At 57.6% G+C, this 57671-nt stretch carries 50 protein-coding genes and 3 pseudogenes (2 of these 53 cut by a window edge); 19 read left to right on the forward strand and 34 right to left on the reverse strand.

Annotated elements, in window-relative coordinates:
- From EQV93_RS17755 to EQV93_RS17785, 7 genes are all read right to left on the reverse strand, one after another.
- On the reverse strand, window positions 1-453 hold the start of the coding sequence (locus EQV93_RS17755) for an exonuclease SbcCD subunit D C-terminal domain-containing protein (protein WP_122784298.1). Its footprint begins 792 nt before the window's first position; the window shows 453 of its 1245 coding nt (coding positions 1-453); the start codon lies at window positions 451-453; its stop codon lies beyond the left edge, outside the window.
- A gap of 81 nt (window positions 454-534) precedes the next feature.
- On the reverse strand, window positions 535-2169 hold the full coding sequence (locus EQV93_RS17760; RefSeq protein WP_240892079.1) for a BatD family protein: 1635 nt from the start codon (window positions 2167-2169) through the stop codon (window positions 535-537).
- Complete coding sequence (locus EQV93_RS17765) at window positions 2169-3908, reverse strand: VWA domain-containing protein (protein WP_240892080.1); 1740 nt, start codon at window positions 3906-3908, stop codon at window positions 2169-2171. Before EQV93_RS17765 ends, EQV93_RS17760 begins: the two co-directional genes overlap by 1 nt.
- Window positions 3905-4981 carry a vWA domain-containing protein gene (locus EQV93_RS17770; RefSeq protein ID WP_240892081.1) on the reverse strand — a complete coding sequence of 359 codons (1077 nt, stop codon included), beginning with the start codon at window positions 4979-4981 and terminating at the stop codon, window positions 3905-3907. Before EQV93_RS17770 ends, EQV93_RS17765 begins: the two co-directional genes overlap by 4 nt.
- Window positions 4974-5468 carry a DUF4381 domain-containing protein gene (locus tag EQV93_RS17775; RefSeq protein ID WP_240892082.1) on the reverse strand — a complete coding sequence of 165 codons (495 nt, stop codon included), beginning with the start codon at window positions 5466-5468 and terminating at the stop codon, window positions 4974-4976. Before EQV93_RS17775 ends, EQV93_RS17770 begins: the two co-directional genes overlap by 8 nt.
- A complete protein-coding gene (locus tag EQV93_RS17780; protein ID WP_122784303.1) occupies window positions 5465-6409 on the reverse strand; it encodes a DUF58 domain-containing protein in 945 nt (314 codons plus the stop codon). Before EQV93_RS17780 ends, EQV93_RS17775 begins: the two co-directional genes overlap by 4 nt.
- Before the next feature lie 3 nt (window positions 6410-6412).
- Window positions 6413-7372, reverse strand: a complete 960-nt coding sequence (locus EQV93_RS17785; RefSeq protein WP_122784304.1) for an AAA family ATPase — start codon at window positions 7370-7372, stop codon at window positions 6413-6415.
- Window positions 7373-7551: 179 nt separating this feature from the next.
- Between EQV93_RS17785 and EQV93_RS17790 the strand changes: the two genes are divergently transcribed.
- On the forward strand, window positions 7552-7704 hold the full coding sequence (locus EQV93_RS17790) for a hypothetical protein (RefSeq protein WP_240892083.1): 153 nt from the start codon (window positions 7552-7554) through the stop codon (window positions 7702-7704).
- Here the strand turns inward: EQV93_RS17790 and EQV93_RS17795 are convergent.
- On the reverse strand, window positions 7692-8045 hold the full coding sequence (locus tag EQV93_RS17795) for a hypothetical protein (protein WP_122784305.1): 354 nt from the start codon (window positions 8043-8045) through the stop codon (window positions 7692-7694). The two genes, EQV93_RS17790 and EQV93_RS17795, sit on opposite strands and share 13 nt — an antisense overlap.
- Before the next feature lie 489 nt (window positions 8046-8534).
- On the opposite strand from EQV93_RS17795, the gene EQV93_RS17800 reads away from it, so the two are divergent.
- A complete protein-coding gene (locus tag EQV93_RS17800) occupies window positions 8535-13391 on the forward strand; it encodes an NAD-glutamate dehydrogenase (protein WP_240892084.1) in 4857 nt (1618 codons plus the stop codon).
- A 72-nt stretch (window positions 13392-13463) separates the two neighbouring features.
- Here EQV93_RS17800 and EQV93_RS17805 read toward each other — a convergent pair whose 3' ends face one another.
- The gene (locus EQV93_RS17805) at window positions 13464-13727 is read right to left on the reverse strand and encodes a DUF4404 family protein (protein ID WP_122784307.1); all 264 of its coding nucleotides are present in this window, start codon (window positions 13725-13727) and stop codon (window positions 13464-13466) included.
- A gap of 294 nt (window positions 13728-14021) precedes the next feature.
- Here EQV93_RS17805 and EQV93_RS17810 point away from each other — a divergent pair, with 294 nt between their 5' ends.
- From EQV93_RS17810 to rssC, 3 genes are all read left to right on the forward strand, one after another.
- On the forward strand, window positions 14022-14711 hold the full coding sequence (locus EQV93_RS17810) for an MlaA family lipoprotein (protein ID WP_122784308.1): 690 nt from the start codon (window positions 14022-14024) through the stop codon (window positions 14709-14711).
- 341 nt (window positions 14712-15052) lie between these two features.
- A complete protein-coding gene (gene rssB, locus EQV93_RS17815; RefSeq protein WP_122784309.1) occupies window positions 15053-16237 on the forward strand; it encodes a two-component system response regulator RssB in 1185 nt (394 codons plus the stop codon).
- Window positions 16234-16716 carry an anti-sigma factor antagonist RssC gene (gene rssC, locus EQV93_RS17820; RefSeq protein WP_122784310.1) on the forward strand — a complete coding sequence of 161 codons (483 nt, stop codon included), beginning with the start codon at window positions 16234-16236 and terminating at the stop codon, window positions 16714-16716. Before rssB ends, rssC begins: the two co-directional genes overlap by 4 nt.
- A 72-nt stretch (window positions 16717-16788) precedes the next feature.
- On the opposite strand, the gene dusA is transcribed toward rssC, so the two are convergent.
- Window positions 16789-17799 (reverse strand): tRNA dihydrouridine(20/20a) synthase DusA, encoded by a 1011-nt coding sequence (gene dusA, locus EQV93_RS17825; protein ID WP_240892085.1) that lies wholly within the window; start codon window positions 17797-17799, stop codon window positions 16789-16791.
- A gap of 101 nt (window positions 17800-17900) precedes the next feature.
- On the opposite strand from dusA, the pseudogene EQV93_RS17830 reads away from it, so the two are divergent.
- Window positions 17901-18191: pseudogene (locus EQV93_RS17830) on the forward strand (site-specific integrase); the annotation flags it as partial.
- A 211-nt stretch (window positions 18192-18402) separates the two neighbouring features.
- On the opposite strand, the pseudogene EQV93_RS22475 reads toward EQV93_RS17830, so the two are convergent.
- Window positions 18403-18567: pseudogene (locus EQV93_RS22475) on the reverse strand (SDR family oxidoreductase); the annotation flags it as partial.
- A 285-nt stretch (window positions 18568-18852) separates the two neighbouring features.
- On the opposite strand from EQV93_RS22475, the gene EQV93_RS17835 reads away from it, so the two are divergent.
- The gene (locus tag EQV93_RS17835; protein ID WP_146387788.1) at window positions 18853-19263 is read left to right on the forward strand and encodes an Ivy family c-type lysozyme inhibitor; all 411 of its coding nucleotides are present in this window, start codon (window positions 18853-18855) and stop codon (window positions 19261-19263) included.
- Between the two features lie 90 nt (window positions 19264-19353).
- Here EQV93_RS17835 and EQV93_RS17840 read toward each other — a convergent pair.
- Window positions 19354-19560, reverse strand: a pseudogene (locus tag EQV93_RS17840) (integrase core domain-containing protein); the annotation flags it as partial.
- A gap of 463 nt (window positions 19561-20023) precedes the next feature.
- Here EQV93_RS17840 and EQV93_RS17845 point away from each other — a divergent pair.
- Entirely contained in the window at window positions 20024-20272 is a 249-nt protein-coding gene (locus tag EQV93_RS17845) for a hypothetical protein (RefSeq protein ID WP_240892086.1), read from the forward strand.
- 509 nt (window positions 20273-20781) lie between these two features.
- Here the strand turns inward: EQV93_RS17845 and EQV93_RS17850 are convergent.
- The 6 genes from EQV93_RS17850 to EQV93_RS17875 form a co-directional block, all read right to left on the reverse strand.
- Window positions 20782-21063 carry a type II toxin-antitoxin system RelE/ParE family toxin gene (locus EQV93_RS17850; protein WP_122784319.1) on the reverse strand — a complete coding sequence of 94 codons (282 nt, stop codon included), beginning with the start codon at window positions 21061-21063 and terminating at the stop codon, window positions 20782-20784.
- Complete coding sequence (locus EQV93_RS17855; RefSeq protein ID WP_240892087.1) at window positions 21026-21289, reverse strand: CopG family ribbon-helix-helix protein; 264 nt, start codon at window positions 21287-21289, stop codon at window positions 21026-21028. The genes EQV93_RS17850 and EQV93_RS17855 overlap by 38 nt, the downstream gene beginning before the upstream one ends.
- Before the next feature lie 42 nt (window positions 21290-21331).
- Complete coding sequence (locus EQV93_RS17860) at window positions 21332-21556, reverse strand: hypothetical protein (RefSeq protein WP_240892088.1); 225 nt, start codon at window positions 21554-21556, stop codon at window positions 21332-21334.
- Between the two features lie 11 nt (window positions 21557-21567).
- Complete coding sequence (locus tag EQV93_RS17865; RefSeq protein WP_240892089.1) at window positions 21568-22068, reverse strand: GNAT family N-acetyltransferase; 501 nt, start codon at window positions 22066-22068, stop codon at window positions 21568-21570.
- 214 nt (window positions 22069-22282) lie between these two features.
- A complete protein-coding gene (locus tag EQV93_RS17870; protein ID WP_240892090.1) occupies window positions 22283-22720 on the reverse strand; it encodes a MarR family winged helix-turn-helix transcriptional regulator in 438 nt (145 codons plus the stop codon).
- A 13-nt stretch (window positions 22721-22733) separates the two neighbouring features.
- On the reverse strand, window positions 22734-24611 hold the full coding sequence (locus EQV93_RS17875) for an FAD-dependent monooxygenase (protein WP_240892091.1): 1878 nt from the start codon (window positions 24609-24611) through the stop codon (window positions 22734-22736).
- 150 nt (window positions 24612-24761) lie between these two features.
- Between EQV93_RS17875 and EQV93_RS17880 the strand changes: the two genes are divergently transcribed.
- Window positions 24762-25298 (forward strand): anti-virulence regulator CigR family protein, encoded by a 537-nt coding sequence (locus EQV93_RS17880; RefSeq protein ID WP_240892092.1) that lies wholly within the window; start codon window positions 24762-24764, stop codon window positions 25296-25298.
- Window positions 25299-25333: 35 nt separating this feature from the next.
- Here EQV93_RS17880 and EQV93_RS17885 read toward each other — a convergent pair whose 3' ends face one another.
- From EQV93_RS17885 to EQV93_RS17925, 9 genes are all read right to left on the reverse strand, one after another.
- Window positions 25334-26743, reverse strand: coding sequence for an amidase (locus EQV93_RS17885; RefSeq protein WP_240892093.1), 1410 nt, complete (start codon window positions 26741-26743; stop codon window positions 25334-25336).
- Window positions 26740-28020: a Zn-dependent hydrolase gene (locus EQV93_RS17890; RefSeq protein WP_240892094.1), complete on the reverse strand. Its 1281-nt coding sequence runs from the start codon at window positions 28018-28020 to the stop codon at window positions 26740-26742. The genes EQV93_RS17885 and EQV93_RS17890 overlap by 4 nt, the downstream gene beginning before the upstream one ends.
- A gap of 15 nt (window positions 28021-28035) precedes the next feature.
- On the reverse strand, window positions 28036-28731 hold the full coding sequence (locus tag EQV93_RS17895) for an ABC transporter ATP-binding protein (RefSeq protein ID WP_122784326.1): 696 nt from the start codon (window positions 28729-28731) through the stop codon (window positions 28036-28038).
- The gene (locus EQV93_RS17900) at window positions 28731-29489 is read right to left on the reverse strand and encodes an ABC transporter ATP-binding protein (protein WP_122784327.1); all 759 of its coding nucleotides are present in this window, start codon (window positions 29487-29489) and stop codon (window positions 28731-28733) included. Before EQV93_RS17900 ends, EQV93_RS17895 begins: the two co-directional genes overlap by 1 nt.
- Window positions 29486-30496: a branched-chain amino acid ABC transporter permease gene (locus tag EQV93_RS17905; protein WP_240892095.1), complete on the reverse strand. Its 1011-nt coding sequence runs from the start codon at window positions 30494-30496 to the stop codon at window positions 29486-29488. Before EQV93_RS17905 ends, EQV93_RS17900 begins: the two co-directional genes overlap by 4 nt.
- 1 nt (window position 30497) lies before the next feature.
- Entirely contained in the window at window positions 30498-31358 is an 861-nt protein-coding gene (locus EQV93_RS17910; protein ID WP_122784329.1) for a branched-chain amino acid ABC transporter permease, read from the reverse strand.
- A gap of 67 nt (window positions 31359-31425) precedes the next feature.
- The gene (locus tag EQV93_RS17915; RefSeq protein ID WP_122784330.1) at window positions 31426-32628 is read right to left on the reverse strand and encodes an ABC transporter substrate-binding protein; all 1203 of its coding nucleotides are present in this window, start codon (window positions 32626-32628) and stop codon (window positions 31426-31428) included.
- 106 nt (window positions 32629-32734) lie between these two features.
- Window positions 32735-33502: a FadR/GntR family transcriptional regulator gene (locus tag EQV93_RS17920; protein WP_122784331.1), complete on the reverse strand. Its 768-nt coding sequence runs from the start codon at window positions 33500-33502 to the stop codon at window positions 32735-32737.
- A 319-nt stretch (window positions 33503-33821) separates the two neighbouring features.
- Window positions 33822-34535, reverse strand: a complete 714-nt coding sequence (locus tag EQV93_RS17925) for a murein L,D-transpeptidase catalytic domain family protein (RefSeq protein WP_122784332.1) — start codon at window positions 34533-34535, stop codon at window positions 33822-33824.
- Window positions 34536-34696: 161 nt separating this feature from the next.
- Here EQV93_RS17925 and EQV93_RS17930 point away from each other — a divergent pair, with 161 nt between their 5' ends.
- On the forward strand, window positions 34697-36256 hold the full coding sequence (locus EQV93_RS17930) for a L,D-transpeptidase family protein (protein WP_240892096.1): 1560 nt from the start codon (window positions 34697-34699) through the stop codon (window positions 36254-36256).
- A gap of 373 nt (window positions 36257-36629) precedes the next feature.
- Entirely contained in the window at window positions 36630-37715 is a 1086-nt protein-coding gene (locus EQV93_RS17935; RefSeq protein ID WP_240892097.1) for an NAD(P)H-dependent flavin oxidoreductase, read from the forward strand.
- On the opposite strand, the gene EQV93_RS17940 is transcribed toward EQV93_RS17935, so the two are convergent.
- From EQV93_RS17940 to EQV93_RS17965, 6 genes are all read right to left on the reverse strand, one after another.
- Window positions 37688-39001, reverse strand: coding sequence for a spinster family MFS transporter (locus EQV93_RS17940; RefSeq protein WP_122784335.1), 1314 nt, complete (start codon window positions 38999-39001; stop codon window positions 37688-37690). The genes EQV93_RS17935 and EQV93_RS17940 overlap by 28 nt on opposite strands.
- A gap of 73 nt (window positions 39002-39074) precedes the next feature.
- On the reverse strand, window positions 39075-40097 hold the full coding sequence (gene dmpG, locus EQV93_RS17945; RefSeq protein ID WP_122784336.1) for a 4-hydroxy-2-oxovalerate aldolase: 1023 nt from the start codon (window positions 40095-40097) through the stop codon (window positions 39075-39077).
- Between the two features lie 10 nt (window positions 40098-40107).
- Complete coding sequence (locus EQV93_RS17950; RefSeq protein ID WP_122784337.1) at window positions 40108-41037, reverse strand: acetaldehyde dehydrogenase (acetylating); 930 nt, start codon at window positions 41035-41037, stop codon at window positions 40108-40110.
- Window positions 41038-41058: 21 nt separating this feature from the next.
- Complete coding sequence (locus EQV93_RS17955) at window positions 41059-41850, reverse strand: fumarylacetoacetate hydrolase family protein (RefSeq protein WP_122784338.1); 792 nt, start codon at window positions 41848-41850, stop codon at window positions 41059-41061.
- Window positions 41851-42015: 165 nt separating this feature from the next.
- The gene (locus tag EQV93_RS17960) at window positions 42016-42789 is read right to left on the reverse strand and encodes a glucose 1-dehydrogenase (RefSeq protein WP_240892098.1); all 774 of its coding nucleotides are present in this window, start codon (window positions 42787-42789) and stop codon (window positions 42016-42018) included.
- Between the two features lie 30 nt (window positions 42790-42819).
- Window positions 42820-43800 (reverse strand): flavin reductase, encoded by a 981-nt coding sequence (locus EQV93_RS17965; RefSeq protein ID WP_122784340.1) that lies wholly within the window; start codon window positions 43798-43800, stop codon window positions 42820-42822.
- A 197-nt stretch (window positions 43801-43997) separates the two neighbouring features.
- On the opposite strand from EQV93_RS17965, the gene EQV93_RS17970 reads away from it, so the two are divergent.
- Both EQV93_RS17970 and EQV93_RS17975 read left to right on the forward strand, forming a co-directional pair.
- Complete coding sequence (locus EQV93_RS17970; RefSeq protein ID WP_240892099.1) at window positions 43998-45434, forward strand: coniferyl aldehyde dehydrogenase; 1437 nt, start codon at window positions 43998-44000, stop codon at window positions 45432-45434.
- 218 nt (window positions 45435-45652) lie between these two features.
- Window positions 45653-47224 carry an amidase gene (locus tag EQV93_RS17975; protein WP_240892100.1) on the forward strand — a complete coding sequence of 524 codons (1572 nt, stop codon included), beginning with the start codon at window positions 45653-45655 and terminating at the stop codon, window positions 47222-47224.
- A 49-nt stretch (window positions 47225-47273) separates the two neighbouring features.
- Here EQV93_RS17975 and EQV93_RS17980 read toward each other — a convergent pair whose 3' ends face one another.
- A complete protein-coding gene (locus EQV93_RS17980; protein WP_240892101.1) occupies window positions 47274-49835 on the reverse strand; it encodes a putative mucin/carbohydrate-binding domain-containing protein in 2562 nt (853 codons plus the stop codon).
- Window positions 49836-50200: 365 nt separating this feature from the next.
- On the opposite strand from EQV93_RS17980, the gene EQV93_RS17985 reads away from it, so the two are divergent.
- The 6 genes in view from EQV93_RS17985 to EQV93_RS18010 are tightly spaced (at most 39 nt apart) and all read left to right on the forward strand, a layout consistent with a single transcriptional unit that may run on beyond the window.
- Window positions 50201-51388 carry an acyl-CoA dehydrogenase family protein gene (locus tag EQV93_RS17985; RefSeq protein WP_122784342.1) on the forward strand — a complete coding sequence of 396 codons (1188 nt, stop codon included), beginning with the start codon at window positions 50201-50203 and terminating at the stop codon, window positions 51386-51388.
- 39 nt (window positions 51389-51427) lie between these two features.
- Complete coding sequence (locus tag EQV93_RS17990; protein ID WP_122784343.1) at window positions 51428-53173, forward strand: FAD-binding protein; 1746 nt, start codon at window positions 51428-51430, stop codon at window positions 53171-53173.
- The gene (locus EQV93_RS17995) at window positions 53170-54888 is read left to right on the forward strand and encodes an FAD-binding protein (RefSeq protein ID WP_240892102.1); all 1719 of its coding nucleotides are present in this window, start codon (window positions 53170-53172) and stop codon (window positions 54886-54888) included. The genes EQV93_RS17990 and EQV93_RS17995 overlap by 4 nt, the downstream gene beginning before the upstream one ends.
- On the forward strand, window positions 54885-55646 hold the full coding sequence (locus tag EQV93_RS18000) for an SDR family oxidoreductase (RefSeq protein WP_122784345.1): 762 nt from the start codon (window positions 54885-54887) through the stop codon (window positions 55644-55646). Before EQV93_RS17995 ends, EQV93_RS18000 begins: the two co-directional genes overlap by 4 nt.
- Before the next feature lies 1 nt (window position 55647).
- Complete coding sequence (locus tag EQV93_RS18005) at window positions 55648-56679, forward strand: ferredoxin--NADP reductase (protein WP_240892103.1); 1032 nt, start codon at window positions 55648-55650, stop codon at window positions 56677-56679.
- Between the two features lie 19 nt (window positions 56680-56698).
- Window positions 56699-57671, forward strand: the 5' portion of a protein-coding gene (locus tag EQV93_RS18010; RefSeq protein WP_240892104.1) for a FadD3 family acyl-CoA ligase. It continues 578 nt past the right edge of the window; the window shows 973 of its 1551 coding nt (coding positions 1-973); its start codon is at window positions 56699-56701; the stop codon falls past the right edge of the window.

Consider the following 57671-nt stretch of genomic DNA (forward strand, 5'->3'; position numbering starts at 1 on the left):
TCCTGTCACTTCGGCTGGGCGCAGGAACGGCAGGGCCAGGCACCACGCAGCGGTTTCGCCGGATGCATCGGGTAGCGGGATCAGCAGGCGCTCGGCATCCAGTTGCCCATCATCGAGCCATAACACCCGGCCCAAGGCGTGAGTGCGCAAACGGCGCATCAGGGGCGCGGGCAGTTCGATGCGGGAACCGGAGTCGTGGTTGCCTGCAATCATCACGATGGTCAGCGCGGGCTGTTGCTCGTGGGCGCTGACAATAAAGTCATACAGGCGCTCTTGCGCTTTGACGGGCGGGTTTACGGTATCGAAGATGTCCCCGGCAATCAGGAGTGCATCAGGTTGTTGCTCAGCCAGTTGGGTCAAAAGCCAGGTCAGAAAGCAGGCGTGTTCGAAATCGCGTTCCTGACCATGCAGGTTTTGCCCCAGATGCCAGTCGGACGTGTGAAACAGGCGCATAACAAAATCCGTAAAAAGTGCTTTAAATGCGGGTTTGTCTTCCTGGCCGCAGGTGCGTCTACAGGAAGCCAAAACCGTCAATTATTTGGGGTAGAGCGGCGGCAGGCTGCTGGTGTCGCTGCCTGCATCTTGCTCGCGTTCGGCGGCAGGGATGCTGCGAATCGCCTTCCACAACTCTTCACCTTGCCAATGCTGGCCGGTTTCGCTGTAGAGCGCACCGTTGAGGCCGTCCAGCGCATCGGACAGCAGCACAAAGCGTGCCGCCATCTCTGCCAGGGTTTCGGGTTGCTGGCGGGCCCAGGCATCCAGTGCCTGTCGTGTGGCTTGTGGGTCGTTAGCCAGGCAGGCGCGTTTGAGGTCATCGAGTAACGTGCGCGGGCTGGGTCCGGTTTGCGCGGCCCGCAAAATCGCAGGCTGCGTTCTTGCTCGCCACCACAGGCCAAAGCCGAGCAGGGTAGTAAGCGCCAGAATCAAGGTGCTGAGTTGCCACCGCCACAGGGTCGAATCGTCGCTCACGGCAAGCGGCTCGCTGCTGATCGGAGTGTCCACAGCAAGGCTCGGGTTGTCCGCTACCTGCAAGGTGCGGGCGGGCAGATAGCTGCGTTCCAGACGGTCTTCGTGGGTGTTCCACCACACCACTTCAACTGCAGGCAGTTCGACTTGGCCGACACGTGTGGGCACCAGTGCTTCACGTTCTTCGCGGCTGCCGATCAGGCCGTTCTCGCTGATTTGATTGCTCAGTTGAGGCAAGTCCGGGTAGCGCCGCAGACCGTTGACGTCGGTGGCCGGGAGGGCGGGCAACTGGGCGCTGGAAAGCCCTTCGGCCTTGAGGGTCAGGGTGCGCGTCAAAGAGTCGCCGACCTGGCAATGGTCGGGCTCGGGGTTCCACGTTTCGCTCATGCTCAAGCTGCGTGCCGGCAGCCAGGCCGCAGTAGCGGGGTAGTCCGCCGGCTTGGGCTTGACCTCCAGCGGAATCTCGGCCGAGGTGACGTGAATCATTTTTCCCGGTTTTGGGCCGAGCGGCGCAGGGGCCGTGGCTTGCTGGCTGTCGACTTGGGTGGCACTGAAGGTTTGTGCCGGAATGATCAGTTGGCCACTGTGTTGCGGGTAAATGCCGTAGCGCACTTCGATGACGCCATGGCGTACGCCGTTGATCATTTTCTCGTAGGTGCGTGACTCGCCCAGTTGCTCGACGATCGCGTCGCTCAGGTGCAACGGGGTCAGGCTGCTGTCGTCGTACAGGGCGACTGAGTGATAGATGCGCAGGGTCAGGAGGGACTGCGCTTGTACGTAGACGCTGGGTTGATCAAGGCTGGATTCGATAAACACCGGGGCCAGTTCGTTTTCGCGGTTACTGCTTGGTGAGACCGTCAAACTGATCGGCTGACTGTGATAATCACCGACCTGCAAGGGCGGAATGATGACGGTGCCGGACTGTTTGGGCTGCAACGTGATAATCCAGCGCGTGGTGGCTTTGTTGTCATCGCTCAGATTGGTCAGGTGATTGACCTGACGCGTACCGCGCACCTCGAACAGGGCGTCGAGGGGTGTCAGGTCGGGTTTGCCGAACAGCGTGGCGTCGCTGGACTCAAGCGTCAGTTCGACGGTTTCGCCAGAATTGAGCTGATCGCGATCCACACTGGCTACCAAGCCCAGCGCGTGGGCTGGCAAGGTCCAGCAACAGAGCAAAAGTAGCAAGACGCAGATGCGGTTCATTAAGGCGTGTCCTGATGTTGCTGCTGTTCGTACCAAAATTTTCGTCGCAACAGTTCGCTGGGGTTGTCGGGTATCTGTCGTAGCCACTGCTCCAGCGCTTGGCGATGCTCTTCGTCCAGATGGTCAGAGGTCGGTGCCAGAGGTCGCGTGGTGGTCGAGTCCTCGTTGGGGTTTTCACCGGGCTGTGGTTCGCTGCCGGGAGGCGGTTCGAGCGTGTCGTCGCTGTTCGCCGGCGCATCAGGTTCAGTGGCTGAACTGCTTTCCTGATGGTGTGTGGTATCGCCCGTCGCACTGTTGTTGCTGGTGCTGATGGGCGGCGCTTGTTCAGGTTCAGCCGGGTTTTGATCGGTTTTATCGGGCGTCGGGTGACTCTCGGCGCTCTGTTGTTCGAGTATTTGCTCAATCAAGGCTTTGTTCTGCGCTGCCACCTGTAAGTCGGGTTGCAGCTCCAGTGCCTGCTCGTAGGCATCGATGGCGGCTTCCAGCTCGCCGCTTCTGGCCAATGCATTGCCGCGATTATAATGCGCGCTGGCGCTGTTGACCTCAGCAAAACGTTCGGCGGCAGCGGCGTAATCACCGGCCTGATAGAGGGCAATGCCCTGCCAGAGAGGGTCTTTGAAGTGCTCCACCGCCTCCAGCGGTTTTTTCTGTTCCAGCAAACGCTGGCCTTGTTGGTCAGGACGCAGCCACAGGTCGGTGAAGCTCATGGCATAGCTGGGCTGGGGCAGCATAAACAGCAAGGGCAAACACAGCAGCCAGCCGCGACGTCCGGCACACGCGGCCAGTAGCAATAAAGGCAGCAATAACCAGTAACCTTGATCGGCCCATGTGTCCAGGTGCACGGTCTGGTCCCGGTCGCGCAGGTGCCGAGGGCCGTCGAGCAGGCCAAGGCCGCGCAAATCGTTGTCGTCCAGCCGGGCCTGACGATAGCGGCCGTCGACTTGAAGGGCGAAAGCTCGCAGGGCAGGGCTGTCGAGGCGCGGTACAAGGATTGCGCCCTGATCGTCCTTGAGAAATTGCCCGCTTTCATCCACCACAGGTGCGCCGTCCCGGCTCCCGATGCCCAGCATCAATAATTGCGGGGTATGACCGTTAAGGGCCTGGCGAATCCCTTCGCGCTCCTGCTGGCTGAGCGATGAGGTAATCAGCAGCAAACGGCCTTGGCCCAAGGCGCCCTGATCGAGAAGTTTCAGGGCTTTTTCCACGGCCAGATCAGCACGCTGGCCGGGCTGAGGCATCAGCGAGGGCTTGAGGGCTTCGAGCAAATTGTGGCTAGTGGCCAGATCATCAGACAGCGGTACCAGCGTGTGCGCGCTGCCCGCGTAAACAATAATGGCCGTTTGTGCATCGTGGCGGCTTTGCAGCAGGTCATAGAGTTTGCGCCGCGCCTGCTCAAGCCGGTTGGGTGATTTATCGGTCGCGAGCATGTCCGGGGTGAGTTGCAACATGACCACCAGTGGGTCGGCCGGTTTTTGCGTGGATTGTTCAACACGCTCCCAGCTTGGGCCGAGTAGCGCCAGCACGGCCAGCAGCCAAGCACCACCCAAGGAGATCCAGGGCAGTTTGCTGGACCGGCCATTGCCGCCACTGAGCAGTACGCGATGAAAGGCGACAGGCAGAATCATTTGCCAGCGACCGGTGCGCTTTTGCCGGTGCCAGAGTTTCCACAGCAGCCAGCCGAGCAACGGCAGGGCCAGCAGCCATTCGGGACGAAACCAGTGCGGCCAGAGGGCACTCATCGGCGTCTCCGCAGGCGCAGGCGTGTAAGGCGTGAGCGCCAGTCAGGATGTTGTTGCAGAAAATGTTCCTTGCTCAGCAAGCGTTGCAGCGGATTGTTGGGCCACAGTTCACGGATGACCAGCAACACGCTCAGCAGTAGCGCCCCGGCCAGCGGCCAGCTGTACAACGACTGGGCAGGGCGTGCCTGGGTGGGTTGCTGGGCTACGGGTTCGAGCTGGTCGAGGGTGTCCTTGATGGCTGCTAACTCTTGACCATCGTGGGCGCGGAAGTATTGGCCTCCGGTTGCTTTGGCAATCTCCTGCAATGCAGGTTCGTCCAGATCGATGCCGGGATTGCTGCCGAGCATGCCGTTTGCGCTACTGGCCTGCGGGTCGGCGCCAATGCCGATCGGGTAGATGCGCACACCTTCCTCTGCGGCCAGTCGTGCTGCGGTCAGAGGGTCGATCTGGCCACCGTTGTTGGCACCGTCGGTGATCAGAATCAGTACCCGGCTTTGCGCTGGTCGTTGACGCAGGCGTTTCAAGGCCAGGCCGATGGCGTCGCCAATGGCGGTGTTTTTACCGGCGATGCCGATGCGTGCGTCGTCCAGCCAAGTGCGTACGGTGTGCCGGTCGAAGGTCAGGGGCGCTTGTAAATACGCCTGGCTGCCGAACAGGATCAAGCCGACCCTGTCACCCTCACGCTCTTCCAAAAAGTCGCCGAACAGGCTCTTGACCAGGTCGAGACGGCTGATGTCTTCGTTTTGCCAGTGCATGTCAGGAAAGTCCATTGACCCGGACACGTCTACGGCGACCAGTAAATCACGGCCGCTGGCGGCAATGGGCAACGGCTCGCCTAACCATTGCGGGCGTGCCGCAGCCGTTAGCAGCAACAGCCAGATCGCTAAATACGGAATTTTCTGACGCCATACGGGTATTTTGCTCCGTGCTTTGCGTTGAGCCAGTTCTTCGAGGTCGCTGAGAAAGCTGACTTTGAGAGCGGCTTCGCCACTATCGGCTGCTGGCAGGACCCAGCGCATCACCCAGGGCAAAGGCAGCAGAACGAAGATCCACGGCCAGGCGAATTCAAACATGTTTGCGAATCCAGGTTTCGACCGCTTGATTGAGCCCGGCAATGGCCTTGTCATCGAGCTTGCACTCAGGCTTATAGGCGCCTTCTACCAAAACCATCCAGCGCGTGAGTCCCGCAGCCGGGCAGCGGTTATCCAGGAACGCCAGCCATTTGCGGCCGTTGAGGGTGTGGCTTTGGCTGTAGGGGTAATGCGTACGGCACAGGCGCTTGAGCAGGCCATTGAGTTGTTGCAGCCAGGCCCCGGCGGGGGCGCCGTCGTAAGGTTTGGGAAAATTGGCCAGCTCTTCGAGCGCAGCCAGTCGCACCGGGTCCAGAGGTTGTTCGACGCGTGCGCTCTGGCGTTTGGCCGGCAGGTAACGACGCAGCCACCACAGGCCCCAGCTCAGGGCTGCGACAACGATCAGCAGCAGCCACCAGCCCGGAGCAGGAGGCCAGAAGCCGACAGTCTCAGGCTGTATCAGCGGTTGCAGGTGCTCAAGGTCGTTCATGGCGTTTTGCCAGGTCGTTTGGCGTTGAGGTATTCACGCAATTGCTCGACCATTTCGCTTTGTGTGCTCAATGGCATCAGCATGACCCGCAATTTTTGCGCAAGCAGCTCCCAGCGGGCAATACGTGCTTCGGCCTGCGCGCGGTAAGCTTGACGCAAGTCGTAATTAAGCGTGTCGAGTTCCAGTTGTGCGCCGCGTTCGGCAAACCGCAGCAGCCCGGCGGCGGGCAGGGCGTGATCAAGTGGGTCAGACAGCGGCAGCAGCATCAAGTCGCAGTGGCGCGCCAACAGGCTCAGTTGTTGCTCGGCGGCGTCGGTGAGGGCACGCTCATCACAGATCACAATCACCAAGCTGCCGGGACGCAACACTTCTCGGGCCCGAATCAGGGCCATTCCCAGGGCATCGCGATCGGACTGCACTTCTGTGTGCAGTGACTGGTTGACCCTCACTAACCGGTTCAGCAGTTGCAGCAGGCTCTGCTTGCTGCGTCGCGGCTTGATTTCGTAATGTTCATGGTCGCCGAATACCAGCCCGCCCACCCGGTCGTTGTGGCTCAGGGCGGCCCAACCGATCAGACTCGCGGCCTGGGCACAGAGGACTGATTTGAACAGCAGGCCTGAGCCGAAAAACAGCCGACGGCTTTGTTCGGCCAGGATGAAAATGGGTCGCTCGCGTTCCTCATGGAACATTTTGGTGTGCGGCTCTTGGGTGCGTGCCGTAACGCGCCAATCGATGGTGCGAACATCGTCACCTGCCTGATAGACGCGTACCTGATCGAAATCGACCCCGCGCCCGCGCAATTTTGAGTGATGCAAACCCGCCAGCGGGCTGCGCTGGCTAGGGGAGGCGAAGAGTTGGACTTCGCGTACCCGATGACGCATTTCGATCAGTTCGGCGAGTGTGACCCGAATACCGGGTTCGGCGGGCAAGGGGTTGTTCATCGGTCAGGCAACGGCAACAACATCAAGAATGCGCTGCACGACACGGTCCTGATCAATGCCGGCTGCCTCGGCCTCAAACGACAAGATAATGCGATGGCGCAACACGTCAAACAGCACGGCCTGAATGTCTTCAGGGCTGACAAAGTCACGCCCGGCTAACCAGGCGTGTGCCCGGGCGCAACGGTCCAGAGCGATGGAACCACGCGGGCTTGCACCGTAGGCGATCCAGTCGGCCATTTCCGTATCGAATTTACCGGGTGTGCGTGTGGCCATGATCAATTGCACCAGGTATTCCTCTACGGCATCGGCCATATACAAACCAAGGATTTCCTTGCGCGCTGCGAAAATGGCTTGCTGGCTGACGCGGCGTTCGGGCTTGGTTTCGCCGTTCAGCGCTTCGCCGCGCGCCTGTTGCAGGATGCGGCGTTCGACGGCGGCATCCGGGAAGCCGATTTTGACGTGCATCAGAAAACGGTCGAGCTGAGCTTCAGGCAGCGGGTAAGTGCCTTCCTGCTCAATAGGGTTTTGGGTCGCCATCACCAAAAACAGCGGTGACAGTTCGTACGTGCTGCGACCTACGCTGACCTGTCGCTCGGCCATGGCTTCGAGCAAGGCGGATTGAACCTTGGCGGGCGCCCGGTTGATTTCATCGGCCAGCACCAGGTTGTGAAAAATCGGCCCTTGCTGGAAGACGAAGCTGCCTGTTTCGGGGCGATAGATTTCGGTGCCGGTGATGTCGGCAGGCAACAGGTCGGGAGTGAACTGAATTCGGTGGAATTGTGCTTCGATGCCTTCGGCCAATTCTTTGATGGCTTTGGTTTTGGCCAGGCCGGGAGCCCCTTCGACCAGCATATGGCCGTCAGCCAGCAGCGCGATCAACAAGCGGTCAATGAGTTTTTCCTGACCGAGAATCTGTGTTGAAAGAAAGGTTCGCAGCGCTAACAGCGCTTCACGATGTTCCATCGATGACTGTTCCTGAAAAGGCCGCCTGCGGCGTAAGAATTACGCCGGGGTTGGGGCCGTTACTTTAATCCATTGCAGGGGGTTGGGACTAATGGCGGAAGGGCTTTTTATTGAAAAAGCGCAAATCCGCAGGGTTGTTGAGAATCGTGCTCATCTTGGTGAGGCTAAGCAGGTGCGAAATGCTGGCGATGATGATTTTGGGCAGTGAAATCGCTCCGGCCGAGAAAGTGGGGGGAGCATTGTTGCGGGAGCAGGATGAGTCGCAACCGTTCAGCGCCAGTCATCCGGTAGTCGCCGCGACAGCGGCTACCGGAGAGAGTCAGGCCAGTTGACTCACGTACTTGCCAGTACCGCCGAGGATGTTTTGCAAGGTTTGCTCAACGTCGGCTAGATTATCGGCATCCGTGGCGTGAGTGATTTCGAGGAAGTTTTCTTCTTCGAATACACCGGTATCAACGATTTCTATCCGCAGCAGGGTGGGACTCAGCGTCACGCGAACAATTTCAACCGAATAATCGTCGTCTTCGAAGGAAATGACGACTTCGTCATCGTCCGGGTAGCGGGCAAGAATGACATCAACGTTGTCGTCGTCAATGTGGCAGCACAAGGATGCCAAATTGTCTTCTTCTTCGTCGCATGGGGTGCCGATGAGAGTGTGGGTGCTCATGTACATGGGGAAATCCTGGCGCTAAGTGCGCATCTACAAGCGGAAGAAAGGCCTGATTTTGACACTCTGAACAGATTTTTGCTGTGTTGAATGAATATGTGTCATCAAGGTCTGTAAGAGTCAGGTAAGTCATTTCTGATAATAGCTGAGGTTTTAGAGTTTCCTTTAACAAGTTTTTTCACCCGAGAATGCTAGGGTTGTTCTCTAACAGGTCACAAGCCTACGTCCTGATGTCCGAATATGTCGCCGCACCGCAAGCAGGCCGGGGGCTTCAATCGTTAAGCTGCGTTCGGGATTCTTATCTCTTGAAAGAACCGGCCTGTTCAATCGGCAGTCCTTTTGCAGATACCCATCCTGGAACGTGAATGTGACCCGTGGGTCGCGGCCAGCTTCACCTCCTTGCCCTGCTGGATTTAGTCAGCACTGGCAACTCCCCTAGCGGGAACAGCACATGCGACGCTTCTCTCAATAACAAGCCCAAGCGGAGTACCACAGATGGCGTTCTTCACCGCAGCCAGCAAAGCCGACTTCCAGCATCAACTGCAAGCCGCACTGGCCCAGCACATCAGTGAACAGGCATTGCCACAAGTAGCCCTGTTTGCCGAGCAATTCTTCGGCATCATCTCTCTGGATGAACTCACTCAACGGCGCATGTCCGATCTGGCAGGCTGCACGCTGTCGGCTTGGCGTCTGCTGGAACGTTTTGACCCGGCGCAGCCGCAGGTCAAGGTGTTCAATCCTGATTACGAGCGCCATGGCTGGCAGTCCACGCACACGGCGGTAGAAGTACTGCACCACGATTTACCGTTTCTGGTGGATTCGGTTCGCACCGAACTGAATCGTCGGGGTTACAGCATCCATACCCTGCAAACCACGGTATTGAGCGTGCGTCGTGGCAGCAAAGGCGAGTTGCTGGAAATTCTGCCCAAAGGCACCAGTGGCGAAGGCGTGTCCCAAGAGTCGCTGATGTTCCTTGAAATTGACCGTTGCTCCAATGCGGCTGAATTGAATGTACTGAGCAAGGAGCTGGAACAGGTTCTGGGTGAAGTCCGTGTCGCTGTTGCTGATTTTGAGCCGATGAAAGCCAAGGTTCAGGAGCTGTTGGCCAGCATTGACAACAGTCCATACCTAGTTGCGGCGGATGAAAAAGCTGAGATCAAAAGCTTTCTCGAATGGCTGGTGGGCAATCACTTCACCTTCCTGGGCTATGAAGAGTTTGTGGTGCGTGATGAAGCGGATGGCGGTCATATTGAATATGACCCGCAGTCGTTCCTGGGCTTGACCAAATTGCTGCGCGCCGGGCTCACGGCAGACGACCTGCGCATCGAAGATTACGCGGTGAGCTACCTGCGTGAGCCGACCCTGCTGTCGTTTGCCAAAGCCGCACACCCAAGCCGCGTGCACCGCCCGGCTTACCCGGACTATGTATCGATCCGTCAGATCGACGCCGATGGCAAGGTCATCAAAGAATGCCGCTTCATGGGCCTGTACACCTCTTCGGTGTATGGCGAAAGCGTGCGGGTTATTCCATACATCCGCCGCAAGGTCGCTGAAATAGAGCGCCGTTCGGGCTTTCAGCCCAAGGCTCACCTGGGCAAGGAACTGGCTCAGGTGGTTGAAGTGTTACCCCGTGACGATCTGTTTCAGACGCCCGTGGACGAACTGTTCAACACCGTGATGTCGATTGTGCAGATTCAGGAACGCAATAAAATCCGCGTCTTCCTGCGCAAAGACCCGTATGGCCGTTTCTGCTACTGCCTGGCCTACGTACCGCGTGATGTGTATTCCACCGAAGTTCGCCAAAAAATCCAGCAAGTGCTGATGGATCGTTTGCAGGCTTCGGATTGCGAGTTCTGGACCTTCTTCTCGGAATCGGTGTTGGCCCGTGTGCAGTTGATTCTGCGCGTCGACCCCAAGAACCGCATCGACATCGATCCAGTCATGCTGGAAAAAGAAGTGGTTCAGGCGTGCCGCAGCTGGCAGGACGATTACGCCAGTCTGGTGGTTGAAAGCTTCGGTGAAGCCAATGGCACCAAGGTGCTCAGCGACTTCCCTAAAGGTTTCCCGGCGGGCTACCGAGAGCGCTTTGCCGCGCATTCGGCCGTTGTCGATATGCAGCACTTGCGCAGCTTGAGCGATAAAAACCCGCTGGTGATGAGCTTTTATCAGCCGCTGGGTCAAAGTGCCGGTCAGGAACTGCACTGCAAGCTGTATCACGCTGATACACCGCTGGCGTTGTCCGACGTGCTGCCTATTCTGGAAAACCTCGGTTTGCGTGTTCTGGGCGAGTTTCCGTATCGCTTGCGCCACGCCAATGGCCGTGAGTTCTGGATCCATGACTTCGCCTTTACGGCAGGTGAAGGGCTGAATCTGGACATTCAGCAACTCAATGACACGTTGCAGGACGCCTTCGTGCATATCGTCAGTGGCGATGCTGAAAACGATGCCTTCAACCGTTTGGTGCTGACCGCAGGCTTGCCGTGGCGTGATGTGGCGTTGCTGCGTGCCTATGCGCGTTACCTCAAACAGATTCGTCTGGGTTTTGACCTGGGCTACATTGCCAGCACCCTGAACAACCACACCGATATTGCACGTGAACTGACCCGGTTGTTCAAAACGCGCTTCTATCTGGCCCGCAAGCTGACGGCAGAAGACCTGGAAGACAAGCAACAGCGTCTGGAACAGGCCATCCTGACGGCCCTTGACGACGTTCAGGTGCTAAACGAAGACCGTATCCTGCGTCGCTACCTGGACTTGATCAAAGCCACCCTGCGGACCAACTTCTATCAGCCGGATGCCAACGGCCAGAACCGTCCTTACTTCAGCTTCAAGTTCAACCCGCACCTGATTCCTGAGTTGCCCAAGCCGGTGCCGAAGTTTGAAATCTTTGTGTACTCGCCACGGGTCGAAGGTGTGCACTTGCGTTTCGGCAACGTAGCGCGTGGGGGTTTGCGCTGGTCGGACCGTGAAGAAGACTTCCGTACCGAAGTGCTGGGCCTGGTAAAAGCGCAGCAAGTGAAGAACTCGGTCATTGTGCCGGTGGGCGCCAAAGGCGGGTTTGTGCCGCGCCGCTTACCATTGGGCGGCGGTCGCGACGAGATTCAGGCCGAAGCAATTGCGTGCTACCGCATCTTTATCTCCGGGCTGTTGGACATTACCGACAATCTGAAGGACGGCGCGCTGGTGCCGCCGCTGAACGTCGTGCGTCACGACGACGATGACCCGTATCTGGTGGTTGCTGCGGACAAAGGGACTGCCACTTTCTCTGACATTGCCAACGGCATTGCCATTGATTACGGCTTCTGGCTAGGCGACGCGTTTGCCTCCGGTGGTTCGGCCGGTTATGACCACAAAAAGATGGGTATCACCGCCAAAGGCGCGTGGGTGGGCGTGCAGCGCCACTTTAAAGAGCGCGGCATCAATGTCCAGCAAGACAGCATCAGTATCGTGGGCGTCGGCGATATGGCCGGAGACGTGTTCGGTAACGGCTTGTTGATGTCCGACAAACTGCAACTGGTTGCTGCATTCAACCACCTGCATATCTTCATTGACCCCAACCCGGAGCCGGCCAATAGCTTCGTTGAACGTCAGCGTCTGTTCGATCTGCCGCGTTCGGCCTGGTCGGACTACGACACCAGCATCATGTCGGCGGGCGGCGGGATTTTCTCGCGCAGTGCGAAAAGCATCGCCATTTCGCCTGAAATGAAAGAGCGTTTCGCGATCACGGCCGACAAACTGACCCCGACCGAACTGCTCAATGCCTTGCTCAAAGCGCCGGTAGACCTGTTGTGGAACGGCGGCATTGGCACCTACGTCAAGGCCAGCAGCGAAAGCCACGCCGATGTCGGTGACAAGGCCAACGATGCATTGCGTGTCAACGGTAACGAGTTGCGCTGCAAGGTGGTGGGTGAGGGCGGTAACCTTGGCATGACTCAACTGGGTCGTGTGGAGTTCAACCTCAACGGTGGCGGCTCCAACACCGACTTCATCGACAACGCTGGCGGTGTGGACTGTTCTGACCACGAAGTGAATATCAAAATCCTGCTCAACGAAGTGGTGCAGGCTGGCGATATGACCGAGAAGCAGCGCAACCAGTTGTTGGGCAGCATGACCGATGAAGTGGGCGGTCTGGTGTTAGGCAACAACTATAAGCAGACCCAGGCCATTTCGTTGGCGGCCCGCAAAGCTTATGAGCGGATTGCCGAGTACAAGCGTCTGATGAGCGACCTGGAAGCCCGTGGCAAGCTGGACCGTGCCATTGAGTTCCTGCCGACCGAAGAGCAACTGGTCGAACGTGTCGCTTCAGGCCATGGCCTGACTCGCGCCGAGTTGTCGGTTCTGATCTCGTACAGCAAGATCGACCTCAAAGAAGCATTGCTCAACTCTCAGGTACCCGATGACGACTACCTGACCCGTGACATGGAAACGGCATTCCCGCCCATGCTGGTGAGCAAGTTTGCCGCGGCCATGCGCCGTCACCGCTTGAAGCGTGAAATCGTCAGCACCCAGATTGCCAACGACCTGGTCAACCACATGGGTATCACCTTTGTGGAGCGCCTCAAGGAGTCGACCGGCATGAGCGCTGCCAACGTGGCCGGTGCTTATGTGATCGTGCGTGACATTTTCCACCTCCCGCACTGGTTCCGTCAGATTGAGGCGCTGGATTATCAGGTACCCGCTGAAATCCAGTTGGCGCTGATGGATGAGCTGATGCGTCTGGGTCGTCGAGCCACGCGCTGGTTCCTGCGCAGTCGTCGCAACGAATTGGATGCGGCACGTGATGTGGCCCACTTTGGTCCACATCTGGCGGCATTGGGGCTCAAGCTTGACGAGCTGCTGGAAGGGCCGACCCGCGAAGGCTGGCAGACCCGTTATCAGGCGTATGTGGCTGCTGGAGTGCCTGAGTTGCTGGCCCGCATGGTGGCCGGTACGACGCACTTGTACACCCTGCTGCCCATCATCGAAGCGTCGGATGTGACGGGTCAGAACGCAGCGGATGTTGCCAAGGCCTATTTCGCGGTAGGCAGTGCGCTGGACCTCACCTGGTACTTGCAGCAGATCAGCAACTTGCCAGTGGAGAACAATTGGCAGGCGCTGGCGCGTGAAGCCTTCCGTGACGATATCGACTGGCAGCAGCGAGCAATTACCGTATCGGTACTGCAAATGGCGGATGCACCGCTTGAGATCGAAGCGCGTCTGGCGTTGTGGCTTGAGCAGAACCATTCGATGGTTGAACGCTGGCGTTCAATGCTGGTGGACCTGCGTGCAGCGACGGGCAACGATTATGCAATGTATGCCGTGGCCAACCGTGAGTTGTTGGACTTGGCACTGAGTGGTCAAACAGGGCTCTGACAGCCTGAGTGATAAAACAAAGCCCCGGCTCGGATGAGTCGGGGCTTTGTTGTTTTTGGCTATTGCGGACGTTTAGATGCCGATATTGCCCAAGGTTTGCACAATATTACGCAGCGTACCGGCCAGCGCTGGGTGTTCCAGTTCAAAGCGCTCTATGGCTAGATTGACGCCATCTGCCAGGCTTTTGTCCTTGGTGCTTTTATCAAGATCAATCTGAGCCTGAATTTGTGTCGAGAGATCGTTTAATTGCTGACGCTCATCTTGAGTGAGCGGCGGATTCTGTTCCAGTTGCTCGCGCAAGGTGTCGAGTTGTTGTTGCAGTTCGCGGGCAGGCATAGCATTCATCCTTTATTGATAGGCTCTGGTGTAGACCTTCGATGTTGGCAAAAGGTCGATAACGGGTGTCTAGATTAATCCACCCGGGCTGCGCGTGCATGATCTCAATCAAAAATCCCTGGGCGCATAGACGAGCTTTATGGGCAATGACGCTGACGTATTGAACGTCGGGCGCGTGCATATGTCTGTGTAGGGTGTTTCTTTGGGGCTGTGATAAATGCAATTGCCGTTATACTCCACCACTGACCCAGGGCGTAGCGCCCAAGTAACTAAGTATTTTCAAGGAGCTGTGCTATGCGCTGGACTGATCGTCTCGCTCAAGTTTTAGTCTGTGCCGGTGTGGCGATGGCGCCATTCGCGGCCAATGCCGCGACCGAAGATGACCCATGGGAAGGGGTCAACCGTGTTGTTTTCATCTTCAACGAAAAACTGGACACCTATGCCCTGAAGCCACTTGCACAGGGTTATCAGTTCATAACCCCGCAATTCCTGGAAGATGGCATCCACAACATGTACCGAAATATCGGTGACGTGCGCAACCTGGCCAACAACGTCTTGCAAGCCAAGCCGCAAGCGGCTGGCGTAGACACCGCTCGTCTGTTGATGAACACCATTATTGGTGTGGGTGGTTTCTTTGACGTGGGCACAAAAATGGGCCTGCAACGCAACGATGAAGACTTCGGTCAAACCCTGGGCCGTTGGGGTGTCGCCAGCGGCCCCTATGTGGTTCTGCCGCTATTGGGCCCAAGCACTGTGCGTGACGCGATTGGCATCTACCCGGATACCTTTGTCGAACCGTACCGCTACATGCATGACATCCCGGCGCGCAACACCACCGCTGCCATGGAAGTCATTGATACCCGTGCCAGCTTGCTGTCGGCTGAAAAGTTGATTACCGGCGACCGTTACGTGTTTATTCGTAATGCCTATCTGCAGAGCCGTGAGTTCCGTGTTAAAGACGGTCAGGTTGAAGACGACTTTTAATTCGCCTGAAGCTTGGTAAAAAACGGCCCCCGCGGCCGTTTTTTTATGCGCTTGGGATGAGTATTAATCGCGTTTAAGCCTGTTTATACCTCGGTTTTTGTTGGGGTTGTCGGGGTTCTTATAACTCCCTGGAATTTAACCCGGCGAACACTCAAGTCCACCATCGCCCTAAGCTTGAAACCCCACGCGGATGGGAGTACCGTCTGCGCCTTACACGGGCACCTTTAGCGGATCGAGCACGACAATCGATTTGAAACAGGGATGTTCACAAGCCATTTCAGTCGTTGAGTCCGATGCGTTCGTGATTCGACGCCAACCTCATTCTGGCGCCGTTTGCCCACATGCAAAAAACCAGTGCCACGCTGCTGATCATCGATGACGACGAAGTAGTGCGCGCCAGTTTGGCGGCCTATCTTGAAGACAGTGGCTTCAGTGTCCTGCAAGCCAGTAATGGCATACAGGGTCTACAGGTGTTCGAGCAGCAATCGCCCGATCTGGTGATCTGTGATCTGCGTATGCCGCAAATGAGTGGCCTGGAGCTTATCCGTCAGATTGCCGAGCGCTCACCGCAAATGCCGGTGATCGTCATATCGGGCGCGGGGGTCATGAGTGATGTGGTTGAGGCGTTGCGCCTGGGGGCTGCTGACTACCTGATCAAGCCGCTTGAAGACCTTGCCGTGCTGGAGCACTCCGTTCATCGAGCGCTGGATCGTGCTCAGTTGTTGCTTGAGAACCAGCGCTACCGTGACAAGCTCGAGTCGGCTAACCGCGAACTCGCAGCCAGTCTCAATTTATTGCAAGAAGACCAGAATGCTGGCCGGCAGGTTCAAATGAACATGCTGCCTATCAGCCCGTGGTCTATTGATGACTTCGACTTTGCTCATCAGATTATTCCGTCCCTGTACTTGTCTGGCGATTTTGTCGACTACTTCAGGGTTGATGAGCGTCGTGTAGCCTTTTATCTGGCTGACGTTTCAGGGCACGGTGCCTCTTCAGCATTTGTGACCGTACTGCTTAAATTCATGACCACCCGCTTACTGTTTGAGTCCAAGCGAAACGGAACCTTGCCAGAGTTCAAGCCGTCTGAAGTACTGGGGCACATCAACCGCGGCTTGATCAACTGCAAGCTGGGCAAGCATGTGACTATGGTAGGGGGTGTCATCAATGAAGAGACCGGTGAGCTGACCTATAGTATTGGCGGTCATCTGCCATTGCCGGTGCTGTACACCCCTGACAGCGTGAGTTACCTGGAAGGGCGAGGGCTGCCTGTTGGCTTGTTCAACGAAGCCACGTATGAAGATCATGTTTTGAAATTGCCGGACGTTTTCAGCCTTACGCTGATGTCGGACGGCATATTGGATCTCTTGGATGAGCCTACGCTCAAAGAGAAAGAAGCTGCGTTGCCTCAATTGGTAAAAGCAGCAGGCGGCAGCCTGGATGGTCTGCGTCAGGTTTTCGGATTAGCTACACTCGGGGAGATGCCGGATGATATCGCCTTGTTGGTGTTGAGCAGGAATCTTAAATGAGTACCGGTAGAATTCAGTTCGCCGAACAGGACGGTACCTTCGTCCTGAAGTTTGTGGGTGAAGTGCGTCTGACGTTGTGTTCGGCCCTGGATGCGACAATCGAGAGGATCTTCACCGCGTTGAACTTCAACGCCATCGTGATAGACCTCACCGAAACACTCAGCATCGACAGCACCACATTGGGTTTGCTGGCGAAGCTGTCTATTTTGTCGCGCCAAAAAATAGGTTTGTTGCCAACAGTGGTCACCACCCACGAAGACATCACCCGACTGCTGGAGTCGATGGGCTTCGATCAGGTGTTCAACATTATCGGCAAGCCGATACCGTGCCCTGACTGCCTCACAGACCTGCCGTCTCAGGATCAGACTGAGGAGGTGGTGCGGGTCAAAGTACTGGAGGCCCACAAAATCTTGATGGGCCTTAACGACTCGAACCATGAAGCGTTCCATGACTTGGTGAACGCTCTGGAGCGGCATTGAGTCAGGTGTGACAGAAATCAAAAAAAGGGGCCGTTCCTGCGCAGGAACGGCCCCTTTTTTGATGGCTGAACGTCAGCGGCCTTCCAGCAGCTCAGCGGCTTGATCCAATAACGCCAAAGGATCTGCTGCTTTATGAATATCCACCGACAGCAACTGCCTGAAGCGCCGTGCGCCAGGGAAACCCTGACCCAATCCAAGAATATGCCGCGTGATGTGATGCATCGAACCACCCGCTGCAATATGCGCGGCGATGTAAGGTCGTAACAGAGACAACGCTTGTGCCCGGCTAATCACAGGGGCAGTACTGCCGAATAGCTGCTGATCGACCTCGGCCAAAATATACGGATTGTGATAAGCCTCCCGGCCGAGCATCACACCATCGAACACCTGCAAGTGTTCCTGGCATTGTTCAAGGGTTTTGATGCCGCCATTGAGGATGATCTCGAGTTCAGGAAAATCCTTTTTAACCTGTGCTGCCACGTCATAGCGCAGGGGCGGAATGTCACGGTTTTCCTTGGGTGAAAGCCCTTCCAGAATGGCAATACGCGCGTGCACAGTGAAACTGGTGCATCCGGCGTCACGCACCGTACCGACGAAATCACAAAGCTCGGCATAACTGTCGCGGCCGTTGATACCGATGCGATGCTTGACTGTGACGGGTATCGACACCGCGTCGCGCATGGCTTTCACACAATCCGCCACGAGCGCCGGGTGTGCCATCAAACAAGCGCCGATCATATTGTTTTGCACCCGATCACTGGGGCAGCCGACATTCAAATTCACCTCGTCATACCCGGCCTCCTGCGCCATGCGCGCGCACACGGCCAAATCTGCAGGCGTGCTGCCGCCCAATTGCAGGGCTAGAGGGTGCTCGGTCTCGTCATGGCGCAAAAAGCGTTCGGCATCGCCGTTGATCAACGCGCCAGTGGTAACCATTTCGGTATACAGCAATGCGTTTTTGGACAGCAGGCGCAGGAAGAAACGGCAATGACGGTCTGTCCAATCCATCATAGGGGCCACGCTAAAGCGTCTGGACACCGCAGAGCCTGTGTTTACGTGGGTTATAGCTGATTTCTGTACCATTTTGCTCTACGTGTTTTAGGCGTGTTTTAGGGGGTATAAGGACGTTTCTGACGGCCCACGGTACAATTTTCCATCTCATTTTTGAATTGTACCAGTTGACCATAGCCACGATCAGAGCGCGCAAACGCATCGCTGGCAGCATCAGTTACACGGCACAAATACCCTTGATTCGTGAAGGGGCGCAAGTCTACCAAGAGAGTCAGACTTTCGCCCGTAAACAGGCCGCCCAAGCTTGGGTGCGCAAGCGTGAAGCTGAACTGGACCAACCCGGAGCCATTGAGCGTGCACACCGCGTAGGTGCCACAGTCAAGGAAATGATCGAGCGCTATATGCTTGAAATGGAGAAGGCTCGCGCACTAGGTAAAACCAAATTGGCCACGCTCAAGGTGCTGGCGTGAAGTTCGACGCGGTGAAGTGGAGCGGGGTGCTGCTGGTTAGCTTTGCCCTGATGGCTGGCAGCGCTTGGGCCGCACGGGCATGGCAGGTCAACGGCTAAGGTCGCCAGTTGTCCGCTAAAGACGCCTCACACCAACCCGTGCTCACCGATATGGTCAATGCCAACGCCGCGTAACTAGTTGGCCGAGCAGGGCAAGTGCTTTGCCCTTACCAGTCTTGTTGGGTCTGCGAGATAATCAGATCGTTTACGGTGACGTTAGCCGGCTGATTCGGGGCGTAAACCACTGCCCTGCCTATCTCGTCGGGGGAAATGGCAATTTCGTTAAGTTTTAAGGCGGCCTTGCGGCCCTTAGGATCCTCAACCTTTTCAGCCCTGCGAGAAGCCCTAAAGCCGTGTCTACATTCGATTGACCCTATCAGTTCGACCTGCGTGAGGATATGAGATAGATCCAATGGCGCAGCGAACCTTTCGCTGGCGCCCGAAATGGACTAGCCAGGCAGCTCCAATGGGTGAAAGGTGCCCTGGTGGTTTTGGCAAGCTCCGCTCTTCGTGATTATAGGGTGCTGCGGGGAAAGGAACTCAGTAGATGCCTGATTCTGATCTACCCTGTACAGGCGGTTCAGTATTCAATCATTAAATTTTGGTACGGAGTCAAAATGAGAGCAAATCACCTGGCGGTTTTGACCGGAGTCTCTTTATTTTTAATAGCATCTGCAGCGTCTGCAGAACAATATTTGCCGGATGTCATCAGCAAAGACCCGTACAAAAACGCCTATGCACAGATGCTGAGCTTTCCAGATTGGGTGAGTAAAGCTCAGGGGACTGCAACGCCCGTTGAGAAGGTTTCGGCAGGTGGAAAAAGCTTTCTTGTGGGCCATATGTGCAAGCCACATGACTGTGCTAACAATCAGTTAAGCGTTGTTTTCAGTGCGAATGGCAAGAAGTCGTGGGGACTTCTTGCGACACGTTCTGCGGATGAGGAAGCCTTCACAAAGCAGGTGCTAGGAAATCCAGACAGTATTGTCGAAGGATTGTTGAATAAATCTTTTTCGGACAACAATCCATGAGTCTAACCGGAAAAAGACTGCCAGTTAGCTGGCTCAAACTCTGATTATGAAAGTCCTGAGGGCCTAGCTCTGGCAAGGTGATTGTAGTGGTCAACTAATCCCGGACACGACGTTAAGTTTTTCCTCGGCCCGCGCTGGCGCCTTTCCAACGTTGAATTGGTGAGGCCGAATCCAGTTGTAGCGATGCATCAAAAAATGGCTGATATCGCGCTGTGCTTCCTGCGCAGTTCGATAGCCCACGGTCGGCATCCATTCTGTTTTCAAGTTGCGAAATACGCGCTCCATCGGTGCATTATCCTGTGCTTTGCTCTGCGGGGTGACGCCTTTATGTTCTTTCTGAATCTGGTCAACCCAGCGACGCAATGCCGACTCACCAATGCCGAGTGAACGGCTGGCTTAGATGTAGCTGTAGTTTTGTTTGAGCACGAGGACGGCAGCCTCGCGCTTGAATTCAGGAGTAAAGGAGCGGCGTTGTTTGGTCATCTGACATCTCGATCTGGCGAGCATTCTCGCCTAAATGGGTGTCCTGTTTCATCAGACCACTACATCACCGGCCTTGGCAAAATCATCGGTACCGGTGGTAATACCCCAAACCATAAACATTGATTCTTTTTTTTAACTTTTACTTGCTCGCTAATATGTCTTTGTCAACTGCGAAAAGTGACAGTTGACAGAGGTTTTTATTAGGTCGAAGGTTTGTGTGTAGAACAAATATAATCTACTTGGTTGGTTATTTCAGAAACTCGAAAGGAGGTGTTCTGTGGGAGTATTAACATCTGTCCAGCTTGAGACGATAGAGGTTGTGTTTAAAACATCATTGGAAACGGGTCATCCCGTGACCTTCGGTAATGTTGAAGAGAAGCTTAAATTTGTTAACCCGATCCTCGCTCCGTTTACTCTGGCCGAGATTATAGATGTTATTGGCGGTGGTGGTGGGGAGTCCGGGCCTGACGATGAAATATCTTATCAGCGTTTCCTTAATGCTTATAATTCACTGCCTAAAGTTTGATGTTTAAAACTAAGCTGATTTGTGTTTTCTACTTAACCCGCCTTGTGCGGGTTTTTTAATGCCTGGAGAAACCTATGAGTCAGACATCAGAGCGCGCAAACGAATCGCTGGCAGCATCAGTTGCACGCCACAAATACCCCTGATTCGTGAAGGGGCGCAGGTCTACCAAGAGAGCCAGACTTTCGCCCGTAAACTGGCCGCCCGGCATGGGACTGTCAGGTCGATCGTCATGCAATGAGAGATGCCCGCAAGGTTTTGCGCAAGCTGGACCACAACATGCACAGACGTGAGCGTGACTGTCGCCCGGAGCTTGATGAGCAGGACATACCGCTCACGCACTTTCAAGGTATGTGTGCTTATCGTCGCAGCTCAATCAATAGGCTCAAGATGATCTCATTCGCGTTGTTCTCAACTCGACGTCAGGAAGAGATCACCCGCAGAGTGTGCAGATGCAAGCGTGCTAAGAACAAAGTCCTGAACCTGTATTGCAGACCAAGCAGTTACCAGTTTTATTGTCGTTCCGTGCGCTGGGGAAGAATACGCAGTACCTGAACCTCGTCATGCACTTGCCTGTACGGCGCATTAGAAGGGGATTTGCCCAGAATCAGTTCCCGAACATCGGGCGTCTGTGATGGGCGTCCGAGGCCGGTGAAAGTTTCCAATTGCTCCAGCGCTTCAATGATCTGGAACAGTACGGCATCGGCTGCAACAGAGCCTAAGCGTGATTCGTAGTACTCGTAAATCGAGTCGAGATCACTGCTCGCTTTGTCCGTCAACGCGATGTTTGGCACGATTCACCCATTTGGTTTTGATGGTTTTAAGGTCGGTCAGGTTGCCTGCGTTAGCGTCGGCTATGCCTTCGGCAATGGCCTTGATGTGCCAGGACTCAGCCTCGACGTAGCGAGCTAGGGCGCGTTTGAGGTGGTATTGGCGATCGCGATCCGTAGCTTCGGACAGCTGATCAAGCTGTTCCACCAGCGTCTGTTCGACACGGAATGACAGCACTGGAGAAGCCATGGTGTTGCCCTCGTGAGGTGTATACAAAGTTTCCGATGGTTTTCACTGTATACGTTCATTTTGAGTGGAACAGTCCTTTGCCGACTGACCTGACGAGCGTCTATTTGCAGTCGTGATCAGGAAGTACTCACCGAAATCACTGCCTTGAGCATCGACAAGAACAGGTTGGCCGGAGACCTTTTTGTTGACGATTTCTTTAGTGCCCGGTGAGCCATGGGTATACGTAGAGGTGATGAATGTTTTAGCCCCTTTTTGGTCGCCAACCATTACCGGGGCACTTATCCAATGTATGAGAAAACGGCGTAATCGGAGCCGTTGAATGAGAATCCAGCGACTTCTTTCATTCCCATTTTTAGGTGAGCACGAAGCGACGCTTCATTGTCTGTACGGATGAAAAGAACGCCCTCACGGCCCGGTTCCAGACGTCTGAGGTCTGCAAACAGTTTCTGTGCCAGGCCTTTGCCACGCTCTTGTTCGCCAACACAGATTGGGCCATAGACATAGGCATCAGGTGCTCCGTGATAGGCAGCGAACATCGCCTGTACGATGGGGAGATCGGCATTCATGGCCCGACTGGTCGTCATCAGAAATGCGGTCACACGCTCGCCACGTCGCGAAACAATCAGAGGCATTTCCTTCATCATATCCATCACGCGAGATCGAGGCAGGCTTGCAGAAAGTGAGCCTCCCCGTGCTGCCTGATTCTCGGCCTGAAGCTCTAGAATGCCGTCCAGGTCGGATTCGGTGGCTCTGGTGACAATGGTTTCATGATTCGTCATTCGACATATCTCTGTGAGCTATTAGGGGACTGCTTTACTGCGTGCTTTTCAGGATAGTAATAATTGCCGTGGTGATCTGCACGTTACGATCTGCCGCCCCAAGGGGGCAGTCACTGTTTGAACTGGAGAGGGGCATACCCAGAGGGCGCCAGTTTTTTACTGCATCGCGGCTGGAGCTGGGTGCTCATGTTGAATCAACGCTCTTCTCAGAACCTCATGGCTCGCAGGGGATGAGCAAACGCTCGATAAGGTGGCGCAACGTGTCGCGCTCGGCAATGCTCAGCTCTTGTGTGAGCACTCGCTCGACGTTGTCTACTCGGGGCTTGAGCTCAGCCAGCAACGCTCGCCCCGTTGTTGTCAGGAACAGGGTGTTGCGGCGTTTGTCATGGGGGTCGCTGATCCGTTCGACCAGACCGTTACGTACCATGCGCGCAGCCAGTTCGGCGATGGTGGAACGGTCAAGGTCAAGCTCATCGCCCAATTCGCGCTGACTGACGCCAGGACGTTGCTCAAGCACCAGCAGGACTGCGTATTGCACGCTGGTGACGTCAGTGGAGACTTCGCGCATCCAGATTGCAACGTGACGCTGTTGGGCGCGACGTATCAAGCTACCGGTGTGCGCGAGAATCCTGGGTGAGTTGTCAGTCGGCACGATGGGGCCTTAATTAGTGAGTGATCAAAACGGGTTCAAAGAATGCCTCCAGTTCGGTGTATCCGTCCAGTGCAAGGACATGCGCCACATACTGATCCGGCCGCACCAGTACCAGTGCGCCGCGTTGACGATCAATGCCGCGCAATTCAAAGATGTTGGCCTGTGGGTCAACGCTGAACGCTTTCTCGTAGTCAATCAGGTCAAGACTTCCTTTACGTGGCAACAAGAGGGAGGGCAGTTGCTCGACGTTAAGGTCTCGGTGCCCTTGCTGATAAACGGCGCGTACATCAAGCACGCTGTCGAGATCTGCGCCCGGGGCGGTGAATCTGCGAACAGGCGAGTCAGGATGGTGCTGCAGATAGTTGCACAGCGCGTGTAATGCCTCACCTGAGGCATCGGCAAAGGCGAAAAGCCTCCATCGGCCGTCGGCGGTTACCGTGTGACCTAATTGCATGGGACGAGCGTCGGCCACACGAATCACCGGTGCCGAGTGAAAACGGGTGCCGATGAGCAGACCGCTGGCGAGTGCTTGCCAAGTGCCGAGCCCGGTCAAAGGGCCTGGCCGATAACGGGTAGCGACCCCCGCCGTGTATTTGCCTGCTTGCACAAAATAGGCTTGCAACGCTGCCGGATCTACACCCCCGGCGGTGGGGTCAAGCGGGTCTTTTGGGCGCGCACCGATCATGGCTGACCATTCCTTGTCGAAGCCGATCAATTCTTGAGCCACTGGCTGACGCTCTTGTGAATAACTGGCCAGCAGTGAGCAGGGGCTCCGGCCTTCAAGCACAGCCGCGATTTTCCAGCCCAGGTTGAAGGCGTCCTGCATTGAGACGTTCATGCCTTGTCCGGCCTTGGCGCTGTGGGTGTGACAGGCGTCGCCCGCGATGAATATACGCGGTTCGCGGTGTGTGCCTGCCGCGTCAACGGCGTCATCGAATCGCTCCGTCAGGCGCTGACCCACCTCGTAGACGGAACACCAGACGACTTTTTTCACGTCCAATGTGTAGGGCTGCAAGATGCGTTGTGCCGTTTCGATCAGTTGTTCGGCGCTGGTTTCACGGATCGCTGCGCGGTTTTCTTCGGTGACTACACCCAGATCGACGTACATGCGAACCAGATGCCCACCTTCGCGTGGAATGAATAGCAGGTTGCCGGCATCAGCTGATTGAATGGCCACCTTGAGCCGAATATCGGGGAAGTCCGACACGGCCAGTATGTCCATAACGCCCCAGGCATGGTTGGCGGCGTCACCGCGCAATTGCTGACCAATAGCCGTACGTACCTTGCTGCGCGCTCCGTCGCAGCCGACCAGATAGCGAGTGCGAATCTTCACCGTCTGCCCGGTGTCGGTGCGTTTCAGCGTCGCCAGAACGGGGTGTGTTGAATGTTCATCGCGGATGACGTCGACCAATTCCAGGTTGTAATCGGGTTCCAGCCGTTGCGGCAACTTGAGCATGCTATCGAGCAGGTAGTCCTGGATGCGGGCCTGATTGACGATGACGTGGGGAAACTCCGAAAGGCCGTCCTCGGTATCCAGCACCCGACCGGTGCGTTCGATGCGCTGTCGGTCGTCCGCCTTGGGCCGCCAGAATGCGGTTTCATTGACCCAGCAGGCTTCGCGCAGCAGTTTTTCGGCGAGGCCAAACGCATGGAACATTTCAACGGTTCGGCAGGCGATTCCGTCAGCCTGTCCCAATTGCAATCGACCCTCACGGCGCTCGACTACACGGGTTGCTATGCTTGGGAATCTGGCCAGTTGTGCCGCCAGCAGTAAACCCGCCGGGCCACTGCCGACGATGAGTACATCCACGGTCTCTGGCAGCAGGAGAGGCGGGAGTGCAGCATGAAGTTCCGGGTCGCCCGACTGGAACCCGTTGAGGTGGAATTGCATGGCGTTATTCCTTGTTGTTATTAGTGGAGTAAGACGCTGCCATACAATATGCTCAGTATACGAACTATTACAACCCCCCCGACGTTCGTTGAACCAAACGCACATTTGGGGTCTACAACCGGTAGAAAATTTCCTTTTGAGAGTATTGATATGTTCAATTCACGTTCTTTGATGACTGCATTGACTTGCCTGGCGCTTGCCTGCGGTTCAGTGACTGCTCTGGCTGATCCTGGAAACGGCAATGGACCGGGTAATGGTTTCGACAAAGGGAACCCGCAAGGTCAGCAGGGGCAAAAACCTCAAGACATGCATCAGGGCAAGCCAGGCGGTAATCAGCAGCAAGGCATGCCTCAAGGCAAGCCAGGCGGCAATCAGTCGCAAGGCAAGCATCCAGAAGGGAAGGCACATAACAAGGGGCCAAGCGTTAACCGCCAGCATGCGTTGGGCATCGTGGGTCAACATCGCGATTACTGGAGTCCTGGCCCTGCATTGCCGCCGGGTGTTCAAAAGAACCTTGCACGGGGCAAGCCACTGCCACCGGGTATCGGCAAAAAACTTGACGGTCGTCTGGCCAAACAATTGCCTCACTATGAAGGCTATGAGTGGCGTCAGGCAGGGACTGACTTGATTCTGGTGTCTTTGGCCAGCGGCATCATCTATGAAGTGCTTAATGGCGCATTCCATTAAGCGCTGTAGGTCATAGACGATACCTCTGCGAGGATTTACCGGTTAACAGGCGCGTGCGGATGGCGACTCGGGAAATGTTTCTCATAGGCCCGACAGACCCTGAGCACTGCGTCATCGGCAAATCGTGCGCCGACCACTTGCAAGCCGACCGGCAAGCCGTTCTGGGCCAGACCACAGGGCACTGACGCGGCAGGTTGTTGAGTCAGGTTGAAGGGGTAGCTGAAGGGCGTCCAGTGCATCCATTCGCCGTAGTGCGAATCGGGTGGCACGTTATGCCCGGCCGCAAACGCGGTGATGGGCAGCATCGGTGTCACCAGAATATCGTAGCGTTGATGGAATTCGCTCATCTGCGCCACGAGCGCGGCGCGGGCCTCAAGGGCCCTGCTGTAATCGCTGAGGCTGATGCCTTGGCCCAGTGCGGCAATGCGTTGCAAGCCCGGATCGAGCAGGTCGCGTTGGGCACTGTCCAGTTGCCCGGCCAGACGCGCTGCGCCGGCAAACCATAACGTATTGAACGTCTCCAGCGGATCACTGAAGCCCGGGTCAACGTGCTCGACTTCTGCGCCCAGTTCACTCAGCCGCGCCACCGCACGGGCGATGACGGCAGCCACCTGCGGATCGACTTTGATGTGCCCCAAGTCGGCACTGTAAGCAATGCGCAGTCCCTTGAGACTGTGCTCTGCGGGTAACCACGGTGTGGCTCGCGGTGCGCCGATCAGGCCATCCCGGGCATCCGGTCGGGCGACGGTTTGCAGCATCAACACGGCATCCTCGACAGTGCGGGTCATCGGCCCCAGATGCGAGAGGATGGTCATTGAGCTGGAAGGCCATTGCGGCACATAGCCAAAGGTCGGTTTGATCCCGAAAGTGCCTGTGAAGGCACAGGGAATGCGGATCGAGCCTCCAGCATCGCTGCCCTGATGCAAAACCCCCAGATTGAGGGAAGCAGCGGCCGCCGCACCGCCAGATGAGCCGCCTGCCGTCATGCGGGTGTCCCACGGGTTGCGGGTGATGCCATACAGCGGGTTGTCCGTGACGCCTTTCCAGCCAAATTCCGGGGTGGTGGTTTTGCCTAGCAACACGGCTCCGGCTTGGCGCATAAAAGCGGTGAACGGTGCATCTACGTCCCACGGGCCTTGTGCCGAGGTGGTTCGTGAGCCTTTACGCGTGGGCATGCCCTGGGTCAGCGTCAGGTCTTTGATGGAGGCTGGAACACCATCCAGAGCGCCGCAGGGTTCGCCTTTAAGCCAGCGTTGTTCCGAGGCGCGGGCAGCGCGCAGTGCACCGTCGGCATCAATATGGCAGTAAGCGTTGACCAGCGGATTGAAGCGTTCGATACGTTCCAGCGCATCTTCAGTCACGTCCACCGGGGACAGGCTTTTATCGCGGTAGCGGCCCAGCAATTCAACGGCGCTCATTTGGCCTATGTCAGTCGGCTGGCTCATTTTTCTTGCCCCCCCTGCGCCGCATTGACCATGGCCCGCAGCAGCACGGCGCAGCCATCGGCCAGATCCTGCGGTGCGGCATTTTCAATTTCGTTATGGCTGATACCGCCTTCGCACGGCACGAAAATCATACCGGCGGGGCCCAGTTCAGCGACGAAGATAGCGTCGTGCCCGGCACCGCTGACAATCTCCATATGGCTAAGCCCCAACTGCTGCGCGCCTTTGCGCACGGCATCGACACACGCAGGGTCGAAGTCCAGTGGCGGGAAGTCGGCGGTGGGCGTCAACGTGTAGCTCAAACCGTGGGCGGTGCTGGCGTCTTCAATGGCGTTGCGCACTTCATCGACCATGGCTTGCAGCTGATCTTCATGCAGGTGACGCAGGTCGATGGTCATGTGCACCTGACCGGGGATGACATTGCGCGAGCCGGGGTGCAGGGTCAGGCAGCCGACGGTGCCGCAGGCGTGTGGCTGATGGTGCAGGGCAATGCGGTTGACCGCGCTGACGACGTGCGCGGCCCCGACCAGTGCATCCTTGCGCAGGTGCATCGGGGTCGGCCCGGCGTGGGCCTCGACGCCAGTCAAGGTCAGGTCAAACCATTTTTGCCCCAGGCAACCCATCACCACGCCAATGGTGATGGCCTGGTCTTCCAGCACCGGGCCTTGCTCGATATGGGCTTCAAAATACGCGCCCACGGGATGCCCCAGCACCGCACGGCTGCCGGCGTAGCCAATGCGCTGTAACTCGGCGCCGACCGAGACGCCTTGTTCATCCTGTTTGTCGAGGGTGTCTTGGAGGTCAAATTTGCCGGCGAACACCCCGGAACCCATCATGCACGGCGGGAAACGCGAACCTTCTTCGTTAGTCCACACCACGACCTCGATGGGCGCCTCGGTGACGAGATTCAAATCATTGAGAGTACGGATCACTTCCAGCCCGGCCATGACCCCGTAACAACCGTCGAACTTTCCGCCCGTGGGCTGGGTGTCGATATGACTGCCCGTCATGACCGGCGCCAGGTCGGGTTGACGCCCGGCGCGGCGCGCGAAGATATTGCCGATGGCGTCAACACTGACGGTGCAACCGGCGTCTTCACACCAGCGCACAAACAAATCCCGGGCCTGGCGGTCAAGGTCAGTGAGGGCCAGACGGCAAACCCCGCCCTTGGCCGTGGCGCCGAGTTGCGCGAGATCCATCAATGACTGCCACAAACGCTCACGGTTAATCAGCGGCGCGTTGCTGTTAAACACATTGGACAGGGCGATAGGACTGTTCATGACGAGTGTTCTCCTTCAGGCGCTCAGGGCCAGATAACGGTTTTTGATGGTCGGGTCGGCACGAAACTCGGCAGCGCTGCCTTCGTACACCACCCGGCCTTGTTCGAGTACGTAATGGCGGTCGGCAAGTGCGTCGCAGACCTTCAGGTTCTGCTCCACCAACAGCACGGGCAGGCCGTCTTCCTTGATCGTGCGCAAAATCTTCACCAGCTCATCGACAATCACCGGCGCCAGCCCCTCGGTAGGTTCATCGAGGATCAACAGCTTGGGGTCGTTGACCAGTGCCCGGGCGATGGCGAGCATTTGCTGTTCACCGCCGGACAACGCATGGCCCGCATTTTTGCGCCGCTCCTTGAGGCGCGGGAACATCGCGTAGACATCCTCCAGTTGCCAGCGGCTGCTTTTGCGCTGGGCGATGCGCAGGTTTTCCTCAACGCTGAGCAAGCGGAAAATGCCGCGATGCTCCGGCACCAAGGCGAGCCCCTCGCGGGCAATCTCAAAGACCTTGCGCCCGACCATGTCTTGACCGTTGAAGCGCACCTGGCCCTGGCGCGGGCAGATAATCCCCAGAATGCTGCGCAACGTGGTGGTCTTGCCCGCACCGTTGCGCCCGAGCAACGTCACCAGCTCCCCCGGATTGACCTGTAACGAAACGCCTTCAAGGACGTGGCTCTTGTCGTAGTAGGAATGGATAGTGTCGACAGTCAGCATCAGGCGGCTTCTCCCAGGTAGGCGGTGCGTACACGTTCATCGGCGCGGACAAATTCAGGTGTGCCTTCGACCAGAATCTGGCCTTGGCTCATCACAGTGATGCGCTGGCTGATGGACATGACAATGCTCATGTTGTGTTCAATCAGCAGCACGGTGTGGTCGCGTCCCAGGTCGCTGATCAGTTGGGTCATGATCGGGATGTCGTCGATGCCCATGCCCGAGGTCGGCTCGTCGAGCATCAGCAACTTGGGTTTGGAGCAGATCGACATGCCCACTTCGAGCACCCGCTGTTGGCCGTGAGACAGCTCTCCGGCCAGGGTGTTGGCGCGTTGAGTCAGTTGCAGGCGTTCGAGCACCTGGTCGGCCATGTCGTGGTGCTGGCGGCGGCTGTCCACGTGTCGCCAGAAATTTAGGGCGCCCAGTCCATCCCGGCCTTGGGCCGCCAGACGCAAGTTCTCGCGCACACTGAGGTTCTGAAACAGGCTGGTGAGCTGGAATGAGCGGGCCATGCCCAGCGCAACGCGGCCGTGGGAGGGCTTTTTAATGATGTTCTTGCCATCAAACACAATGGCACCGCCAGTGGCCTGACGCTCTCCGGTCAAACAGTGGAACAGGCTGGTCTTGCCTGCGCCGTTAGGGCCTATCACGGTGTGAATGGTGCCTTGCTCGACCTTCAGGTTGACGCCGTTGACCGCATTGAAGGCGCCGTAGGCCAGTTGCAGGTTTTCGGTTTGCAGCAGGGGCTGTGGGGTGCTCATGGCTGTTCCTCCTGAAGGGGCTGTTGGCTTTTACGCGAGCCCTTGATCCGTTCAAACAGGCTCGACAATCCGCCCCACAAACCGCCGCGCATAAACACCACCACCAGAATCAAAATGACCCCCAGCAGCATCAGCCAGCGTGGCCACAAGTCAGACAGGAAATCGCCCAGTAACACGATGGTGCCTGCACCCAGCAAGGAGCCGAACAACGACCCGGTGCCGCCGACAATGGTCATGATCAGAATGTTCTCCGACATGGCGAGGTCGATGTTGGACAGTGGGACAAAATGCAACAGCATGGCGTAGAGCGCTCCGGCCACTCCGGTGACGGCGCCGGACAACATAAACACCAGAATCTTGAAGTGTCGGGTGTCGTAGCCAATGGCGGCGGCGCGGGTTTCGTTTTCCCGGATGGCCATTAACGTGCTGCCGAAAGGCGACGTAATCACCCGGCGGGCGCCGATAAAAATCAGCAGGAACAGCACGGCGACAAAGCCGTAGAAATAGCGTGCGTCACTGAGGGACAACAGTACGGTATCGCCGATGCGAATTTCGGGGCGGGGCACGTCCAGCAGGCCGTTGTCGCCGCCGGTCCAGTCGCTCAGGGTATAGGTCAGGAAATAAGCCATCTGGCTGAAGGCCAGCGTCAGCATCACGAAATAAATACCGGTTCGGCGGATGGCCAGTGCGCCCACCAGAAACGCCAGAAAGGCGCCCACCAGCGCGGCACCGAGCAAGGCACTGAACAGGCCCAGATGCAGGTGAATCATCAGCAAGGCCGCGCAGTAAGAACCGGCACCAAAGAAAATGCCTTGGCCGAAAGACAGCAAGCCGGTGTAGCCCAGCAGCAGGTTGCAGGCCAGTGCAGCCATGGCGAAGATCAGGATTTCAGTGGCCAGAGTGGCCGAGGGCAGCACCAGCGGCAGGCCAATCAAGACCGCAATCACCAACAGCAGCATGGAGCGCGACTGGGTTTTGGCGAAGGGCAGGGGGTTTTTCTCATTCATGTCAGGCTCTCCCGAACAGGCCATAAGGGCGCAGCAGAATCACCACGGCCATTGCGCCGTAGATCATCAGGCTGGCGCCCTGAGGCCAGATAGTTGTCATCAGGCTTTGCACCACGCCCACCAGCAAACCGCCGACCAGCGCACCACTGAACGAACCCATGCCGCCGATAACCACGACCACAAAGGCCACACCGAGGATTTCCGGGCCCACGAAGGGCTGCGCACCGCGTAATGGCGCGAACAGCACACCGGCAATCCCGGCTAGACCCGCGCCAAGCGCGAAGGTCATGGAAAACAGTCGAAAGATGTTGGTGCCCAGCAGGGAGACGGTTTCGGTGCTTTCGCTGCCCGCGCGAACCAGCGCGCCAAAGCGTGTGCGCTCCAGCAGCAGCCACAGGGCGAAACCGATCAGCGCCGAGAAGGCGATCAGGAACAAGCGGTAGTAGGGGTACACGAAGTCGCCGATCACCAGCACGCCACGCAGCAGCTGTGGCACGGCCACGCTTTTACCCACCGGGCCCCAGATCATCACGCTGGCTTCCTGAATGATCAGGGCAATACCCAGCGTCACCAGAATCTGGAACATGTGCGGCAGGTGATATATGCGCTGGATCAGCAGGCGCTCGATCAGCCATGCCAGAGCCGCCACCAGCAAGGGCGCGAACAGCAGTGACAGCCAGAAGTTGCCGGTCAGGCTGACCACCGTGTAGCAGATATAGGCGCCCAGCAGAAAAAACGCCCCGTGGGCAAAGTTAACGAAGTTGAGCAGGCCAAAAATGATCGTCAGTCCCACTGCGATCAAGAAGTAGATCATCCCCAGGCCCAGGCCGTTGAGAATCTGAAACAGGTAAAGTTCGAGCATGCAGTTACCCTCGGCAGACGAACATGCGTCATCGACTGCCCGTTGAAAGGTGCTTGAAAACCGTGATTTAGCCCAGCACGCAACCCGTGCTTTCGACTGGCGCAAACGAGCGCCCGGAGCTGATCACCGAGGCCAGATCGTCCGCGTCCTTCATCTGATCGGCGGGTTTGCCCACCAGCAGGTAGTAATCCTTGATCACCTGATGGTCACCGGCGCGGATTGACTCCGCTCCCGTTGGGCCTTGGTAGTTCAGGCCTTGCATGGCTTTGGCGACGGTCGGCCCGTCGAAGCTGCCGGTCGCCGCGATGGTGTCGAGCATCACCTTGGTGCTGATGTAATCAGCCGCCAGCGGGTAGGTAGGGTTAATGCCGTATTTGGCCTGAGTGGCTTTGACCAGTTCGCGGTTGAGCGGGGTATCGACCTGATGCCAGTACTGCGCCCCGAGGTACACGCCTTCGAGAATGTCGCTGCCCAGCTCTTGAAATTGATCCAGCCCGGCAGACCAGACCAGCAGCACTTTCATCCGCTCCTTGATGCCGAAATTCACCGCCTGACGCAGCGCATTGTTCGATTGGCTGCCAAAGTTGAGCAGCACCAGCACATCGGGTTTGGCGACTATGGCATTGGTCAGGTAACCGGAAAACTCCTGCTCCTGAAGCGAGTGATAGCTGTTGCCGATGTGTTCCAGACCGTGCTCTTCAAGCACTTGGCGGGTGCCGTCCAACAGCGCTTCGCCGAACACGTACTGCGGGGTGATGGTGTACCAGCGTTTGGCATCGGGCAGGGTTTTGATCAGGGGCACCAGGGTTTCTCGAATGGCACCGTAGGTCGGCACCGACCAGCGAAAGGTCGCACTGTTGCAGTCCTTGCCGGTGACTTCATCGGCACCCACGGGCGTCATGAACACCCCGCCAGCCTTGTTCACTTCCTTGGCCACGGCCAGCGCCGATGAGGACAGCGTGCAGCCCTGAAAGAATCGTGCCCCGTCCTGGGCGATGGCTTCCTGCACTTTGCGCACCGCCTTGCCGGCATTGCCTTCCGTGTCGATGACCTTGTAATGGAGCGGTCTGCCGAGCAGTTGCGGGTATTGCTCAACAGCCAGACGCGAGCCCATGTCGGCAAACTTGCCATAACTGGCGAAAGGCCCGGACATCGACTTGAGGCCATAAAAGGTAAAGGGTTCGCTGGCGAAGGCCTGACGGATGCCCGGCGCGAGGCCAAGAGCACCGGCAGCCGCCAGACCCGCTTTCAACAACGTACGACGCTGCATGGAATGACTCCCTGATTTAATTATTGGCAGGAGTAGCAATGGCAAACCGCAGAACAGGGCCTGTGGGCAGGCCTTTTTTATAGGTGTTGGCTAACAGGGTATGGCTTTAGCTGTGATCGAACTCCAGCAGAAAGTGTGGGCTGACTTGACCTTCAAGTGCCGTCATATGGTGTTCGGCATCGCACATGTGCTCGTGCATCAACGTGCGCACGCGCGGTTCGTCTTCAGCACGCAAGGCAATCAATAGTTGCTTGTGATAGTCGAGGTTGGCCGCGTCGAATTGCTTGCGCTTGGGTTTATAGGCTTTTTTCAGCACCACCAGATCGCGCAGTAAATCGTTGAGGAATTGCGCCATAAAACTCAGTAACGGGTTGGGGCAGGCGCGGGCCAGCAGGGTGTGAAACTCAAGCTCCGCCAGACGTTGTTCGCGCTGGCCCGCCTCGCTGTCTTCGGGGGTGCTGCAAAAATCGACATTGGTTTGCAGGGCCGCGAAGTCCTGGGCACTGAGTCGGCCAATAACGGACACGGCTAGCTCGACCTCGATGACTTTGCGCAGTTGATAGACCTGCTCACCATCCAGATGCTGAAAGTGCAGATAGTTGCGCAAGGCGCGGCTCGCGGGTTCGGTGCCGGCCTGATTCAAATAGGCGCCGCCGCTGGGGCCGGTGCGGGTGCTGACCAGCCCTTCAACTTCCAGTGCCTTGAGGGCTTCGCGGGCCGACCCTTTGGAGCACTGAAAGCTCTCCATCAGTTCTCGCTCAGTGGGCAGGCGATCGCCGGGCTTGAGGGCGTCGGTCACAATCGAGCGCTTGACCGATTCGACAATCACATCGGAGAGCTTCTGGCGTTTGCGGCGCAGCGGGCGACTTAGCATATGTTCTATTTATCGTATTAATGCGGATTAATAGTAATAAATAGCGCTTGGCCCGATCAGTCAATGAAAGACCGGGCAGCGTGTCGCTTTCAGCTCAAAGAAGTCGGTAATGGATAACAATTTTTGTAGCAACTGACGAGGTGTGCGAGGCTGCGTTCGACAATGCAATCGTCGCAAGTTCTACAAAGGAGGTGTGGGTTGAAACCTCGCTCCCGCCTGGCGACGTGTCTGATGCATTGTGTTGACGGGTTTACGACGGCTTCGCCGCCGAACGCAGCCTCGCAGAGCTCGACAGCTGCTACGAGGTGTGGCGTTACTGTCAGCCCTTTTTTGACGAGACAATACTGGCCACCAACCGCGGTTTGCAGTTGAGGTAAGCCGAAGATTGCAGCCACTTTTGATCCGGGTACCAGGCAAACATGAACTGCCCGTCCTTGAGTTTGTCTACCACGGTACGGGCAATCTGCGGGCGTACGGCAGGGCAGCCCTGACTGCGACCGATGCGGCCTTGGGTCTGGCTCCACAGAGGATTCACGTAACTGGCCGGATGGATCACGATGGCACGGTCACGGGCGCTGTCGTTGAAACCCGGTTCCAGTCCGTCCATGCGCAATGAGTAGCCGTTGGCACCCTGATAGCTTTCTTGAGTACGAAACAGACCCAGGCTGGATTGGTGGCTGCCCTCGTTATTGGAAAATTGAGTGGCGAAGTTTTCACCGGACTTTTGCCCGTGGGCCACCAGGTCACGCAGCACCAGGGTCTTTTTGTGCAGGTCGAAGATCCACAGGCGGCGGGCCGTAGACGGTTGTGAATAATCAATCACGGCCAGGTTTTCGGCTGGGCTGGCGCCGTTGTTGACAGCGCATTGCATGGCACTCAGGGCGCTTTGCAGTACGAGGGGGTTGAGTTCCGGGGCGGCTTGGGCAAGGCTGTTGTAGAGCCCTTGTTTAGAAATATTGGCGGCGAACGCAGGGTTGCACAGAGCTCCCAGCGTCGCGGCGACCAGAAAGAGTCGTCGCAAAGTAATCGGCATAGGTAACGATATTCCACTGTTTAAAGGTTACAGAAACTCCGTCACCCGATGGCTGCTATGTTTAAGACAGACAGACACGATATAGCTGCTAGCCTTCGGGGTCAGCCGTGACGGTGATACGGTGAATTTCAACGCAACGGCCATGGATTGGAGTAAAGCAGTTGATCAAAAAACACGCAGTTTACTTGAGCATTGCCTTGCTCGTAGCGCCATTGGTCGCGTCGGCTGACGACATGGCTGTTCAGCCGGCCAACCCCGTGCAGATGGCATTGCTCCAATTGCCGCAGTCTTGCCCTGCGCTGGCCACTGGCGTGGACGCGCAACAACAGGCGCTATTGCAGGCTTTCTATCAGGCCCAGAATGATCAGATGGTGTGGACGGACCCTGCTCGGGTAGCCACCTTGAAGGCGGCGTTGGCGCAATTGGCCGATGATGGGCTGAACCCGGCTCATTACCCGCTACCAGCGGGTCACGACCTGTGTGCCGATATCGACACCAGCCGGCAATACCTCAAAGCGTTGCATGACTTGCACTTTGGGCGCCTGTCCCAAAGCCGCTACGAGCCGGTCTGGCATTCCGATTCTGTTGTAGAACCTGACCGTCAGGCCGAACTTTTAGCCCTCGCCGTACCCGGCGTGCAGGACGTGAGTGCGGCGTTCGCACAGGCCAGGCCAGCCTTCGAGCAGTACCAGAATTTACGTAAAGTCTACGCCCGCATGCGTCAGCAACCCCTGACGCAGTGGCAACCAATCCCCGATGGCCCCTTGCTGCGCCCCGGGATGCAAGACACCCGTGTGCCTGCACTGGCCCGGCGATTGGCCGACGAGGGGTATCTGAGCCGTCAGGCATCCGTCAACAACACCTACAGCAATGAAGTGGTCTCGGCGGTTAAAAGCTTTCAGCTGGATCACTCGTTGCAGGCCGATGGCGTGATCGGGCCGGGCACGATAAAGGAACTGAACGTCAGCCCGGCGACACGGCGCGACCAATTGCGGATCAATCTGGAGCGTCTGCGCTGGATGGCCCACGACTTCGAACCCACCAGCCTGCTGGTCAATGTCGCGGCGGCACAACTGGCGGTGTACAAGGATGGTCAACCGGTGTGGCAGACCCGCACCCAGGTCGGGCGCCCCGACCGGCAGACGCCGCTTTTGAAATCCACCGTCAACCGGCTGACTCTGAACCCGACCTGGACCATTCCGCCGACCATCTTCAAGAAAGACAAACTGCCGCAAATTCGCCGTGATCCCTCTTTCCTGAGCCGTCATGACTTGCAAGTGATCGACAGCAGCGGGCGGCCGATTTCCCCCGGCAGTGTTGATTGGGATCGCCCCGGCAACATACTCCTGCGTCAAGGGGCCGGGCCGCGCAATCCCTTAGGGCGTATTGCCATCCGCTTTCCCAATCCGTTCTCGGTATACCTGCATGACACGCCCAGCCAGGCGCTGTTCAGCAAAGGCCCCAGGGCATTCAGCTCGGGCTGTGTACGCGTTGAATCAGTGTTTGAACTGCGTGACTGGCTGGTGACCCCGTCCGAGAAAGTGCGCACCGAGGAGTTGCTCAGCACGGGGCGCACCAGCGAGTTCAGGTTGTCCAACCCCATGCCGATCCTGATGACCTATTGGACAGCGCATGCTGATAAAGATGGAAAAGTGGTGTACTCCCCGGATATTTACAATTTCGACCCTGCGTTGATCGCGGCGCTGGCCAAACAGGGCTAAACCCGGTTGATCATCCTTGTAGCCGCTGCCGCAGGCTGCGATGGGCGGCGAAGCCGTCGTAAAGTCATATTTACGAGCGCTTCGCGCCCGATCGCAGCCTGCGGCAGCGGCTACAGGTTCTTTACACGTTTTACTGTCATGAGATTTTTTATGCCCCGCTGGCCAGACTCACGCTTTACCGATTTGACAGGTATTACCCACCCCATTATTCAAGCCCCCATGCAGCCTGCGGGTCATCCCTGTAGCCGCTGCCGCAGGCTGCGATCGGCGGCGAAGCCGTCGTAAAGTCATATTTACGAGCGCTTCGCGCCCGAACGCAGCCTGCGGCAGCGGCTACAGGTTCTTTACACGTTTTACTGTCATGAGATTTTTTATGCCCCGCTGGCCAGACTCACGTTTTACCGATTTGACAGGTATTACCCACCCCATTATTCAAGCGCCCATGCTCGGTGCCGCCAGCGAGGTCATGACAGGCGTTGCTCAGGCCGGCGGGCTGGGGTCTCTGGCCTGTGCCACGTTAAGCCATGAGGCCATTCGCGCCGAAGTCGCAGCGTTCCGCGCCGTGTGTGATCAGCCTCTCAATCTGAACTTCTTCTGCCATCAGGCACCGCAGCCTGACGACGCCCGAGCGCAGCGCTGGAAAGCGCTGTTCAAACCCTATTACATCGAGTTGGGCGCCGACTTTGACGCGCCCACCCCCGTGTCCAGCCGTGCGCCTTTTGATGAGGCGACCTGTGCGCTGGTCGAAGAACTGCGCCCGCAGGTGGTGAGTTTTCATTTTGGTCTTCCTGCCGCCGCACTGGTCGCGCGAGTAAAAGCCAGCGGCGCAAAGATCATCAGCTCAGCCACCACAGTGGCCGAAGCTCAGTGGCTGGAGCGTCACGGCTGCGATGCAATCATTGCCATGGGGTATGAAGCCGGTGGCCATCGGGCGATGTTCTTGAGTACTGACCTGGCCAGCCAGATCGGCACCTTTGCCCTGGTGCCACAGGTTGTCGATGCGGTCTCGGTGCCGGTGATTGCGGCAGGCGGTATTGCCGATGCGCGCGGCATTGCGGCGGCATTTGCCCTAGGGGCCAGCGCGGTACAAATCGGCACGGCGTACTTGTTCTGTCCGCAGGCCAAGATCAGCCAACCGCATTACAAGGCCTTGCGCGAGGCAGGCTCCAGCGACACGGCGCTGACCAACCTGTTCACCGGGCGCCCGGCGCGCGGGATTCTTAACCGGGTGATGCGCGAAATGGGCCCGATCAATCCTCAGGCGCCGGCTTTTCCGTTGGCGGGCGGTGTTCTGCTGCCGCTCAAGGCGATCAGCGAGCCGGCCGGTTCCGGCGACTTTATCAACCTGTGGGCGGGGCAGGCCTTTGCGTTAAGCCCGGGCCGCACGGCACAGTTGTCGGCTTATGAGCTGACCCGCCGGTTGGTCGATGATTATGCGGCGCGCTCAACGGGCAAATAACCCGTGGGTGCGGCATGGCTGGAGGTGCGTATCAGCAGGGCAATGGAGCCCAGCACCGGCAGGCTGACCAGCAGCAGGGCATAGCGCAGCGATTCCACGCCGAACCTAGGCACCAGTGCATCACTGAGCAACCCGGCGAGCAACGGTCCGGTGCCTACCCCCATCAGCGTAGAGACGATGGTCTGCAAGGCCATCGCTGTGCCTCGGCGGTTGGCGGGCACCAGTTGCGTCACCAGATTGTAGGAGGGCGCTACCCACCACACCGCAAAAAAACTGTAGAACGCACACCAGAGCATGGCGCTGGGTACAGGCACCTCTCCCAGGTACAGCCACACCGTCGAAGGCCATAACAGATAAGCGGCCAAGGCACAGGTCGCCGCCACGTGGCCAATAATCGGAATGCCCACTTGCCAATGCGGGTTGCGCGGCGTCAGGTGATCGCTCAACCAGCCGCTGAACAGCGCGCCGATCCCGGCAACCCCGCCACAGATAAACCCGGCCAGTAAGCCTGCGTGTTGCAGCGACAGGCCGTGGGAGCGCACCAGAAAGCTGGTATTCCACATGCCGATGGCGTACGAACTGAGGGTGGTCAGGCCGCCCGCCATAATCAAACAACGGTAAGCGGGCAGGGCCCACAGCTTGCGTGCTTCGCTGACCATACTTTGCAAGGGATGGGCGGCGTGTGCGCTGGCCAGATCCCAGCGTCCACGGGGCGGGTCTTTGGCCAGCACGGCCAGCGCCAGCGAGAACAGCAGCGCTGGCATGCCGATCACGATAAACGCCATGCGCCATCCATAGTGCTCGACCACCCAGGCGCCTAGGCTCAAGCCAATAACGGCAGAAAAAGTCGGCGCCGCCGTGAAGCAACTGATCGCAAACGAGCGCCGATGCGGAGGATACAAGTCAGCAATCATCGACATGGACGCCGACGTAGTGGGGGACTCGCTCACCGCCACCGCCATTCGCGCCAGTGCCAACATCCAGAAACTTACGGCCAGCCCGCACAGCACCGTCGCCACCGCCCACAACAGGCAAGCGATGGCCAACAGTCGGGTGCGTGACATGCGATCCGCCAAGCGCCCGGCGGGCAGGGCGAGCAGGGCATAAACCCCGGCAAACGCCAGCCCCGAGATCAAGCCCATGGCGGTATCGCTGACCCCGAATTCGCGTTTGATCGGTTCTATCATCACCGCCAGAATCTGGCGCCCGACAAAGTTGTCGGCAAACACCGCAGCCAGCAACAACAGCAAAGCGTGGCTGCGCCAGCCGACGTGAGTGTCTGTCATAGTCGATTCCACCTTGAATAAAACGGCAAAGGCGCCGACCCGTGATGCGTCAGCGCCTTTGTTCAGAGCCCCCTCAGGCCCGCTGGCGGGCGAGGGTCATGGCGGTGTCTTCGATCATGTCTTCCTGGCCGCCGACCATGCCGCGACGGCCCATTTCGACCAGAATTTCCCGTGCTGGCACGCCGTACTTTTTCTCGGCGCGCTTGGCGAACAACAGGAACGAGCCATAGACACCGGCATACCCCATGGTCAGGGCATCGCGGTCACTGCGGATCGGAAAGTCCATGATCGGCACCACCAGGTCTTCGGCCACGTCTTGAATGCCGAACACGCTGACCCCGGTATCGATGCCCATGCGATCACACACCGCCACCAGAATTTCCATCGGCGTATTGCCCGCACCTGCGCCCAGACCGGCTGCGGCGGCATCGATACGCGTAGCGCCAGCTTCGATGGCCGCGATGGAGTTGGACACGCCCATCGACAGGTTGTGATGGCCGTGGAAGCCGATTTCGGTGTCCGGGTGCAGCGCTTCGCGCATGGCCGCCACACGGGCCTTGATGTCATGGGGCAGCATGTAACCCGCCGAGTCGGTCAGGTAAATGCAGTTGGCACCATAGCTCTCCATCAATTTGCCTTGCTTGACCAGTCCTTCAGGGCTGTTCATGTGCGCCATCATCAGAAAGCCGACGGTGTCCATGCCCAGCTTGCGCGCATAGGAAATGTGCTGTTCGGAGACATCCGCCTCGGTGCAATGGGTGGCGACCCGAATCGTATTGACCCCTAGTTCATAGGCCATTTGCAGATGGTCAACCGTGCCGATGCCGGGCAGCAGCAGGGCCGACACCTTGGCCTGCTTCATCATTGGAATCACCGCCGACAGGTACTGCTCATCGGTGTGGGCGGGAAACCCATAGTTCACCGAACTGCCGCCCAGACCGTCACCGTGGGTGACTTCAATCAACGGCACGCCGGCCGCATCCAGCCCGCAGGCGATGCTTTTCATTTGCTCAAGGGTGATCTGGTGACGCTTGGGGTGCATGCCGTCGCGCAGGCACATGTCATGCACGGTGATTTTTTTGCCGCGAAGATCCATGGGGTGCTCCTTAAGCGAGGGCGGGTTGAGCGGCGGTGGCCTTGAGTTGCAGCTCGCCGTTGAGAATTTCTTCGGCGAACATCTCGGCCGTACGCGCCGCCGCAGCGGTCATGATGTCCAGGTTGCCGGCGTATTTGGGCAGGTAGTCACCCAGGCCCTCGACTTCCATAAAGATCGACACCCGGTTGCCATCGAACACCGGGCCATTCACCAGCTTGTAGCCCGGTACGTACTGCTGCACTTGTTCGATCATGGCGTGCAGGGCTGCTGTAATGGCGGCTTGATCAGGTTCGGTTTCGGTCAGGCAATGCACGGTGTCGCGCATGATCAGCGGCGGCTCGGCTGGGTTGACGATAATGATCGCCTTGCCTTTTTTGGCACCGCCGACCTGTTCAATCGCATTGGCCGTGGTGCGGGTAAATTCGTCGATGTTTTTGCGCGTGCCGGGGCCGACCGATTTGGACGCCGCCGTGGCGACAATTTCGGCATACGCCACAGGCTGCACGCTGGAAACAGCCGCCACCAAAGGAATAGTGGCCTGACCGCCGCAGGTGACCATATTGACGTTCATCGCGCCGCGCTTGAGGTTGGCTTTCAGGTTGACCGGCGGTACGCAGTACGGGCCGATGGCGGCGGGGGTAAGGTCGATCATCAGCACGCCCAACTCGTTGAGCTTGCGGCTGTTTTCGGCGTGTACATAGGCCGAAGTTGCGTCGAAGGCGATCTGGATGTTGTCGGCCAGTACATGCTCAAGCAGACCGTCGACGCCATCGCTGGTGGTTTTAAGACCCATCTCCCGGGCACGGCTCAGGCCTTCGGAGGTGGCATCGATGCCTACCATCCACACCGGTTCCAGAACCTCGCTGCGCAGCAATTTGTACAGCAGGTCAGTACCGATATTGCCCGGCCCGATCAGGGCACACTTTATTTTTCTGGTCATGGTCAGGGTCTCAGACGTGATTTAAGGCACAAAGCGCAGGCGGGCAGAGCCCAGACCGCTGAGGGTCAGGCTGACTTCATCGCCCGGTTGCACCGGCACCAGTGGCGCCAGTGCTCCAGACAGGATGATTTCGCCTTTGCGAAACGGAATGTCGAACTTGCCAAGGGTATTGGCCAACCAGGCCACGGCCTCGCAAGGATGGCCCTGCACGGCTGAACCGAAACCGTGCCCGGCCGGCTGGCCGTTTTTCAGCAGGTGCAGCTCAACCTTGGTCAAGTCCAGTGTGCGCGGGTCAATCCGTTGCTCGCCCAACGCGAATACACCGCAGGAGGCGTTATCGGCCACGGTGTCCTGAATGCGGATTTTCCAGTCGGCGATGCGTGAATCGACAATCTCGAAACACGGCACGACAAATTCAGTGGCGGCCATGACATCTTCAGCCGTGATGCCAGGGCCGCTGAGGTCCTCAGCCAGGATAAAGGCGATTTCGCCTTCGGCCCGAGGTTGCACCAGATGATGGGCGCTGAAGCTCACCTCGCTGTTATCGGCGACGTGCATGCGGTTGGTCAGAAAGCCGAAGTCGGGTTGATGCACATCCAGCATGTCCTGAACGGCGCGGCTGGTGACGCCGATTTTTTTGCCGACTACCTGCTCGCCCAAGGCCACCCGGCGTTGCAAAAAGCGCAGGGAAATCTGATAAGCCGTTTCCAGGCTCAAGTCCGGGTAACGCTGGGTCAGCGGTTGCAGGCTGCGGCGTTCCAGCAACGCATGAAACAACTCATCGCCCAGCGCTTCAATCAACTGTGAGTCCATAAATATTCTCTCTAAATAGTCGTAGCAGTTGCCGAAGGCTACGTCCGGTTGCGAAGCAATCGTCAACCCACTGCACCCCGTTGACCTGACACAGCGCATTACCCTATTTGCGACGGCTGCGCCGCCGGACGTAGCCTTCGGCAACTGCTACAGGTTGGAGATGGCTTATCCCGGCCAGACGCTTGACTCGGCGCCGCCGTCGACTTCCAGAATCTTGCCCGTGACCCAGCGCGAAGCCGGGCTGGCCAGGTACAACGCCGCAGCGGCAATGTCTTGCACTTCACCCAGACTTTGCATGGGTGTGGCTTTGACCATGCTGTCGCGCATGGCCACCGGCAAAACGCGATTCAGGGCATCAGTCAAAATCGGCCCGGGGGCAATCCCATTGACCCGCACCACCGGCGCAAAATCCTGGGCCAGCAGGCGGGTCATATGGCTTAGCGCCGCCTTGGCGGTGCCGTAGGCGCTGAATTGGGTCTGCGCATAGCGCGCCGCCCCTGAAGTGATATTGAGAATGTTGCCCGTGCCGGCAGCGCGCATATGCGGCACGCAGAGTTGGCACAGGTGATACGCCGACGACACATTGAAGCGCAGTATTTCTTCAAAGCGTTCGACGCTGAGCGTCAATGGGTCGTTGGGGCCGGCGCCCCCGGCGTTGTTAACCAAATGAGTGATAGCCCCCATGTATTCGCGAGCCTGCTCGATCAACGCGCTGCGTTGTTCATCGACCGTTACATCACAGGCGATGGCCAAGGCCCGTCGGCCCAGGCTGCGCACTTCTTCAGCCACGGCCTCAACATCGCTCAAGGTGCGAGCGGCCAGCACCACATCGGCGCCCGCCTCGGCGTAAGCCAGTGCAATGCCCCGGCCAATGCCCCGGCCGCCACCGGTAATGACCGCCACGCTGCCGGTCATGTCGAAGCGTTTGATAATGCTCATAAGGGTCCTTTTCCTTCTTCTAATTAAAAATCAGCGGGGCGCCCACAAGTCTGGCAAGCCGGGATCGCTGACGCTGATCAGGCGCTTGAGCAGCACCTTGAGCGCTTGTGCATCACCGGGCCCCATCTTGGCCGCCAAGTCTTCTTCCACTGCCTTGGCCAGTGCCAACTGCTGCACAGAGGCTTCGCGGCCATTGGCGGTCAGGACATAGCGCGGGTCACTGCTGCTGCCTTCCAGAGCAACCATGTTTTGTTTTTCAAGGAAGCGCATGCTCGCCAGCGTCACCACGTGCCCGGTGTAACTGACAAACGTATTGATCTCACTCAGGCTCAAGTTGTCGCGGATACACAGCACCGACAGGATAAAAAACGCATGCTCATCGAGTTGCTGATTACTCAGCAGGCGGTGCAGGGCGTCAAGCAGTTGATAGTGGGCACGGCCCAGCAAGTACCCCAGCAGGTCTTCGGTGTAGCTGCACTCGGGCGGCGGCGGGGTGGTAGCCAGGCGCAGCTCGCTGCGGGGTTTGCGGGTGGCCAGTGCGTATTGCCCGCTTTGAAAGGCCAGTGGGGCGCGGTCACTGTGGTCGAATGCGAGCACCTCGCCGACAAAGATCACATGATCGCCGCCTTCGTATTGAAAAGCCGTGCGGCACTGGAAACGTGCCGTACAGTCCTGCAACAGAGGCGCTTCGCTGATACCGTTATCGAGCTGGATTTGCTCAAACTTGTTTTCACCTTGCATGGCAAAGCGCCCGGACAGTGGTTCCTGTTCAGTCGACAGAACGTGCACGTTCCAGTGTTTGCCGGACGTGAAAACCGGCAGGCTGCGAGCGGTTTTGGCCAGACTCCACAACACTAACGGCGGGTTGAGCGACACCGAGTTAAAACTGTTGGCGGTGATGCCAATGGGCGAGCCGTCCTCCGCCTGGGTGGTGATGATGGTCACCCCGGTGGTGAAGGTGCCGAGCGCGGTACGAAATGCCTGTGGATCGAAACTGCTTTGCACTGCCATGACGGACCCCATGGATTGAATTGGCGTGCTGGCAGTATTCCCCTGGCAAAGGTGTGTTACATCGTCTTAACGGACTAACGAATTTAGCCGATTATCGTCCGATTGGACGAGGCGTTAAGGCCACGGTTTGTCTAGCGTCGGCGGCACTTCAATGTCAGCGCGCCAAGGCCCGCATACACCCTGAGAGGACACGCCAAATGAATTATCCCGACACCGCACCCGAACAGTTGCCCGGCCTGCTGGCCGCGCAGAAAAAAGCCTTTATCGAGGCTGGCCCGGTCAGTGCCACCCAGCGTCAGGAACGGATTCAGCGGGTAATTGATCTGTTGGTGCGCTATCAGCAGCCGCTGGTAGAAGCCATCGACCAGGATTTTGGCGGGCGGCCCCAGGGTTTTTCGTTAATGAACGATGTGCTGGGCTCGCTGGCATCGCTCAAGTATGCCCGTGACCATCTTTCTGGCTGGATGCAAGACGAGCCGCGAGAAGTGTTTGCACCTTATGACCAGCTGGGCGCCAAGGCCTGGGTCATGCATCAGCCCAAAGGCTCCATTGGCATTCTGGGCACCTGGAATGCGCCGCTGTTTACCTTGCTCAGCCCGTTGGCGTGCGTGCTGGCGGCGGGTAATCGGGCGATACTCAAGCCTTCCGAAGTGGTGCCGCGCACGGCTGCCGTGTTGGCTAACGCATTTGCCGATATGTTTGACCCGCTTGAGGTCGCGGTGGTGTTGGGTGATGCCAACGTAGCCCAGGCGTTGACCGCGCAGCCGTTTGACCATCTGGTATTCACCGGTAGCACGGCAGTGGCCCGTTCGGTGATGCGCAACGCCGCCGAAAACCTGGTGCCGCTGACTCTGGAGCTGGGGGGCAAATCCCCGGTGATCATTTCCCGCAGCGCCGAGCTGGCCAAGGCCGCGTTCAGCATTGCCGTGGCCAAAGCCAACAACGGTGGGCAGATCTGCATCAATCCGGACGTGGTGTATGTCCCCCGTGAGCAGCTCGAAGACTTTATCGGTGCCTTGCACGTGGCCTACAACGACCTGTGTCCCACTGTTGAGGGCAACCCTGACGTGGTGGCCGTGGTCAATGCGCGGCATTTGCAACGTGTTGAAGGCTATGTGCAAGACGCACGCGAACGCGGTGCTCGGGTAGAAAGTTTTCCGCAGGCACTCAAGGCCGATGAGCAGGCACGGCGTCGACCGCTGCAAGTGGTCATCGACCCGCCACGGGACAGCCGGATCATGCACGAAGAAATCTTTGGGCCGGCGTTGGTGGTGCTGCCCTACGACCAGATTGAACAGGCGCTGGAGGATATTCACAGCCGTGAGCGGCCATTGGCGCTGTATTATTTTGGTCAAAATGAAGAAGAACAGCGCTACGTGTTGCAGCACAGCATTTCGGGCGGCGTTACGATCAATGACGTGATGATGCACGCCGCCTTGCACGATGCGCCGTTTGGCGGCATAGGCGCTTCCGGTATGGGGCATTATCACGGTCGCGAAGGCTTTTTGGAGTTCAGCCATATGCGCACCGTGTTCAAGGCGCCGAGCCATGATCCACGCCGTGAATGGGGGCTGCTGCCACCCTACGGCGAGCACTTTCTGCCGACCATGCAGTCAATGGTCACGGCCGACTGAGCCAAGCGTTCCATGGCAAAACTGTAGGAGCTGACGAGCTCTGCGAGGCTGCGATCGACGGCGCAGCCGTCGTTGAGAAGTTTCATCAGGGCGCCAGGCTATACACCGCGTTCATCGACCTTGCGACGATTGCATCGTCGAACGCAGCCTCGCAAAGCTCGTCAGCTGCTACAGGGAATTTGCTGAAGTGCCCATAAAAATAAAATTAAAGCTGGAGTATGATTTTGCAAAACCCTGCCGCAACACCTGAAGAATCTGCTGGTTGGCAACGACGCCACGTGCTCAAGGCGGGCGTAGTGGCCGCAGGCGTTGGCCTGCTCGGCCGTTTTGCCCATGCGAGCGGTAGTGATGCCGTTTCACCTGCCGACTATCAGTCGATGGACGCCTGGGACATGGCCAACGCCGTGCGCAAGGGCGAACTGGCGCCCGAGCACTTGCTGGCTGCCGCGATGGCGCGCTGTGATGCCGTCAACCCTAAGGTCAATGCGGTCAATATGCGTCACGACGAGTACGCGACTGCGTTGCTCAAGTCCCGCCGTGCTGGCGGTGCGTCGAACACGGGCGCTCTGGCCGGGGTGCCGATTCTGATCAAAGACCTCAACACGCCACTGGAGGGCACCCGCACCACCAATGGCTGTCGCTTGTACAAGGACGCGCCACTGGCGCCTCAAACCAGCACCTTGATTGCCCGGTATCAAGCCCAGGGGGCCGTGCCATTTGGCAAAACGACGTGCCCGGAATTCGGCCTGACCACCACCACCGAGTCGCTGCTGTGGGGGCAAACCCGCAACCCCTGGAACTTGGCCCATAGCGCAGGTGGCTCCTCCGGCGGGGCAGCGGCAGCGGTGGCCGCCGGGATTGTGCCCGTGGCCCATGCCACCGATGGCGGGGGGTCTATCCGTATTCCGGCGTCCTATTGCGGCGTGGTGGGTCTTAAGCCCAGCCGCTACCGCACACCCAGCGGCCCCGGAAAATATGAGGGCTGGTTTGGGGCCAGCGTGGGCAACGTGGTGTCGCGCAATATCCGCGATATGGCCTTGTTTCTCGACATCGGCCAAGGCCATGAGCCCGGCAGCCCGTATTGGGCGAAGCCACTGGTGCGCCCCTATGTAGAAGAAATCCAAACTGCACCCGGCACCTTGCGTATTGGTCTGGTGCGTGAATCCTTGACCGGCTCGCCCCTGGACCCGGACGTGGCGCGAGTCTTGGATGAGACCATCAAGCGACTCAGTGCGATGGGGCATAACGTTGAAGAGGTGCAGCTTAAAGTCGACCCGCGCCAATTGTTTGGAGCCCACGGTTCGGTGATTGGCGATGCCTTGCTGACCATGGTGCATGACCGTGAGCAAGCACTGGGGCGCACGGCCACGGCGGACGACTTTGAACGCATCACGCAAGTGGTGCTGGGCAATGCCAAAAATGTCACGGGCGAAGGGCTGTACCGCGCACGGCAATCGTTCGAAAGCATTGGCGGCTACATGGAACAACAGTTTCAGACATTCGACGTGATCCTGTCGCCGGTCACAGCCAACGTAACGCCGAAGCTGGGTTTGCTCAGTCTCGACCAACTGTGGGATAGCTACGCCCACAACGCCATGGGCAGTGCGGCGTTTACCGTGCTGGCCAATGTCAGTGGGCAACCGGCGATTTCGCTCCCGGTGGGCATGAGTGAGAACGGCTTACCCATCGGCATGATGTTTACCGGGCCATTGGGCGGGGAGGACGTGCTGCTGCGCTTGAGTGCGCAGATTGAGCAGGACCGTGGGTGGGCGAAGTTGCCTGAGATATAAATAAACATACCCTGTGGGAGCGAGTAAGCCGCGCCCCCACAGGCGCATATTATTCTTCGACAGGTTTAAGTCCTTCATGGGTGATTAGATAAGTTTGTTTTTGATGATACTGCGTCCATCGTTTGTCTAGCGTTTCATTGATGAGTATCAGGCCACTGACCGGCGTCTTATGATAAATAGTTAAGCGCTCTCCTCTTTCAGGGGAGACGGGGAATTCCCATGTTTGCATTTCCGTCTCTTCTCCGCTGGTGATAGAGAGGTCTAGCAGTATAACTCCGTTTCTATCTGTGTATTTCATTGAAACGATTACATTGTCGGAGCCATCATCTTGCGAGGCAGTATAAGTTTTCACAGCCAGTTTATTGGTATCGAGGTAGAGTTGAGAAACTATTGAAGCTATTCCACTCGGGTTTAAATATTCAAATGAAAAATAGCTCCCTGCTTTTATACTGTCGGGTGCGTCATTGTCCAGAGGCAAGCAGTCAGCATAGGCCTCCATCAATTCTTCGCGTTCAGGGCTGTCGAACGCTTGCAGTGCCAGATAAAGTTCTACTTTAGAAAAGCAGGCGGCTTTGCTCCTGATGGGGTCATTGCGAAGTTCATTTACCCAGTTTTCGATGCTGAGTAGATAATTGGCCTGAATGTCTGTGCTCAGTGCCACATTTTCAAAGCCAAATGGGGTGAGGTTCCACGTTTGATTTTGAGAGCTGTTGTCAATTATGCCAGGGGTAGTCGTTCTAAACCCCCCTGACTGTGAATGGATAACCTCAATCTGATATCCGGGCTTATAGGGGAGTTGGATTTCTAGAATTTCGGCGCCCTTACCAGGGACCTCTATAGAAAAGAACTCTTTGTCGTCAGAATTTTTAATTCCGATACGGGCATAAAAATCAGGGTAGTTGGGATGTGGTTCGACTTTTGTTATTGCCAATGTAATGGATTGGGTAAAAAAGTCTAATAGCATCCACCCAAACGACCAATTACCTGTGCCAAGTAGCCATATTTTCTGGGACCCCGTGATAGATGAGGTGTTGCGAGGGGTAAAGTTGATGGTGTACTGGTTATTACCGTCTTTGACGATTAGATATTCTGTGCTCGGCTGATATTTTTTATTTTTGCCAAAGGGCAATCTTAACGAGTAGGCGCCCACTGGAAGGGCTGGGATATAAGTATCATCGTCAGTGATGATGTGCTGGTGCACTACACGATCACCGTCCATTACGATAAAGGGATGCCCATAAATTTGGGAAAAATCATCGATGATGAATTTTAGTCTGTATTTTCCTGTCACGGGATGGCTACTGAGTTGCTCAACCTTGACAAGATCAAAGTCGGTGTCCAATCCCAAGGCGTTTTGTTGCTGTAGTAATGCGTCGCATTTAAATAAACGATTAAGAGAGTACACGGCGTTGGCACCACTGTAAAGATTACGCTCTCGTTGCAATGCACTAATAGGCGCGCCCCATAACTGCATAAAAGGAACGACGTCTATACGATTGCCTGATGTGGCTAAGCTGTCCGCTAACATATCTAGAATGGGATGGTTTTCGGGAACAAAGTCAGCAGAATTCATATTGATGCGGTACAGCTGATTGAAGTGGGTAAACGAACTGACACCCGCTGCGTCAATCATTAATATGAAAAAAAATAGGCGTTGCAAATCTCCCCATTTGGCCACAGGGTTGCGTTTTTCCAGTTGGTCTTGAATAGTCCATTCAAAGAATTCCTTTTCACCTTCATATAATCCACCTATTTTATTTCTGACTTCGGGATCCTTTGAATCCTGCCAGTAGACGACGTAAATATTGTTCCAGATTTCACCCGTGTAAAATGAAGTGTCTGATCCAAATTTCCCCTGATAACCATGACCAATTTCATGGGCGCAACCCCAGTTGGTAGTGTCAGGAGATAGCCAGTACTTATTAATATTCGAATAAGAAGACTGTCCCGTGTAGTAGGTCCCGTAATAGGCTGAGCCTGGTCCATTATTATCCAGCTTCATGAAGTATCGATTGGGGATGTTCAAGTCAGTGGGCTGCGCAGGCTCAAAAGAAAGACCCGCCGTTGCGTTGAATGAGGTGAAGAGTGAATCGTAGAAATCAATCAGTCCATCAATTCCGCCTTGCGACTTCAGATCCTGTACATGAATTATATCTGGCCCGGGTACTAATATATTTGTGAAGAAGCTTTCAATGTAGGCATATTCAGAATTTTGATTTTCCCATTGGCTGAGAAAGGAGTCCTCATCGTCGCCTTTTTTATAAACGGGAAGAGTTTTGCTATGGTCAGGGTATTCGAATTCAACTTGTGGCGATCCATCGATATAAGGCGTATCGATGAACGGCACTGTAGCAACTGAGGTGGTTAACGGTGTCCAATCGCTTCCGACATTGAGAACGATTTCAGTTGCACTGTCATTGTGTAACAGGCGAGCTACAAGCGGTGCAGTGAAATCAGGGTTAATTTGTCTAATGTTGATTGTTTCATTAGCGCCGAGAATCAAACCCAGATGTTGTCGGTCATGATTTATACCTTTGCTCATTCCTGCTGCATCCAACCACGTTGGCCGGACAAGGGTGTTGATATTTTGGGTGCGGGTGGTAGTGGCCATGATAAACCTCTTGTTAACAGGCAGGAATGGGCGATCGACACACCGGATTTGTCAGGTGTGCGATTGATTAACCAAGTTGATCGAAGTGTCAGGCTAACATCGACCCCTTCGCAGGGTAACTGTCAGTAATTACAGTCAGTGATTGTTTTAATATATGAGCGGCCATAGCAGTAATACGCAGAATTCATCAATTATTACGGACTCACTCTCCATACAATCAGGCATAAGCTGTTAACACTGGCTCATAGCGATTACCTGGAAATCTCTAGTCCGCTTTGACGATGATACCCATCGCCACAGGCTGGATTATTCGTCATACAGCGCCCGCGCATTCGCGCAGCGAGAGACTGACGGAGAACACACGGATGGATCAGATACGAGAGAAAAGTCCGATAGAGCTTGAGCTGCTGGAGCGCGCGCGGCAATTGATACCCGCGCTTAAAAGTCGCTCAGCTCAGGCGGACAAGGACTGCAAATTGCCCGACGAAACGGTGCGCGATATGCAGGAGGCCGGTCTGTTTCGTGCTTTGCAGCCCAAAATGTGGGGCGGTCACGAAGTGGATCCGCGCACCTTCTTTGAAATCCAGATGACCTTGGCCGAAGGCTGTATGTCGACCGCCTGGGTGTACGGTGTGGTCGGTGTTCACCCTTGGCAACTGGCGCGTTACCCGGTTGAGGCGCAACGCGATGTGTGGGGTGAAGACAGCTCCACGCTGGTGGCCTCGACCTATATGCCGGTGGCTAAAGTCACGCCGGTCAAGGGCGGTTATCAGGTCAGCGGGCGATGGGGTTTCTCCAGCGGCAGCCAGCACGCCAAATGGTGTTTGCTCGGCGGTATCGTCCCGCAAGATGAAATGGGCCCGACCGAACACGGCACCTTTTTGATCCCGGCCACCGATTACCGGATCGAGCAGAACTGGGATGTGCTGGGCCTGCGTGGCAGCGGCAGCCACGACATTATCGTCGAGGATGCGTTTGTACCGGCACATCGCGTGCAGCGCACCAACAACTACAGCATCGAAGCCACTCCAGGACGGCTGGTCAATACCCATCCGATGTATGCCATTCCCTTTGCTCAAGTGTTTGCTCGGGCCGTATCGACGTCGGCCATTGGCGCGCTGCAAGGGGCGATCAATGAGTTTCGCGACAACGCCGCCAAGCATATCGGCAAGCACGGTGCTAAAACCGCTGAAGACCCGGCAGCACAGGCGGCTGTCGCTGAAGCCACCATCACCGTCGACGCGCTCAGGCTGGTACTGATGCGCAACTACGCCAACCTCATGGCACTGGCCACAGCAGGCGAGTACCCGGACGTTGAAACCCGTTTGTTGTATCGCTACCAATCCTCTCATGTGACCAATGTATGCGCTGATCGGGTCAGCGACCTGCTGCGCTGCATGGCGGCCTCGGGGTTGTACAACACTAACCCGGTGGCGCGATATTTCCGCGACCTGCATCAGGCCCGCGGGCACATTGCCAACAATGAGGCGGCGTACCGACGCAGCTACGGCGTAGTGCAACTGGGCCTGCCGAACGCAGACCCGTTTGTTTGATCCTGTGAATTTCTGACCTCAGCGGATGGCATAACAATAATGACGGCTCAAGTTCAGTCTCAGTCCACCTATGACGTAATAGTGGTTGGCTCCGGTGCCGGGGCTATGACTTCGGCGCTTTTTGCTGCCGATCAAGGCCTTTCGGTGCTGATTGTCGAGAAAAGCGATAAGTACGGCGGCACATCGGCGATTTCCGGCGGGGGGATCTGGATCCCCAATAACCATTATTTCGCCGCCATAGGCGGGCAGGACAGCCCTGAGTTGTCGATGCAATACCTCAAGGCCGCCACGGGTGAGCACGGTGATCCTGTGCGGTTGCAGGCGTATCTGGACAACGCCGCTGCCATGATCAAAAAACTCACTGATACCAGCCGCGTGCGTTACGCCGTGGCGGCCAAATACCCAGATTACTACCCGCAGTTGCCCGGCGCGCTGGCCGGTGGCCGCACCCTGGACCCGGAACTGTTTGACACCAGCCTGTTGGCCGAGGAATTGCCCAACCTGCGCAAACCCTCGCCCTCGACCCTGTTAATGGGGCGCATTGCATGGACGGCACGGGATGCACACAAGGCCATGGCGCGTAGCTTTGGCTGGCAATGGCTGATTTTCAAGTTGATGGCGCGCTACAAGCTCGACTTCAAATGGCGACGCAAGAGCAAATACGACCGCCGCGCGGCACTGGGCAGTTCACTGGTGGCGTCCTTGCGTCGTTCGCTGATGGACCGCAACGTGCCGCTATGGCTTAACACCGATTTTCAGGACGTTGTGCTCGACGGCGACCGCGTGTGCGGGATCATCGTGAACACGGGCGGCAAAGTGATGGAACTCAAGGCCCGGCGCGGAGTGATTTTCGGTTCAGGTGGTTTTGAGCAGAATCAGACCCTGCGCGAAAAATTCCTGCCACAACCCACCTTGGCCAAATGGAGCGCCACGCCGCCGGGCAACAACACCGGTGCAGCGCTGGAAGCAGGGATGAACATCGGCGCGGCCACCGCGTTGATGGACTGGGCCTGGTGGGCGCCGACCATTGCCGTGCCCGGCGAAGAAAAACCCCGGGGCGTGTTTGCCGAGCGAGCGTTTCCCGGCGCCATCGTGGTCAATAGTCTGGGCCATCGGTTCGTCAACGAAGCGGCGCCGTACCTTGAATTTGTCGACGCCATGTACAAGGACAACCATAAAACCGGCGGCCAGTCGGTGCCGTCGTGGGTGATTTTCGACGGTCACTTCCGGTTCCATTATGCGATGGGCCCGTTGATGCCTGGGCAGGTCGTACCGGACAGCCGCTTGCGCAAGGAATGGCTCAACACCCTGTATTGGAAAGCCGACAGCCTGGACGCGCTGGCGGGGCAAATCGGCGTGGACGCTGGCGGGTTGAACAGCACGGTCAGCAAGGTCAATGCCTACGCGCAAACCGGCGTTGATCTGGACTTCGACCGGGGCGGCAACGTGTTTGATCGCTATTACGGCGACAGCAATATCAAACCCAACCCGTGCCTGGCCCCCCTGCGCAAAGGCCCGTACTACGCCATGCGTCTGGATGCAGGAGACATTGGCACCAAAGGCGGGCTACTGACCAACCAGTTTGCCCAAGTGGTGCGTGAAAACGGCCAACCGATTGCCGGGCTGTATGCCATCGGCAACTGCTCGGCATCCGTAATGGGCACCAGCTATCCCGGCGCCGGCGGCACCCTCGGCCCGGCGATGACCTTTGGTTATATCGCCGCCAACCACATTGCCCGCCATGTGCCTGCCACCGCAGACAGTCGCGAGAAGGTGCTGTCATGAACGGTGCCAAGGTGAACACCAATACCCCGATCCTTGCGCCGTTGCAGGCGCATACCCTGACGGAACAGGACTGGCACGACAGCTGTGACGTGCTGGTCATCGGCTGGGGCGCTGCCGGTGCTTGCGCGGCGCTGGAAGCCCGCAGCCAGGGGTGTGAGGTGATGGTTGCCGACCGTTTCACCGGCGGCGGGGCGAGTGCCAAAAGTGGCGGTGTGGTGTATGCCGGCGGTGGCACGCAGCAACAGCAAGACGCTGGCTTCAACGACAGCCCGCAAGCGATGTTTGATTACCTTAAGCACGAAACTCAGGGCGTAATCAGCGACGCCACGTTGCATAAATTTTGCGCGGACAGTGTGAGCAACCTGAACTGGCTGGAAGGCCACGGCGCACGCTTCGCCCACAGCGTGCCACCGGGAGGTAAAACCTCATACCCCAGTGACGGCTACTTTTTGTATTACTCGGGCAATGAAAAAGTGCCGTCTTACGCCGGTTCTCAACCCCCCGCACCCCGTGGTCATCGCACGGTCGGTAAAGGGCAGTGCGGGGCCGTGCTGTATGCGCAACTCAAAGACGCCTGCCTGCGCGCCGGGGTGCAACCTTTGCTGCAATCGGCCGCCCGGCGGATGGTCGTGGATGCCACCGGGCGCGTCGTAGGGGCTGAGCTGTGGAGCTTGCCCGCAGGCAGTCGCGAGGCGCATCTACATGCGCGTCTGGCTGCACGTGCCGAACGCTTGCAAAACTTTGCCCCCGGTTACTGTGATCGCTTGCGGCAAAAGGTTGCCCAGCTTGAACACGATCATGCGCAACCGATTTTGGTGCGGGCGCGACTTGGCGTGATTCTCAGCACCGGCGGTTTCATCTTCAACCGTGACTTGATCCGCGAGCATGCGCCCAAATTTCGCCGCAACTTTAAAGTCGGGGCCACAGGCTGCGACGGCAGCGGCCTGCGCCTGGGTCAGTCAGTGGGGGCGCAAGGTGAACGCCTGAGCAGAGTTTCCGCCTGGCGCTTTATCAACCCTCCGTATTGCTGGCCCAAAGGGATTGTGGTCAACACCCAGGGGCAACGCTTTTGCAATGAAGAAGTGTACGGCGCGACCTTGGGTCAGCCGCTCTGTGAAGAGCAGGGTGGTCAGGCCTGGTTGGTGCTGGATGCGCGCTTGCGTCAACAGGCGATTCGCCAGGCGTTGTTTGGCGGCTATTGGTGGTTTCAGAGCGTACCGGCGTTGGCGTTGATGTTGCTGCGGGTGCGCAAGGGGCAAAGCCCTGATCAATTGGCGCAGGCGTGCGGCATGCAGCCCGGCCAGTTGAATGGCGCGCTTCGCGCTTATAACGCGGCTGCCCGGGGAGAGGCCGAGGATGTTTTTGGTAAGTCCAAAGACAGCCGTCAGGTGCTCGACAAGGGCCCGTTTTACGCCTGCAACATCAGCGTCGATAACCCGATTTTTCCGCTGGGAGCCTTGACCCTGGGCGGGCTTAAGGTCGATGAAACCAACGGCGCGGTGCTGGATGATCTCGGCCAGCCGATTGCCGGGCTGTTCAGCGCCGGGCGAACCGCCATTGGTGTCGCTTCGCACCTGTATATCAGCGGTTTGTCACTGGCCGATTGTGTGTTTTCAGGGCGCCGTGCGGGTCTGGCGATCAGCAATACTCGCCATGCTGATGGCTCGGTGCAGCAGTCAAACGCCAGCCCTGTTTTAGAAAGGACAGCCCCATGAGTGGACGCGTGGCAGGTAAAGTCGCCTTGATCACCGGCGGTGCAAGTGGCGTGGGCCGGGCCAGCGCGCTGTTGTTGGCCCGTGAAGGTGCTCGGGTGGTGATCAGTGACATAGACGTCGAAAGCGGCCAGGCGTTGGCAGAAGAAATAGGCCCTTCGGCCTTATTCATCCAACACGACGCCAGCAGCGAGGCGGACTGGGCGCGGGTGATAGACACTCTGCGTCTGCGTTATGGCCAGCTCGATATTCTGTTCAATAACGCTGGCATTTTGCTCAAGGGCGACATTGAACACACGAGCTACAGTGACTGGCAGCGTGTTCAACGAATTAACTCCGACAGTGTCTTTCTCGGTTGTCGTGCCGCCATTGCCCTGATGAAAGAAGGTGCAGGCGGCTCAATTATCAATATGTCGTCGATTGCCGGCGTGGCCGGTCGTGATGATTACACCGCCTACAGCGCCTCCAAAGGCGCCGTGGCGGCACTGTCGCGTACCGTGGCGGTGCTGTGCCGCCGCCGCAAATACCGCATTCGCTGCAATTCCTTGCACCCTGACGGCATCCTCACCCCCATGACCACGGCAACATTGCCTGCAGGCCTTGACCCGTGGAGCCTGACCATCGACGCCGACCCTATGGGGCGCATGTGCCTGCCCGAAGACGTCGCCGCCAGCGTGCTGTTTTTGGCCAGCGAAGAATCGCGGGCCATCAATGGGATAGAGCTGCGCATCGACAGTGGCCAGTTTGTGATGAGTATTTAAGATGAATACACCGGCCTATATTTCCCTGCGTGTGGCGCACATCATCAGCGAGACCCACGACAGCAAGTCGTTGGTGTTCGACGTGCCTGAGGCCATGCGTGAACAATTTGCCTATAAGGCGGGTCAATTTCTGACCTTGCGCGTTCCCCACGAAGGCGGTTGGTTACCACGGTGTTACTCGCTGTCGAGCACACCGCTGGTGGACGAACCCCTGCGCGTTACCATCAAGCAAGTGCGTGATGGCCGTGCCTCCAACTGGCTGTGCCAGCAACTGCGCGAAGGCGATCAGCTAGACGTGCTGGTGCCGGCCGGGGTGTTTGTGCCGCGTCATTTTGACGATGACTTCATTCTGTTTGGCGGCGGCAGCGGCGTGACGCCGGTGCTGTCCATCCTGCGTTCTGCGTTGATCGCGGGCACAGGCAATATCCTGCTGATCTACGCCAACCGCGATGAAGCCTCGGTGATCTTTGCCGCTGAACTCAAAGCCTTGGCCAGCGCGTACCCACAGCGCCTGCAAGTGATTCACTGGCTGGACTCGGTACAGGGTATTCCGGCCGTTGCCCAACTGGCGCAGATGGCCAAACCCTTTACCCATGCCCAAGCCTATATTTGTGGCCCCGGGCCGTTTATGGATGCCGCCGTCAGCGCCTTGCAGCACATCGGCATGGACCACGGGCGCATTCACGTTGAGCGGTTTGTCTCGCTGCCTGAAGAGGGCAGCGTTGCGGCCCCGGCTGCGGTCAACACCGACGTGATCGGCAGCCAACTCTCGGTACGGCTGGATGGCGAAGAATACGAAGTACCCTGCGCCGAAGGTGAAACCCTGCTTAACGCCATGCAGCGTGCGGGTTTAAGCCCGCCCAGTTCATGCCTTGTCGGCTCCTGCGCTACCTGCATGTGCACCGTTGAGCGCGGCAGTGTCGACATGCTGCGAAATGATGCCCTCGACGCCCAGGAACTCAACGACGGCTGGGTGCTGGCGTGTCAATCGGTGCCCAGCAGCGAACACCTGCGTGTGTGCTTTCCTGAATAACCTGCCAGATGAGTATTCGATGACTTCCAGCCCGAACAGCATTCCCGAGTTAATTCAGTTTGCAGCCCAAGCGCATGCAGGGCGCACCGCCATCGAAGAAAATGGCCAGTGCACCGACTACCGAGAGTTGCCGCACCTGGCGCTGGGCGTCACCCGCAGCCTGATGGCGCTGGGCATCCGCAAAGGTGATCGCGTGGCGATCTGGGCACCCAACGGCCGCGACTGGATCATCGCCGCGCTAGGCATCCATTGCGCCGGTGCGGTGATGGTGCCGATCAATACCCGCATGAAAGGCAACGAAGCGGCCGACATTCTGCACCGCAGTGGCACTCGCTTATTGTTCGTGCAACCGAATTTTCTCGGCATCGACTACCTGGCGATGCTGGCACCTCATCGACCGACGGGGCTGGAGCAGTTGGTCAACCTCGGCGACGCCAATGCCTGGGACGCGTTTTTATCGCTGGGCGCGGCGATCAGCGAACAGGATGCCCAAACACGTGCAGCCAGCGTGGGTGCGCAAGACTTGAGCGACTTGCTGTTCACCTCTGGCACCACGGGCAAACCCAAAGGCGTCATGAGCGCGCATGGGCAAAATATTCGGGCGTTTAGTGAGTACGTGAAAGTGATCGGCCTGATGGCGGGCGACCGATATCTGGTCATCAACCCGTTCTTCCATGCGTTCGGCTACAAAGCGGGGTGGCTGACCTGCTTGCTGGCAGGGGCGACAATTCTGCCGCACCCGGTCTTTGATGCCGAAGCCGTGTTTGAACGCATTGCAGTTGAACGGATCAGCGTACTGCCGGGGCCACCAACGTTGTACCTGTCCATGCTGGCCCATCCCAAGCTGGCCGAGACAGACCTGTCGAGCCTGCGCATTGCAGTCACCGGCGCGGCCACCATCCCGCCCATCCTTATAGAGCGCATGCGTCGCGAGTTGGGTTTTGCTGTAGTGACCACGGCCTATGGATTGACCGAGTGTGGTGGCCTGGCCA

Origin of the sequence: Pseudomonas sp. TMW22091 (genome assembly GCF_022496705.1) — a bacterium.
Lineage (GTDB): Bacteria > Pseudomonadota > Gammaproteobacteria > Pseudomonadales > Pseudomonadaceae > Aquipseudomonas > Aquipseudomonas saxonica.

Bases quoted from the DNA above. Each gene is read 5' to 3' on its own strand.
- EQV93_RS17990 (WP_122784343.1), top strand. From the start codon at position 51,428: ATGACGGCTCAAGTTCAGTCTCAGTCCACCTATGACGTAATAGTGGTT.
- EQV93_RS17910 (WP_122784329.1), bottom strand. From the start codon at position 31,358: ATGCTCGAACTTTACCTGTTTCAGATTCTCAACGGCCTGGGCCTGGGG.
- EQV93_RS17995 (WP_240892102.1), top strand. From the start codon at position 53,170: ATGAACGGTGCCAAGGTGAACACCAATACCCCGATCCTTGCGCCGTTG.
- EQV93_RS18000 (WP_122784345.1), top strand. From the start codon at position 54,885: ATGAGTGGACGCGTGGCAGGTAAAGTCGCCTTGATCACCGGCGGTGCA.
- EQV93_RS17775 (WP_240892082.1), bottom strand. From the start codon at position 5,468: ATGAACGACCTTGAGCACCTGCAACCGCTGATACAGCCTGAGACTGTC.
- rssB (WP_122784309.1), top strand. From the start codon at position 15,053: ATGCAAAAAACCAGTGCCACGCTGCTGATCATCGATGACGACGAAGTA.
- EQV93_RS17965 (WP_122784340.1), bottom strand. From the start codon at position 43,800: ATGGCAGTGCAAAGCAGTTTCGATCCACAGGCATTTCGTACCGCGCTC.
- EQV93_RS17970 (WP_240892099.1), top strand. From the start codon at position 43,998: ATGAATTATCCCGACACCGCACCCGAACAGTTGCCCGGCCTGCTGGCC.
- EQV93_RS17875 (WP_240892091.1), bottom strand. From the start codon at position 24,611: ATGCAATTCCACCTCAACGGGTTCCAGTCGGGCGACCCGGAACTTCAT.
- EQV93_RS17975 (WP_240892100.1), top strand. From the start codon at position 45,653: ATGATTTTGCAAAACCCTGCCGCAACACCTGAAGAATCTGCTGGTTGG.
- rssC (WP_122784310.1), top strand. From the start codon at position 16,234: ATGAGTACCGGTAGAATTCAGTTCGCCGAACAGGACGGTACCTTCGTC.
- EQV93_RS17810 (WP_122784308.1), top strand. From the start codon at position 14,022: ATGCGCTGGACTGATCGTCTCGCTCAAGTTTTAGTCTGTGCCGGTGTG.
- EQV93_RS17785 (WP_122784304.1), bottom strand. From the start codon at position 7,372: ATGGAACATCGTGAAGCGCTGTTAGCGCTGCGAACCTTTCTTTCAACA.
- dusA (WP_240892085.1), bottom strand. From the start codon at position 17,799: ATGGTACAGAAATCAGCTATAACCCACGTAAACACAGGCTCTGCGGTG.
- EQV93_RS17865 (WP_240892089.1), bottom strand. From the start codon at position 22,068: ATGACGAATCATGAAACCATTGTCACCAGAGCCACCGAATCCGACCTG.
- EQV93_RS17765 (WP_240892080.1), bottom strand. From the start codon at position 3,908: ATGAGTGCCCTCTGGCCGCACTGGTTTCGTCCCGAATGGCTGCTGGCC.
- EQV93_RS17885 (WP_240892093.1), bottom strand. From the start codon at position 26,743: ATGAGCCAGCCGACTGACATAGGCCAAATGAGCGCCGTTGAATTGCTG.
- EQV93_RS17890 (WP_240892094.1), bottom strand. From the start codon at position 28,020: ATGAACAGTCCTATCGCCCTGTCCAATGTGTTTAACAGCAACGCGCCG.
- EQV93_RS17805 (WP_122784307.1), bottom strand. From the start codon at position 13,727: ATGCCTGCCCGCGAACTGCAACAACAACTCGACACCTTGCGCGAGCAA.
- EQV93_RS17880 (WP_240892092.1), top strand. From the start codon at position 24,762: ATGTTCAATTCACGTTCTTTGATGACTGCATTGACTTGCCTGGCGCTT.
- EQV93_RS17895 (WP_122784326.1), bottom strand. From the start codon at position 28,731: ATGCTGACTGTCGACACTATCCATTCCTACTACGACAAGAGCCACGTC.
- EQV93_RS17795 (WP_122784305.1), bottom strand. From the start codon at position 8,045: ATGTACATGAGCACCCACACTCTCATCGGCACCCCATGCGACGAAGAA.
- EQV93_RS17770 (WP_240892081.1), bottom strand. From the start codon at position 4,981: ATGTTTGAATTCGCCTGGCCGTGGATCTTCGTTCTGCTGCCTTTGCCC.
- EQV93_RS17835 (WP_146387788.1), top strand. From the start codon at position 18,853: ATGAGAGCAAATCACCTGGCGGTTTTGACCGGAGTCTCTTTATTTTTA.
- EQV93_RS17900 (WP_122784327.1), bottom strand. From the start codon at position 29,489: ATGAGCACCCCACAGCCCCTGCTGCAAACCGAAAACCTGCAACTGGCC.
- EQV93_RS17940 (WP_122784335.1), bottom strand. From the start codon at position 39,001: ATGACAGACACTCACGTCGGCTGGCGCAGCCACGCTTTGCTGTTGTTG.
- EQV93_RS17925 (WP_122784332.1), bottom strand. From the start codon at position 34,535: ATGCCGATTACTTTGCGACGACTCTTTCTGGTCGCCGCGACGCTGGGA.
- EQV93_RS17980 (WP_240892101.1), bottom strand. From the start codon at position 49,835: ATGGCCACTACCACCCGCACCCAAAATATCAACACCCTTGTCCGGCCA.
- EQV93_RS17915 (WP_122784330.1), bottom strand. From the start codon at position 32,628: ATGCAGCGTCGTACGTTGTTGAAAGCGGGTCTGGCGGCTGCCGGTGCT.
- EQV93_RS17960 (WP_240892098.1), bottom strand. From the start codon at position 42,789: ATGAGCATTATCAAACGCTTCGACATGACCGGCAGCGTGGCGGTCATT.
- EQV93_RS17950 (WP_122784337.1), bottom strand. From the start codon at position 41,037: ATGACCAGAAAAATAAAGTGTGCCCTGATCGGGCCGGGCAATATCGGT.
- EQV93_RS17860 (WP_240892088.1), bottom strand. From the start codon at position 21,556: ATGGTTGGCGACCAAAAAGGGGCTAAAACATTCATCACCTCTACGTAT.
- EQV93_RS17920 (WP_122784331.1), bottom strand. From the start codon at position 33,502: ATGCTAAGTCGCCCGCTGCGCCGCAAACGCCAGAAGCTCTCCGATGTG.
- EQV93_RS17800 (WP_240892084.1), top strand. From the start codon at position 8,535: ATGGCGTTCTTCACCGCAGCCAGCAAAGCCGACTTCCAGCATCAACTG.
- EQV93_RS17855 (WP_240892087.1), bottom strand. From the start codon at position 21,289: ATGGCTTCTCCAGTGCTGTCATTCCGTGTCGAACAGACGCTGGTGGAA.
- EQV93_RS17985 (WP_122784342.1), top strand. From the start codon at position 50,201: ATGGATCAGATACGAGAGAAAAGTCCGATAGAGCTTGAGCTGCTGGAG.
- EQV93_RS17790 (WP_240892083.1), top strand. From the start codon at position 7,552: ATGCTGGCGATGATGATTTTGGGCAGTGAAATCGCTCCGGCCGAGAAA.
- EQV93_RS17780 (WP_122784303.1), bottom strand. From the start codon at position 6,409: ATGAACAACCCCTTGCCCGCCGAACCCGGTATTCGGGTCACACTCGCC.
- EQV93_RS17955 (WP_122784338.1), bottom strand. From the start codon at position 41,850: ATGGACTCACAGTTGATTGAAGCGCTGGGCGATGAGTTGTTTCATGCG.
- EQV93_RS17935 (WP_240892097.1), top strand. From the start codon at position 36,630: ATGCCCCGCTGGCCAGACTCACGTTTTACCGATTTGACAGGTATTACC.
- dmpG (WP_122784336.1), bottom strand. From the start codon at position 40,097: ATGGATCTTCGCGGCAAAAAAATCACCGTGCATGACATGTGCCTGCGC.
- EQV93_RS18005 (WP_240892103.1), top strand. From the start codon at position 55,648: ATGAATACACCGGCCTATATTTCCCTGCGTGTGGCGCACATCATCAGC.
- EQV93_RS17760 (WP_240892079.1), bottom strand. From the start codon at position 2,169: ATGAACCGCATCTGCGTCTTGCTACTTTTGCTCTGTTGCTGGACCTTG.
- EQV93_RS17905 (WP_240892095.1), bottom strand. From the start codon at position 30,496: ATGAATGAGAAAAACCCCCTGCCCTTCGCCAAAACCCAGTCGCGCTCC.